The 54,970-nt window shown below is 68.4% G+C and carries 53 protein-coding genes (2 of these 53 cut by a window edge); 31 read left to right on the top strand and 22 right to left on the bottom strand.

The window, feature by feature from the left end; all coding sequences use genetic code 11:
• The 3 genes from DIS04_RS14085 to ubiU all read right to left on the bottom strand — a co-directional run.
• A protein-coding gene (locus DIS04_RS14085) for an anaerobic ribonucleoside-triphosphate reductase activating protein (RefSeq protein ID WP_111414423.1) crosses the window boundary here: on the bottom strand, window positions 1–438 show its 5' portion. It extends 312 nt beyond the left edge of the window; 438 of the gene's 750 nt are visible here — the first part of the coding sequence; its start codon is at window positions 436–438; the stop codon falls past the left edge of the window.
• Window positions 439–558: 120 nt separating this feature from the next.
• The gene (locus tag DIS04_RS14080) at window positions 559–1,473 is read right to left on the bottom strand and encodes a U32 family peptidase (RefSeq protein ID WP_111414422.1); all 915 of its coding nucleotides are present in this window, start codon (window positions 1,471–1,473) and stop codon (window positions 559–561) included.
• Between the two features lie 8 nt (window positions 1,474–1,481).
• Window positions 1,482–2,477, bottom strand: coding sequence for a ubiquinone anaerobic biosynthesis protein UbiU (gene ubiU / locus DIS04_RS14075; RefSeq protein ID WP_111414421.1), 996 nt, complete (start codon window positions 2,475–2,477; stop codon window positions 1,482–1,484).
• A 155-nt stretch (window positions 2,478–2,632) separates the two neighbouring features.
• Between ubiU and DIS04_RS14070 the strand changes: the two genes are divergently transcribed.
• Genes DIS04_RS14070 through DIS04_RS14060 form a run of 3 tightly spaced genes read left to right on the top strand, consistent with a single transcriptional unit; the run spans window position 2,633 to window position 7,763 of the window.
• Entirely contained in the window at window positions 2,633–3,256 is a 624-nt protein-coding gene (locus tag DIS04_RS14070; protein WP_111414420.1) for a TetR/AcrR family transcriptional regulator, read from the top strand.
• Window positions 3,253–4,620, top strand: coding sequence for an efflux RND transporter periplasmic adaptor subunit (locus tag DIS04_RS20855; RefSeq protein WP_111414419.1), 1,368 nt, complete (start codon window positions 3,253–3,255; stop codon window positions 4,618–4,620). Before DIS04_RS14070 ends, DIS04_RS20855 begins: the two co-directional genes overlap by 4 nt.
• Complete coding sequence (locus DIS04_RS14060) at window positions 4,617–7,763, top strand: efflux RND transporter permease subunit (RefSeq protein ID WP_111414418.1); 3,147 nt, start codon at window positions 4,617–4,619, stop codon at window positions 7,761–7,763. Before DIS04_RS20855 ends, DIS04_RS14060 begins: the two co-directional genes overlap by 4 nt.
• Here the strand turns inward: DIS04_RS14060 and DIS04_RS14055 are convergent.
• The 3 genes from DIS04_RS14055 to DIS04_RS14045 form a co-directional block, all read right to left on the bottom strand.
• Entirely contained in the window at window positions 7,705–8,268 is a 564-nt protein-coding gene (locus tag DIS04_RS14055; RefSeq protein ID WP_111414475.1) for a YIP1 family protein, read from the bottom strand. The two genes, DIS04_RS14060 and DIS04_RS14055, sit on opposite strands and share 59 nt — an antisense overlap.
• A gap of 91 nt (window positions 8,269–8,359) precedes the next feature.
• On the bottom strand, window positions 8,360–9,574 hold the full coding sequence (locus DIS04_RS14050) for a cytochrome D1 domain-containing protein (RefSeq protein ID WP_111414417.1): 1,215 nt from the start codon (window positions 9,572–9,574) through the stop codon (window positions 8,360–8,362).
• A 14-nt stretch (window positions 9,575–9,588) separates the two neighbouring features.
• A complete protein-coding gene (locus DIS04_RS14045) occupies window positions 9,589–9,933 on the bottom strand; it encodes a c-type cytochrome (protein ID WP_111414416.1) in 345 nt (114 codons plus the stop codon).
• A gap of 192 nt (window positions 9,934–10,125) precedes the next feature.
• On the opposite strand from DIS04_RS14045, the gene DIS04_RS14040 reads away from it, so the two are divergent.
• The 15 genes from DIS04_RS14040 (at window position 10,126) to DIS04_RS13970 (ending at window position 23,480) form a co-directional block, all read left to right on the top strand.
• Window positions 10,126–10,629, top strand: coding sequence for an Lrp/AsnC family transcriptional regulator (locus tag DIS04_RS14040; RefSeq protein ID WP_245904570.1), 504 nt, complete (start codon window positions 10,126–10,128; stop codon window positions 10,627–10,629).
• Window positions 10,626–11,144, top strand: a complete 519-nt coding sequence (gene ahbB, locus DIS04_RS14035) for a siroheme decarboxylase subunit beta (protein ID WP_111414414.1) — start codon at window positions 10,626–10,628, stop codon at window positions 11,142–11,144. The genes DIS04_RS14040 and ahbB (DIS04_RS14035) overlap by 4 nt, the downstream gene beginning before the upstream one ends.
• A complete protein-coding gene (locus DIS04_RS14030) occupies window positions 11,141–11,623 on the top strand; it encodes an Lrp/AsnC family transcriptional regulator (RefSeq protein ID WP_111414413.1) in 483 nt (160 codons plus the stop codon). The genes ahbB (DIS04_RS14035) and DIS04_RS14030 overlap by 4 nt, the downstream gene beginning before the upstream one ends.
• Window positions 11,598–12,146: a siroheme decarboxylase subunit beta gene (gene ahbB, locus DIS04_RS14025; protein WP_111414412.1), complete on the top strand. Its 549-nt coding sequence runs from the start codon at window positions 11,598–11,600 to the stop codon at window positions 12,144–12,146. The genes DIS04_RS14030 and ahbB (DIS04_RS14025) overlap by 26 nt, the downstream gene beginning before the upstream one ends.
• Window positions 12,147–12,174: 28 nt before the next feature.
• The gene (gene nirJ / locus DIS04_RS14020; RefSeq protein WP_111414411.1) at window positions 12,175–13,389 is read left to right on the top strand and encodes a heme d1 biosynthesis radical SAM protein NirJ; all 1,215 of its coding nucleotides are present in this window, start codon (window positions 12,175–12,177) and stop codon (window positions 13,387–13,389) included.
• Between the two features lie 63 nt (window positions 13,390–13,452).
• On the top strand, window positions 13,453–14,304 hold the full coding sequence (gene cobA, locus DIS04_RS14015) for a uroporphyrinogen-III C-methyltransferase (RefSeq protein ID WP_111414410.1): 852 nt from the start codon (window positions 13,453–13,455) through the stop codon (window positions 14,302–14,304).
• The gene (locus DIS04_RS14010; RefSeq protein ID WP_111414409.1) at window positions 14,304–15,818 is read left to right on the top strand and encodes a nitrite reductase; all 1,515 of its coding nucleotides are present in this window, start codon (window positions 14,304–14,306) and stop codon (window positions 15,816–15,818) included. The genes cobA and DIS04_RS14010 overlap by 1 nt, the downstream gene beginning before the upstream one ends.
• A 229-nt stretch (window positions 15,819–16,047) precedes the next feature.
• Window positions 16,048–17,250, top strand: coding sequence for an NnrS family protein (locus DIS04_RS14005; RefSeq protein WP_111414408.1), 1,203 nt, complete (start codon window positions 16,048–16,050; stop codon window positions 17,248–17,250).
• A 13-nt stretch (window positions 17,251–17,263) separates the two neighbouring features.
• Window positions 17,264–17,656: a SirB2 family protein gene (locus DIS04_RS14000; RefSeq protein ID WP_179951278.1), complete on the top strand. Its 393-nt coding sequence runs from the start codon at window positions 17,264–17,266 to the stop codon at window positions 17,654–17,656.
• Window positions 17,657–17,754: 98 nt separating this feature from the next.
• Window positions 17,755–18,078: a carboxymuconolactone decarboxylase family protein gene (locus DIS04_RS13995; RefSeq protein WP_111414407.1), complete on the top strand. Its 324-nt coding sequence runs from the start codon at window positions 17,755–17,757 to the stop codon at window positions 18,076–18,078.
• 245 nt (window positions 18,079–18,323) lie between these two features.
• Window positions 18,324–18,776 (top strand): c-type cytochrome, encoded by a 453-nt coding sequence (locus DIS04_RS13990; RefSeq protein ID WP_111414406.1) that lies wholly within the window; start codon window positions 18,324–18,326, stop codon window positions 18,774–18,776.
• A 43-nt stretch (window positions 18,777–18,819) separates the two neighbouring features.
• Window positions 18,820–20,166 carry a cbb3-type cytochrome c oxidase subunit I gene (locus DIS04_RS13985; RefSeq protein ID WP_111414405.1) on the top strand — a complete coding sequence of 449 codons (1,347 nt, stop codon included), beginning with the start codon at window positions 18,820–18,822 and terminating at the stop codon, window positions 20,164–20,166.
• Window positions 20,167–20,223: 57 nt separating this feature from the next.
• Window positions 20,224–21,033 (top strand): CbbQ/NirQ/NorQ/GpvN family protein, encoded by an 810-nt coding sequence (locus tag DIS04_RS13980; RefSeq protein WP_111414404.1) that lies wholly within the window; start codon window positions 20,224–20,226, stop codon window positions 21,031–21,033.
• A 260-nt stretch (window positions 21,034–21,293) separates the two neighbouring features.
• A complete protein-coding gene (locus tag DIS04_RS13975) occupies window positions 21,294–23,237 on the top strand; it encodes a nitric oxide reductase activation protein NorD (protein ID WP_111414403.1) in 1,944 nt (647 codons plus the stop codon).
• A gap of 12 nt (window positions 23,238–23,249) precedes the next feature.
• Window positions 23,250–23,480 (top strand): hypothetical protein, encoded by a 231-nt coding sequence (locus DIS04_RS13970; protein WP_111414402.1) that lies wholly within the window; start codon window positions 23,250–23,252, stop codon window positions 23,478–23,480.
• Window positions 23,481–23,550: 70 nt separating this feature from the next.
• Here DIS04_RS13970 and DIS04_RS13965 read toward each other — a convergent pair whose 3' ends face one another.
• From DIS04_RS13965 to DIS04_RS13930, 8 genes are all read right to left on the bottom strand, one after another.
• Window positions 23,551–23,841 (bottom strand): hypothetical protein, encoded by a 291-nt coding sequence (locus DIS04_RS13965; RefSeq protein WP_111414401.1) that lies wholly within the window; start codon window positions 23,839–23,841, stop codon window positions 23,551–23,553.
• Between the two features lie 2 nt (window positions 23,842–23,843).
• Window positions 23,844–24,425: a cytochrome c oxidase subunit 3 family protein gene (locus tag DIS04_RS13960; protein ID WP_111414400.1), complete on the bottom strand. Its 582-nt coding sequence runs from the start codon at window positions 24,423–24,425 to the stop codon at window positions 23,844–23,846.
• The gene (locus tag DIS04_RS13955) at window positions 24,418–24,855 is read right to left on the bottom strand and encodes a DUF4870 family protein (RefSeq protein WP_111414399.1); all 438 of its coding nucleotides are present in this window, start codon (window positions 24,853–24,855) and stop codon (window positions 24,418–24,420) included. The genes DIS04_RS13960 and DIS04_RS13955 overlap by 8 nt, the downstream gene beginning before the upstream one ends.
• Window positions 24,856–25,040: 185 nt before the next feature.
• On the bottom strand, window positions 25,041–26,549 hold the full coding sequence (locus tag DIS04_RS13950; RefSeq protein ID WP_111414398.1) for an MFS transporter: 1,509 nt from the start codon (window positions 26,547–26,549) through the stop codon (window positions 25,041–25,043).
• A gap of 55 nt (window positions 26,550–26,604) precedes the next feature.
• Window positions 26,605–27,063, bottom strand: coding sequence for a universal stress protein (locus DIS04_RS13945; protein WP_111414397.1), 459 nt, complete (start codon window positions 27,061–27,063; stop codon window positions 26,605–26,607).
• Between the two features lie 72 nt (window positions 27,064–27,135).
• Entirely contained in the window at window positions 27,136–28,767 is a 1,632-nt protein-coding gene (locus DIS04_RS13940; protein WP_111414396.1) for an MFS transporter, read from the bottom strand.
• A gap of 289 nt (window positions 28,768–29,056) precedes the next feature.
• Complete coding sequence (gene narL / locus DIS04_RS13935; protein ID WP_111414395.1) at window positions 29,057–29,722, bottom strand: two-component system response regulator NarL; 666 nt, start codon at window positions 29,720–29,722, stop codon at window positions 29,057–29,059.
• Window positions 29,723–29,728: 6 nt separating this feature from the next.
• Complete coding sequence (locus DIS04_RS13930; RefSeq protein WP_111414394.1) at window positions 29,729–31,621, bottom strand: histidine kinase; 1,893 nt, start codon at window positions 31,619–31,621, stop codon at window positions 29,729–29,731.
• Between the two features lie 176 nt (window positions 31,622–31,797).
• On the opposite strand from DIS04_RS13930, the gene DIS04_RS13925 reads away from it, so the two are divergent.
• Window positions 31,798–33,075, top strand: coding sequence for an MFS transporter (locus DIS04_RS13925; protein WP_162623071.1), 1,278 nt, complete (start codon window positions 31,798–31,800; stop codon window positions 33,073–33,075).
• 128 nt (window positions 33,076–33,203) lie between these two features.
• Window positions 33,204–34,172 carry a GlxA family transcriptional regulator gene (locus DIS04_RS13920; protein WP_111414392.1) on the top strand — a complete coding sequence of 323 codons (969 nt, stop codon included), beginning with the start codon at window positions 33,204–33,206 and terminating at the stop codon, window positions 34,170–34,172.
• Window positions 34,173–34,247: 75 nt separating this feature from the next.
• On the opposite strand, the gene DIS04_RS13915 is transcribed toward DIS04_RS13920, so the two are convergent.
• From DIS04_RS13915 to DIS04_RS13895, 5 genes are all read right to left on the bottom strand, one after another.
• Window positions 34,248–35,633: a BCCT family transporter gene (locus DIS04_RS13915; RefSeq protein ID WP_111414391.1), complete on the bottom strand. Its 1,386-nt coding sequence runs from the start codon at window positions 35,631–35,633 to the stop codon at window positions 34,248–34,250.
• A 114-nt stretch (window positions 35,634–35,747) separates the two neighbouring features.
• Window positions 35,748–36,575: an alpha/beta hydrolase gene (locus DIS04_RS13910; protein WP_111414390.1), complete on the bottom strand. Its 828-nt coding sequence runs from the start codon at window positions 36,573–36,575 to the stop codon at window positions 35,748–35,750.
• 4 nt (window positions 36,576–36,579) lie between these two features.
• Entirely contained in the window at window positions 36,580–37,035 is a 456-nt protein-coding gene (locus tag DIS04_RS13905; RefSeq protein ID WP_111414389.1) for a thioesterase family protein, read from the bottom strand.
• The gene (locus tag DIS04_RS13900) at window positions 37,035–37,991 is read right to left on the bottom strand and encodes an L-carnitine dehydrogenase (RefSeq protein WP_111414388.1); all 957 of its coding nucleotides are present in this window, start codon (window positions 37,989–37,991) and stop codon (window positions 37,035–37,037) included. The genes DIS04_RS13905 and DIS04_RS13900 overlap by 1 nt, the downstream gene beginning before the upstream one ends.
• A complete protein-coding gene (locus DIS04_RS13895; protein ID WP_111414387.1) occupies window positions 37,988–38,908 on the bottom strand; it encodes a beta-keto acid cleavage family enzyme in 921 nt (306 codons plus the stop codon). Before DIS04_RS13895 ends, DIS04_RS13900 begins: the two co-directional genes overlap by 4 nt.
• Window positions 38,909–39,220: 312 nt before the next feature.
• Here DIS04_RS13895 and DIS04_RS13890 point away from each other — a divergent pair, with 312 nt between their 5' ends.
• From DIS04_RS13890 to moaA, 10 genes are all read left to right on the top strand, one after another.
• On the top strand, window positions 39,221–42,985 hold the full coding sequence (locus DIS04_RS13890) for a nitrate reductase subunit alpha (protein ID WP_111414386.1): 3,765 nt from the start codon (window positions 39,221–39,223) through the stop codon (window positions 42,983–42,985).
• Complete coding sequence (gene narH, locus DIS04_RS13885) at window positions 42,982–44,544, top strand: nitrate reductase subunit beta (RefSeq protein WP_111414385.1); 1,563 nt, start codon at window positions 42,982–42,984, stop codon at window positions 44,542–44,544. Before DIS04_RS13890 ends, narH begins: the two co-directional genes overlap by 4 nt.
• Window positions 44,537–45,307 carry a nitrate reductase molybdenum cofactor assembly chaperone gene (gene narJ, locus DIS04_RS13880; protein WP_111414384.1) on the top strand — a complete coding sequence of 257 codons (771 nt, stop codon included), beginning with the start codon at window positions 44,537–44,539 and terminating at the stop codon, window positions 45,305–45,307. The genes narH and narJ overlap by 8 nt, the downstream gene beginning before the upstream one ends.
• A 12-nt stretch (window positions 45,308–45,319) precedes the next feature.
• On the top strand, window positions 45,320–45,997 hold the full coding sequence (gene narI, locus DIS04_RS13875; protein WP_111414383.1) for a respiratory nitrate reductase subunit gamma: 678 nt from the start codon (window positions 45,320–45,322) through the stop codon (window positions 45,995–45,997).
• Window positions 45,998–46,218: 221 nt separating this feature from the next.
• The gene (locus tag DIS04_RS13870) at window positions 46,219–47,040 is read left to right on the top strand and encodes a peptidylprolyl isomerase (protein ID WP_111414382.1); all 822 of its coding nucleotides are present in this window, start codon (window positions 46,219–46,221) and stop codon (window positions 47,038–47,040) included.
• A gap of 14 nt (window positions 47,041–47,054) precedes the next feature.
• Entirely contained in the window at window positions 47,055–47,639 is a 585-nt protein-coding gene (gene moaB, locus DIS04_RS13865; RefSeq protein ID WP_111414381.1) for a molybdenum cofactor biosynthesis protein B, read from the top strand.
• Window positions 47,636–48,877: a molybdopterin molybdotransferase MoeA gene (locus DIS04_RS13860; protein ID WP_111414380.1), complete on the top strand. Its 1,242-nt coding sequence runs from the start codon at window positions 47,636–47,638 to the stop codon at window positions 48,875–48,877. The genes moaB and DIS04_RS13860 overlap by 4 nt, the downstream gene beginning before the upstream one ends.
• Window positions 48,837–49,580, top strand: a complete 744-nt coding sequence (locus DIS04_RS13855; protein WP_111414379.1) for a Crp/Fnr family transcriptional regulator — start codon at window positions 48,837–48,839, stop codon at window positions 49,578–49,580. Before DIS04_RS13860 ends, DIS04_RS13855 begins: the two co-directional genes overlap by 41 nt.
• Before the next feature lie 45 nt (window positions 49,581–49,625).
• A complete protein-coding gene (locus DIS04_RS13850) occupies window positions 49,626–50,021 on the top strand; it encodes a putative zinc-binding protein (protein ID WP_111414378.1) in 396 nt (131 codons plus the stop codon).
• Complete coding sequence (gene moaA / locus DIS04_RS13845) at window positions 50,018–51,004, top strand: GTP 3',8-cyclase MoaA (RefSeq protein WP_111414377.1); 987 nt, start codon at window positions 50,018–50,020, stop codon at window positions 51,002–51,004. The genes DIS04_RS13850 and moaA overlap by 4 nt, the downstream gene beginning before the upstream one ends.
• A gap of 21 nt (window positions 51,005–51,025) precedes the next feature.
• On the opposite strand, the gene hglS is transcribed toward moaA, so the two are convergent.
• The 3 genes from hglS to gcvA form a co-directional block, all read right to left on the bottom strand.
• Window positions 51,026–52,387: a 2-oxoadipate dioxygenase/decarboxylase HglS gene (gene hglS / locus DIS04_RS13840; RefSeq protein ID WP_111414376.1), complete on the bottom strand. Its 1,362-nt coding sequence runs from the start codon at window positions 52,385–52,387 to the stop codon at window positions 51,026–51,028.
• Window positions 52,388–52,473: 86 nt separating this feature from the next.
• Window positions 52,474–53,721: a 2-aminoadipate transaminase gene (locus DIS04_RS13835; protein ID WP_111414375.1), complete on the bottom strand. Its 1,248-nt coding sequence runs from the start codon at window positions 53,719–53,721 to the stop codon at window positions 52,474–52,476.
• 194 nt (window positions 53,722–53,915) lie between these two features.
• Window positions 53,916–54,842, bottom strand: coding sequence for a transcriptional regulator GcvA (gene gcvA, locus DIS04_RS13830; protein ID WP_111414374.1), 927 nt, complete (start codon window positions 54,840–54,842; stop codon window positions 53,916–53,918).
• A 124-nt stretch (window positions 54,843–54,966) separates the two neighbouring features.
• Between gcvA and amaB the strand changes: the two genes are divergently transcribed.
• Window positions 54,967–54,970, top strand: partial view of an L-piperidine-6-carboxylate dehydrogenase gene (gene amaB, locus DIS04_RS13825; protein WP_111414373.1) — the 5' portion only. 1,490 nt of this gene lie beyond the right edge of the window; 4 of the gene's 1,494 nt are visible here — the first part of the coding sequence; it begins with the start codon at window positions 54,967–54,969; its stop codon lies beyond the right edge, outside the window.

The raw sequence follows: 54,970 nt of genomic DNA, 5'->3' as shown, positions 1-54,970 counted from the left end.
ATCGAAGTCGCGCCCGCGCCCCTTCACGTCGAGCCCCACCCAGTCGAGCCACGGCAGCAGCCGCGAGAGCCGCGCCGGGTAGGGGCCGGCGGTGTGCAAGCCGACCTTGAAGCCCATCGCCCTCACCTCGCGTACCGCCGCCGGCAGGGCGTTGTGCAGCGTCGGCTCGCCGCCGCTGAACACCACCGCCTCGAGCAGGCCCCGGCGGCTCTCGAGGAACGCCCGCACCGCCTGCCACTCGCTCTCGTCGCCGCGGCGCGGCGGCATCCGCTGGCTGTTGTCGCAGTAGCCGCAGCGCAGCGGGCAGCCCTGCAGGAACACCACGCAGGCCAGGTGATCCGGGTAGTCCAGGGTGGTCATCCGGGTCAGGCCTGCAATGGGCAGGCGGATGCCGTCGATGGGGGTGAGACGGGGGGTGTCGGGGTCAGTGGCGATCATGAGGGGGCTCCTAATCGAACTGAAGGCTCCTTGCACAGCCGAAGGCTCCATGCCGGGCGCTGGCCCGGCGGTTCAGCGACGGAACGACGGTGCGTTGCCCGGCGCCTGGCATGCAGCCGCTCAGCCGGCGGGCAGCCGGCTGTTGTCCATGCCCGGGCGGCCGTGCCAGTAGCCGTCGCATACCTCGGCCTCGACCAGGCTGAGCGGGTCGGCGGCGGGCAGCTCGCCGCGGCGGGCGGCGTCGAAGGCGGCGACCACCTCGGCCATGCCCTCGGCACGCGGGCTCAGGCGCGCCACGGCCACGCCCATCGCGGCCATGTCTTTGATCTCGTGGCGCAGGTCCTGGCAGGCGCCGGAGAGGGTCTGGATGCCGTTCAGCGTGAACACTTCCTTCGACTCCTGTGAGCGCAGTGCCAGGCCCTCGGGGTACTTCTGGCATACGAACTGGCAGCGGTCCTTGGGCTTCTGGTGGCGCCGCGCGGTGAAGCAGCGCGACGACCAGGCCAGCGGCAGGTGGCCGTAGGCGAACACCTCGCAAGGCCGCTCGAGCCCTTCGGCGGCGCAGTCGGCGAGCAGCCGGGCGAGGTCGTCGCGCGACATCTCCACCGGCGCCTGCCAGCGGCGCATGCCGGCCCGGGCCATCACGCCGATGGAAGCCGGGTTGTAGAGGTTCAGCGCCGCCCCGGCAACGAAAGGCAGGCCGGCGGCGCTCAGGCGCTGCAGGGCGCTCTGGTCATTGGCCTCGACGGTGAACTCGCCGTTGTCGCACAGCTTGCGCAGGTCGCGCAGGTCGGCCTCGGACTCGATCAGGGTCTGGCTCGCCAGCACCACCTGCTTGCCGCTCTGGGCCAGCTCGCGGCCGATGCCGAGCCAGTCGTCGAGCTTCATGTCGCGGCGGCGAGAGCAGACGGACTCGCCCAGGGTGACGATCTGAACCGGCCAGTCGGCGGCCTCGCGGTAGAAGTCGGCGTAGCGCTCGCGGGTCCAGTAGAACAGCACCGGGCCCAGGGCGAGCTGCAGGGAATCGGATGACATGAAACCTCCTATTTCCAGCGGCGTTCGTAGGCGCCCAGGGTGGTGGTGGCGCCCTCGGAGACTTCGCCGAGGCTCGCCATCCAGGCGGGGTCGGGGTGGAAGCGCTCGGGCGTCTTCGCCAGGCGGTCCAGCGCCTGGCGCCAGATCCCCGCCACCTTCGACACGTAGGCGGGGCTGCGCTGGCGGCCCTCGATCTTCACCGCGCTGATGCCGAGTTCGGCGAGCTCCGGCAGCAGCTCCAGGGTGTTGAGGCTGGTGGGCTCCTCGATGGCGTGGTAGGTCTCGCCGCCGACCTCGAAGCGCCCCTTGCACAGAGTGGGGTAGCCGGCCCGCTCGCCCTCGCCATAGCGGTCGATCAGCACGCCGTTGAGCCGCGACTCCAGCCCTTGCGGGGTCTCCTCCCAGCGTACGTGGGCCGCCGGCGAGCAGACCCCGCGGGTATTGGGCGACTCGCTGGTGAGGTACGACGACAGGTAGCAGCGCCCTTCGGCCATGATGCACAGGCTGCCGAAGGCGAACACCTCGAGCTCCACCGGGCTCTGCCTGGCCAGGTCGCGCACCTGGGTGATGGAGAGCACCCGCGGCAGTACGGCGCGCTTGATGCCGAACTGGTCGTGGTAGAAGCGCAGGGCCTCATGGCTGGTGGCCGAGCCCTGCACCGAGAGGTGGCGGGCGAGGTCGGGGTAGCGCCGAGCGGCGTAGTCGAGCAGGCCCATGTCGGCCATGATCAGGGCATCGACGCCGAGCTCGGCGGCCTGGTCCACGGCGCGGGTCCACTGGGCCCAGCCGTCGGGCTGCGGATAGGTGTTGATGGCACAGAACACCCGCTTGCCGCGGGCATGGGCGTAGTCGATGCCTTCGCGGGCGCGCTTGTCGGTGAAGTTGAGGCCGGCGAACTGCCGGGCGTTGGTGGCGTTCTGGAAGCCGAAGTAGACGGCATCGGCGCCTTCATCCACCGCCCGCTTCAGGGCCGGCAGGTTGCCGGCCGGGCAGACGAGCTCCATGTCGCTCTCCTCGCAGTCTGGGTAAACCCGACCATGCTAGTCGACTACGCGAGTGCCGCTTTTGATGAGGGTCATGGCGAAGCGGGATAGTGCTGGCGGTGCGAGGCACTGCGCCATAAGATAGTAATCGATTACTATCTTATGGCGAGGCTCACATGACGACCAAACGCACCCTTTCCGCCGAGGCCCGCCGTGAGCGCACGATCGAGGCGGTGGTCGAGCTGAGTGCGCAGGATGACCCGGCCAATATCACCACGGGCGCCATCGCCAGGCACATGCGTGTGACCCAGGGCGCGCTGTTTCGCCATTTCCCGAGCAAGGACGCCATCTGGGAGGCCGTGATCGGCTGGGTGGGCGAGCGCGTGATGCAGCGGCTGGATGCCGCCGCAACGTCTGCCGAAGCCGACGGCCCCCTTGCCGCGCTGGAGGCGATGTTCCATGCCCACATCGCCTTCATCGTCGAGCACCCCGGCGTGCCCCGGCTGATGATGGGGCAGCTGCAGCATGCGCGGCCGACTCCGGCCCGGCGCCTGGTGCGTACCCTGCTGTTTCGCTACCGCGAACGGGTCGAGCAACTGCTGGGCCAGGCCCAGGCCACCGGTGAACTGCGCCAGGGGCTCGACATCGAGGCCGCCGCCACGCAGTTCATCGGTACCATCCAGGGGCTGGTCATGCAGACGTTGATGATCGGCAACGTGAGCCATGTCGCCCGACAGGCCCGGGGGGCCTTCGAGCTCTACTGCCATGGCATCCATGCCGCACGCGAGGTGGCCCCGTGAGCCGCCGCGGCCAGCGCCTGGGGCGGGCATTGGCGGTACTCGCCGGGGTCGCCGCGGGCACGGCGCTGCTGGTGGTGCTCGTGGGCAACCGAGAGGCCCCCGAGCGCGAGGAAACGACGGTATCGGCGCTTCCGGTGCGGGTCATCGAGGCCCGGCCCCTGCCGTTTCGCCTCGAGGCGCGCGGCCACGGCGTGGCGCGCCCGGCCGAGACCTGGCAGGCGGTGGCCAACGTCAGCGGCCCCGTCGTGGAGCGCCACCCCGAGCTGGAGAATGGCACCCTGCTGGCCGCGGGCACCCTGCTGGTGGCGCTGGACCCCAGCCGCTACGAGCTGGTCGTCGCCGAAGCCGAGGCCGAGCTGGCCAGCCTGGCCGCCGAACGCGAGCAGCTCGAGGCCGAAGCGGACAACGCCCGCCGCCTGCTGGCGCTGGAGCAGGAGGCGCTCGCCCTGGCCGAGCAGGAGCTGTCGCGCATCGAGCGCCTGGCGGAGAACGGCTCGGTTTCCACCTCGCGACGCGACGAGCAGCGCCGCACTACCGTGGGGCAGCGCCTGGCGGTGGCCGCGCAGGAGAACACCCTGTCGCTGCTGCCGTCTCGGCGCGACGTCCTCGCCGCCCAGCGCGAGCGTGCCGCCACGCGCCTGGCCCAGGCCCGGCGCGATCTGGAGGATACTCGCATCGTGGCCCCCTACGACCTGCGCCTGGCCGACGTCGAGGTGGAGCGGCACCAGTTCGTGCACGCCGGCCAGCGGCTGTTCCAGGCCGACAGCCTGGCGGCGGCCGAGGTCGAGGCGCATGTCCCCATCGCCATGATGCGGCGCCTGCTGGCGGGCGCGGTGCCCGACGAGCCGCCCCGCAGCGCGCTGGAGCTGAGCGAGCGCCTGGCGCTGGCCGACATCGAGGCCGAAGTGGCGCTGGTCGGCGCCGAGGGCGTGGGCTGGACGGGGCGGCTGGTGCGGGTCGCCAGCGGCCTGGACCCGGCCACGCGCACCGTGCGCGCGGTGGTTCGCGTCGCGGATCCCTACCGGGATGTCCTGCCGCCCGATCGCCCGCCGCTGCAGCGCGACATGTACACCCGGGTGCGTCTCTCGACGCCGAGCCGCGAGCCGCTGCTGGCGGTGCCGGCCAGCGCGGTACACCAGGGGGAGCTGTACCTGGTGGACGACGAGGACCGCCTGGTGCGCCGTCAGATGGAGGTCGCGTTCGAGCAGGGCGGGCTGGCGGTGGTCGCCGCGGGCCTCGCGCCGGGCGACCGGGTGGTGGTGGACGACCTCGACAACGCCATACAGGGCATGGCGCTGGCCCCCCGGCGTGACGAAGCGCTCGAGCGTCGGCTGGTCGAGCGGGCGGCGGGAGAGCGACCATGATCCGCTGGTTTGCGGGTCATCCCACGGCAGCCAACCTGCTGCTGCTGCTGTTGCTGGCCGCGGGGCTCTTCGCTGCCCCACAGCTCAAGCGCGAGACCTTCCCCGACTATCGGCCGGTGGAGGCGAGCATCGAGGTGGTCTATCGCGGGGCGAGCGCCGCCGACGTCGAGGACGCCGTGTGCCGCCGCCTGCACGAGGCGGTGGCAGGCGTCCCGTACCTCGACGAGTTCGTCTGCGTGGCCCAGGACAACCTGGCCAGCGCCACCGCGACCATGCAGGCCGGCGGCAACGCCCTGCGCTTCCTCAGCGAGATCGACACCGAGGTGGGGGCGATGACCGAGCTGCCCGCGCGGGCCGAGCCGCCGGTGGTGCGTGAACTGCACCGCAGCGACCCGGTGGCCGCGATCGCGGTCTCCGCCGACATGCCTCTCCGCCAGCTCGAGGCGTATGCCCTGCGCCTGGAGCAGCGCATCATGGCGCTGCCGGGCGTCGCCGACGTGGCGATCCACGGCATGTCCCAGCGCCAGTGGCAGGTGGAGGTGCCCGGCGAGGTGCTCGGCCAGCATGGCCTCTCGGCCCGCGAGCTGGCGCGACGCATCGCTGCCCAGAGCCTGGACCTGCCGCTGGGCACCCTGGAGACGCCGGATCGCGACATCCTGCTGCGCTTCAGCGACCAGCGACGCTCGTTGCGCGAGCTGGAAAGTCTCGTGGTGGTCTCCGATCGGGCCGGCGGCGAGCTGACCCTGGGCGACATCGCCACCCTCACCGAAGCCGGCGAGCGCGAGGAGGAGCAGCTTCGCTTCAACGGCGAGCCGGCGCTGGTGCTGGCGGTGAGCAAGAGTCTGCATGACGATGCCCTGGCGGTGAAGGCACGTCTCGAGGCGCTGGTCGAGGCGGAGCGGCAGCGCTTCGACGCGGGCATCTCGTTGAGCCTGACCCAGGACATGACCGGCATCGTGCGCGACCGCCTGCGGATGCTGGTCGTCAACGGCATCATGGGCCTGGTGCTGGTGATCCTGGTGATGAGCCTGTTCTTCCGCCCCCGCCTGGCGCTGTGGGCGGTGCTGGGGCTGCCGGCGGCCTTCATGGGCGCCTTCGTGGTGATGGCGCTCACCGGGCTGTCGCTCAACATGATCACCCTGGTGGCGCTGCTGATGGCCATCGGCATCGTCATGGACGACACCATCGTCATCACCGACAGCATCGCCGCCCGCGCCGGCGTGAGCAACACGCCGCTCGCGGCGGTGGTGGCCGGCACCCGCCAGGTACTGCCCGGGGTACTGTCGTCGTTCCTGACCACCGCGGCGGTATTCCTGCCGCTCTCCTTCCTGGCCGGCGAGCTGGGGGCGGTGCTCGAGGTGCTGCCGGTGGTGCTGGTCGCCGCCCTGGCAGCGAGCCTGGTCGAGGCGTTCTGGATTCTCCCCCACCACCTGAAGGGCAGCGTGAGCCACCTTCGGCGCGGCCACGACTCGCGTCTACGCACCGCCTTCGACAGCGGCTTCGAGCGGTTTCGTGAGGGAGTGGGCCGGTTCGCCGACGGGGCGATCCGCTGGCGCCACGCGGTGCTGGGGGCCATGCTGGCCGTGCTGCTGGGCTCGGTCGGCTTCATGGCCGGCGGCCATATCGGCAGCGAGGCGATGCCCGACATCGACGGCGACGTGCTGGAGGCGCGCATCCTGATGCCCCAGGGCACGCCGCTGGCGCGCACCGAGGCGGTGGCCGAGCGGGTCGAAGCGGCCATGCGCGAGCTCGACGCGCGTTATTCGCCCGACCAACCGGAGGGTGCTGCGCTGGTGGAGGCGATCCAGGTGCGCTTCAACCACAACCCCAGCGCCAGGGAGTCGGGACCGCACGTGGCCACGGTCAGCGTCGACCTGCTCACCGCCGAGCGGCGCCGCGTCACCCTCGACGAGCTGACCGCGGCCTGGCAGGAGGCGATCGGCGAGATCGATGGGCTGCAGCGCCTGATCATCCAGGAGCCGGGGCTCGGTCCCGCTGGCGTGCCGATCGAGGTGCGGCTTGTCGGCGAGGAGCTGGATGCCCTGAAGGCGGCCGCCACGGAGCTGGCCAGCCAACTGGGGAGCTACGATGCCGTCTACAACGTCATCGACGACCTGCGCCTGGGCAAGCCCCAGCGCGCCTACTCGCTGGCCGAAGGCGCCCACGGCCTGGGCCTCTCCGCCGAGGAGGTGGCCGGTCAGCTGCGTGCGGCCCTGCTCGGTGAAGTCGCCGATACCCAGCGCATCGGCAAGCAGGAGATCGAGGTGCTGGTGCGCCAGGCGCAAGCCGACCGCGATGACCTGGATGACCTGGCCGATCTGACGATCACTCTGCCCGACGGCAGCCGGGTGCCGCTCTCGGTGGTGGCCGACGTGGAGGCGCGCCGCGACTGGGCGCGCATCACCCGCCTCGACGGGCGGCGCACCGTCACCGTGGAGGCCAGCGTCGATGCTCGCCAGGCCAGCGGTCAGGCCATCGTCGACGACCTGAGAAGCCGCGGCTGGCTGTCGGCCTTCCAGGCGCGCCACCCCGACGTGGACCTGGCCTTCGAGGGGCAGGTGGCCAGCTCCGCCGAGACCGGCGCCTCGATCCGTCGCGGCCTGCTGATCGGCCTGCTGGGCATCTTCGTGATCCTGTCGTTCCAGTTCCGCAGCTACATCGAGCCGCTGATCGTGATGCTGTCGATCCCGCTGGCGTTCATCGGGGCACTGTGGGGACACGTGCTGATGGGCTACTACCTCTCCCTGCCGTCGCTGATCGGCGCGGCGTCGCTGGCCGGCATCGTGGTCAACAACGCCATCCTGCTGATCCAGTTCATAAAGGCCCACCGCGAACGTGGCCTGGATGCCGTGGCGGCGGCGGGGCAGGCCAGCCGCGACCGGCTGCGCGCCATCCTGATCTCGACGACGACGACCATCGCCGGTCTGCTGCCGCTGCTGGCCGAGACCAGCACCCAGGCGGCGGCCATCAAGCCGCTGGTGATCTCGGTGGTGTTCGGCCTGCTCAGCGCCACCGTACTGGTGCTGGTGGCGATCCCGGCGCTCTACGTGCTGTTCGACGACTGGGGGCTGTGCGGCAAGCGCGCTACAGGGCCCAGACCAGGGCCAGAAGAATGCCCCACGCCATCAGCCCGAAGGCCATGACCGTGTAGGTGGCCGACATCACCATGATGTCGTCCTCCTCACGCTCGGCGAGCGCCTGCAGGCCGTGGTAGATCAGCCCGCACGACAGCATCATCGCCAGCAGCACGCCACAGACGATGAACACCATGTCGGGAACGAACAGCGTCAGCGAGGAGAACCACAGCGGCAGCGGCGCCATGGCGGCGAGGAAGTAGGCGTCGCGGTGGCTCAGCCGCAGGCGGTGGGCGCGCGCCACGCCGTGGATCAGCCAGCCCATCACCAGGAAGGTGAGCAGCTCGGCGGTGAACAGCGCCGGGGCGATGATGGCCCAGGGGCGCTCGGCCAGGCCGGACAGCAGGGCGTCGCCGTGCCGGTAGATGGCGTAGTGCAGCATCACCGGCGGCAGCAGCGACAGCGGCAGCACCACGCGCAGGATCAGGGCGTTGAGGGAGGGGCGCTCGCGGCGCAGCTGCTGCCAGCCACCTTGATGGGTGAAAGGCAGTTGCAGGATATGATTGATATCCATCAAGAGGCTCTCGCGTCAGGAAAATCGTTATTGTTTTCCTTGGTTTAGCGGCGGCGCGAGAGCGTGTCAAGATATGAACGCAGGCATTTGTCTACAGGCCGATCTGGTGGGCCCGGTGGGTGAAGAAGATCCCGCTGGGCGACTCGGCGGGCAGGCGCGCCAGCTCCTCGAAGGTGCGGGTGTCGTAGACCACCACCTGATTGCTGTCCCGCGCCGAGATCCAGATGTGCTCGCCGCGTGGGGTGAACTCCTTGTGCAGGATCGATTCCCCCGGCTCGAGGGTCTCGATCACCGCCAGGGTCTGGGTGTCGATCACCTGCACCCGGCCGTTGTCGGGATGGGCGAAGGTGACCCACACCTGGCGCTCGTCGGGGCGGCTCATGACGAAGATCGGCTGCCCCTGCACCGGGATGCGTCCGACCAGCGACCAGTCGTCGCTGTCGGCCACCAGCACCTCGTGGCGCCCCACCGCGGGAAAGAAGGCGCGGTCGCCGGCCATCGCCCAGCCCTCCAGGTGGGGCATCTTGTAGACCGGCAGGCGCTCCTCGCCGCGGCCGTAGCCGGGCAGGATTCGCTCCACGCCCTTTTCGGGATGCCACAGGTCGAGCAGGGCCATGCCGTCCTCGCCGAACAGCCCGGCGATATAGTAGCGCCCGTTGCCGCTGATCAGGGCGTCGTACGGCTCCTGGCCCACGTCGCGGTGCTTGTCGAGCACCGGCTCGTCGCCGCTCATGTCCAGGGTCCAGATCTCGCCGGCCTCGAACAGGCTGAAGACGAAGCGGTTGCCGGGCGCGTCGACCACGCCCACCACCTTGGCCTGGGCGATGGTGCCGTCGGCCTTCTCGTAGTCGGCCGGCACGTCGGCCACCAGCGCCAGCGTCTCGCTGTCGAACACCTTCACGCCGCCAGGCTCGTAGTTGCCCACCGCCACGAAGCGGCCGTCCTGGGAGATGGCGCCGCCGATGCTGTTGCCCGACTGGATGACGCGCCCGGCGATCTCCCCGGTCAGCACGTCGAGCTTGGTCAACCCGCCATCGCGGCCGAAGACGAAGGCGTACCTGGCATCGCGGCTGAACTTGACCGAGGCGTGGGAGAGGTCGCCGAAGCCGTCGACATGGCGCAGCACCTCGCGGCGGGTGGTGTCGACCAGCGCCACGCTGCCGCTGGCACGCTCGATCACCACGCCCAGGTCGCCGGTGCCGCGCAGCTCGCTGCCCGTAGCGGTCTCGGCGGCAGCCGGGCCGGTGGTGAACAGGGCCAGGCCAGCGGCGGCAAGCAGGCGCTTCGTGGGGAGCGAAAGGGGCATGGCGATCTCCAGGGTCAGTCGCGTTGCAGCGTTTCCAGGCGGTTGTCGGTGCGCAGGTGGTCGGCGATCCAGCGTGCCTCCGCCTCGCTGAGCAGGGCCTTCCAGCCCGGCATGGCGCTACCGGGAATGCCGTGGCGGATGATGTGCGTGAGCGCCTCGGCGCTGAAGCCCTGCATGCGGTCGCGGGGCAGTGCCGGGCCCAGCCCGCCGCGCAGGGTCATGCCGTGGCAGGAGCCGCAGTCCTGGTAGAGCAGGGTCTCGAGCTCGGCCTGGCGCTCGGGGCCGAGCGCGTCGGCGCCGGCCAGGGCCGGCAGGGCCAGGGTGGTGAAGAGCAGCGACCTCAGGACCGGCGATGTCATGCAGCACCTCGCAGCGTGGCGGTGGGTCAGGCAGGGAGCGGGCCGTCGCCGCAGTGTCCCGCCCAGGACAAGGGCCCGCCTTGACCGTCATCAAGCTCTCGCCAAGTCGCTCGGGTCTTTTGACTTGCGTCAACGGCACGGCCGATGGCGGCGTTCGGGCCTGATGTGGCATGTAAGATACCGCTTAAGATCATGTCTCCATCGTCCGCCCGGTACCTGCCCATGGCCGAACTCGATGCACTCGACCGACGCCTCATCGATGCCTTCCAGCGCGACCTGCCGCTGTGCCCGCGGCCCTTCGCCGCCATGGCCGAGCGCCTGGGCGTGAGCGAGGCGCAGGTGGTGCAGCGTCTCCAGGCCCTGCAGCGGTGCGAGGTGCTCAGCCGGGTCGGGCCGGTGTTCGACCATGCCCGCGCCGGGGCCAGCCTGCTGGCGGCCGTTTCCGTGCCCGAGGCCGAGCGTGACGCGGTGGCGGCGGCGATCAACCGCTCCCCCGGCGTCAACCACAACTATGCCCGTGAGCATCGCTACAACCTCTGGTTCGTGATGACGGCCGCCGACGAGGTGCAGCTCGAGGCGCGCCTGGAGGCGCTGGAGGAGGAGCTCGGCCGGCCGCTGCTGCGCCTGCCGATGGTCGAGGGCTATCACATCGACCTCGGCTTCCCGATTCCCTGGGCCGAACTGGAGGCGCCATGAGCTTACCGGCAGCGCTTCCTACGATCCCCGGCCCGGCTGGCCCGCAGCGGCTGCGTGCGCTGCTCGAGCGCGGCCTGCCGCTGACCGAGCGCCCCTGGCAAGCGCTGGCCGAGCAGTGCGGCATGAGCGAAGGCGAGGTGCTGGCCTGGGTCGAGTGCTGGCAGCGGGAGGGCCTGATCAAGCGTCTGGGCTTGGTCGTTCGCCATCACGCCCTGGGCATCCGCGCCAACGCCATGGTGGTGTGGGACCTGCCTGACGAGAGCGTGGCCGAGATGGGGCGACGGCTGGCCGCGGAGCCCGCCGTGACGCTCTGCTACCGCCGCCGTCGCCAGCCGCCCGAGTGGCCCTACAACCTGTTCTGCATGATCCACGGCAGCCGCCGCGAGCGGGTGCTGGCGGCGCTCGACGAGATCGTCGGGCGCCACGGCCTGCAGGGCATTCCCCGCCGCGTGCTGTTCAGCCTCAAGGCCTACAAGCAGTGCGGCGGCCGCTACACCCACGAGGAGCAGCCATGAGCGGCGAGCGCGTCTCCCGGTCGGAGCCGGCCGAACTCGACGACGCCGACCGGCGCATCGTCAACCGCCTGCAGGCGGGCCTGCCGCTGGTACCGTCGCCCTATGCGGCGGTGGCCGCCGAGCTGTCGCTCTCCGAAGGGGAGCTGCTCTACCGCCTCGAGCGGCTGCTCGAAGGCGGGGTGCTGAGCCGCTTCGGGCCCATGTACCACCCCGAACGGCTGGGCGGCGGCCTGACCCTGGCGGCGCTGGCGGTGCCGGAAGCCGATTTCGAGCGGGTTGTCGCGGCGGTCAACGCCTTCCCCGAGGTGGCCCACAACTACCGTCGCGAGCATCGCCTCAACATGTGGTTCGTGCTCGCCACCGAGACCCCCGAGCGCATCGGCGAAGTGATCGCGGCGATCGAGGCCGCCACCGGCCTTGCGGTCTTCAACCTGCCCAAGCAGGAGGAATTCCATGTCCGACTCCACCTGCCCGTCTGAGCCGCTAGCCGAAGACGCCAGCGTGAACGGCCTCGACGCCATCGACCGCGCCATCGTGCTGGCCACCCAGGCCGGCCTGCCGCTGGTACCGGACCCCTGGGGCGCGGTAGGCAGGCCGCTCGGCCTGGCCGGCGATGAGGTGCGCGCGCGCATGCAGCGCATGATCGACAGCGGCGTGATCCGCCGCATCGCCGCGGTGCCCAATCACTACCGCCTGGGCTACGTGGCCAACGGCATGAGCGTATGGGACGTCGACGACGCTCGCATCGACCGGCTCGGGCGCGAAGTGGCCGCCGTTCCAGGGGTCAGCCACTGCTACCGCCGGCCGCGCCACCTGCCCGACTGGCCCTACAACCTGTTCGTCATGCTGCATGGGCACACGCGCGATGAGGTCGAGCGCCAGGCCGAGGCGCTGCGCGAGCGGCTCGGCGATGCCTGCCGCGACCACCGCATCCTGTACAGCACGCGCATTCTCAAGAAGACCGGCCTGCGGCTCGCCCGCCGACCCGGCCCGCCGCGCTGAGGTTCGCTCAGCGCCAGAGGAGGTTTGCATGTTTCGTGTCACCCGCTACGTCAAGTCGCTGCTCGAGCCCGCCCCCGCCGGTCACGCCACCGCGGGGCCGGCCCCCAAGCCCCCCGGCCCGGTGGTGATCTGGAACCTGATCCGACGCTGCAACCTGACCTGCAAGCACTGCTACACGGTGTCGGCGGACATCGACTTCCAGGGCGAACTTTCCACCGCCGAGGTCTTCACCGTCCTCGACGACCTCAAGCAGTTCCATGTGCCGGCGCTAATCCTCTCCGGCGGCGAGCCGCTGATGCGGCCCGACATCTTCGAGATCTCTCGGCGCGCCCGGGAGCTGGGCATCTACACCGGGCTCTCCACCAACGGCACCCTGATCAATGAGCGCAACATCGCGCGCATCGCCGAGTGCGGCTACGACTACGTGGGCATCAGCATCGACGGCCTCGAGGCCACTCATGACGAGTTCCGCCGCCGAAAGGGCGCGTTTCGCGAGTCGATGCATGCGGTGAAGCTGTGCAAGCAGCACGGCATCAAGGTGGGGCTGCGCTTCACCCTGACCCAACAGAACTACGAGCAGCTCGACGCCATCCTGGCGCTGATCGACGAGCACGACGTCGACAAGTTCTACCTTTCGCACCTCAACTACGGCGGCCGCGGTCATCGCCACCGCAAGCAGGACGCCTGGTACCGGATGACCCGCGACGCCATGACCCGCCTGTTCGACCACTGCCGGACCGAGCTCGAGCGCGGCGTCGAGCGCGAGTACGTCACCGGCAACAACGACGCCGATGGCCCCTTCCTGCTGATGTGGGCCCGCGAGCATTTCCCCGACAAGGTCGAGGCGCTGGAGCGGCGCCTGCTCGACTGGGGCGGCAACGCCTCGGGCGAGTACATCGCCAATATCGACAACCTGGGGACGGTGCACCCGGATACCTTCTGGTGGGACCACGACCTCGGCAACGTGCGCCAGCGCCCCTTCTCCGAGATCTGGCGCGACAGCCAGGATGCGCTGATGCAGGGCTTCCGCCAGCGTCCGCGTCCGCTCAAGGGGCGCTGCGCCGAGTGTCGCTTTCTTTCGATCTGCAACGGCAATACCCGGGTACGGGCATGGAAGGTGACCGGCGACCCCTGGGAGGAGGATCCCGGCTGCTACCTCAGCAACGCGGAGATCGGCGTCGAGCCGAGTCGTCAGCGCCGCGTCGCCGCCCCCTTCGACACGATTCAGGCCATCGAGCTGTAGGCCTCGCGACACGAAACCGGAACACGAAAAAAGACCGTTTGACGCTTCGGGGAGAGGCCGACCATGACCACACACCGTCATTCGCGACACCTGAGTTTCGCCCACGACGAGGCACCGCTGGCGCCCGGTGAAGTCGCCATCGTCGGTGCCGGCCCGGGCGATCCCGGCCTGCTGACCCTGCGCGCGCTGTCGTTGCTGCAGCAGGCCGACTGCCTGGTGTTCGACCGCCTGGTGTCCGAGGAGGTGCTGGCTCTGGCCCGCCCCGAGGCGAAGCGCTACTACGTGGGCAAGGCCTCGAGCCATCACTCGCTGCCCCAAGAGCAGACCAACGCCCTGCTGGTCGAGCTGGCCCGCGAGGGCAAGCGGGTGCTGCGCCTCAAGGGCGGCGACCCGTACATCTTCGGCCGCGGCGGTGAGGAGGCCGAGCACCTGATCGAATGCGGCGTCGGCTTTCGCGTGGTGCCGGGCATCACCTCGGCCTCGGGCTGCTCGAGCTACGCCGGGTTTCCGCTCACCCACCGTGACCACGCCCAGAGCGTCACCTTCGTCACCGGCCACGCCAAGGCCGACGGCGAGCTGGCGCTGGACTGGGCCGCATTGGCAGTGCCGCACCATACGGTGGTGTTCTACATGGGCCTGGCCAATGCCGGGCTGATCAGCCGCGAACTGCAGCGCCACGGCCTGCCGGCGGATCATCCGGTGGCGCTGGTGGAGCGCGGCACGACGCCCGGGCAGCGCCACGTGCTGACCACCCTGGGTGAGCTGGAGGAGGCAATCGAGCGCGAGGCGCTCAAGCCGCCGACGCTGATCGTGGTGGGCGAGGTGGTGCGCCTGGCCGACACCCTGGCCGCGGGCATGACACGGCTCACCCGCTGCGATGCCGAACGCATCGACGCGAGGAGGCTAGCCCTGTGATGCGACTTGCGCTGTGGTTCGGCACCCTGCTGGGCCTCGCCCTGCCGGCCTGGGCCGATGCCCCCGACCCCGCCATGCTCTACCACCAGCACTGCGCCGCCTGCCACGGTGTCGATCGGCTGGGCGGCGTCGGTCCCGCGCTGCTGCCCGACAACCTCTCACGGCTGAAGCCGGCCGAGGCCGTCGAGGTGATCCGCGACGGCCGCCCGGCCACCCAGATGCCGGCCTTCGGCGAGATGCTCGGCGAGGCCGAGGTCGGCGCCCTGGCCGAGTGGATCTACGCGCGGCCCGAGGTCGAACCGAGCTGGAGCGATGCGGACATCCTGGCCAGCCACGTGGTCAACCACTACCACGGCACGCTGCCCGACGAGCCGGTGTTCGAGGTGGAGGATCTCAAGAATTTGTTCGTCGTGGTGGAGATCGGCGACCACCACGTCAGCCTGCTCGACGGCGACCGCTTCGAGCGCATCGCCCGCTTCCCCAGCCGCTACGCCCTGCACGGCGGGCCCAAGTACTCGCCGGACGGCCGCTACGTCTACTTCGGCTCCCGCGACGGCTGGGTGACCAAGTACGACATCTACAACCTCGAGGTCACCGCCGAGGTACGCGCCGGCATCAACATGCGCAATATCGCCGTCTCCGCCGACGGCCGTTACGTGCTGGCCGGCAACTACCTGCCTCATTCGCTGGTGCTGCTCGATGCGCGCAATCTCGAGCTGATCGCCAGCATTCCGGTGGCGGGGCTCGACGGCGACACTTCGCGGGTCAGCGCCGTCTACACCGCGCCGCCGCGCAACAGCTTCGTGGTGGCGCTGAAGGACATTCCCGAGGTGTGGGAGATCCGCTGGCCCGAGGAGCGGGCCGAGGGCGACGAGGCGCTGGTCGGCGACTTCGCCCTGCACCGCATGGCGGCGCCGGACTACCTCGACGATTTCTTCTTCGATCCCGGCTACCGCTACCTGGTGGGGGCGGCGCGTGGCGGCCAAGGTGGGCAGGTGTTCGACCTGGGCGCCGAGCTCAAGGTCGCCGACCTGCCGCTGGATGGCATGCCGCACCTGGGCGCCGGCATTACCTGGGAGCTCGACGGCCGGCGGGTGATGGCGATGCCGCACATCGACCGCGGCCTGGTCTCGGTGTTCGACATGAGCGACTGGTCGCTGGTCAGCGAGATCGCGACCGACGGCCCCGGCTTCTTCATGCGCAGCCACGAGAACTCGCCCTACGCCTGGGTCGACGTCTTCTTTGGCCCCAACCACGACCGCATCCACGTGATCGACAAGCGGACCCTGGAGATCGTCGAGACGCTGATCCCCGAGCCGGGCAAGACCGCCGCCCACGTCGAGTTCGACCGCCGCGGCGAGACACTGCTGCTGAGCATCTGGGACGACGACGGCTACCTGCTGTGGCTAGACGCCAACACCCTGGAGGAACTGGGGCGCATGCCGATGAGAAAGCCCTCGGGCAAGTACAACGTGTGGAACAAGACCCAGTACGAGGAAGGAACGAGCCACTAGTAATCATTGGCTGCGCGGGCGATTCGCTTTGTTGCACGATTGCTCAGAATCCTCACATATACCCCATATGCTCCGGTTCTTGTGCATCGTGCGCCTCGCGCTTCATCCCGCTCGCTCAATGATTGGTTGTGTGGCGATTAAAAAGAAGCATTCTTGATACGCGTCATGAAGCCGCCCGACGCGAACCGCCATAATGGCCTTGTCCTAGCATTCAAGTCGGGTATACGCCATGAACACGTCTCCTCCCGTCGACCGCCAGCCGCGCCTGCCCTTGGCGCGGCTGGCATTTCGCCCGTTCTTCCTGCTGGCGTCGCTGTTCAGCGTGCTGGCGATGGTGGTGTGGTTCGCGTTCTGGCATGGCGACATCCTGCTGCGGCCGCATGGCGGGCTGATGTGGTGGCACCAGCACGAGATGCTGTTCGGCTTCGGCGCCGCGGTGGTGGCCGGCTTCCTGCTCACCGCGGTGCAGAACTGGACCGGTCGCAAGAGTGTGAGCGGTGCGCCGCTGCTCGGCCTGGTGGCGCTGTGGCTGGCGGCGCGGCTGCTGCTGGCGTACCCCTCTGGCCTGCCGCCATGGCTGCTGGCGAGCGTCGACCTGGCCTTCCTGCCGCTGGCCGCGCTGATCATGGCGCGCCTGGTGGTGGCAGCGAAGCTGTGGCGCAACCTGATGTTCGTGCCGGTGCTGCTGCTGCTGGCCACGGCCAACCTGGCCATGCATGTCGGCGTGGCCCAGGGCAAGCTCGCGCTGATCCGTGAGGGCGCCTACTTGGCCGTGCTGCTGATCGCCGTGCTGATGGTGCTGCTGGGCGGCCGGGTGATCCCCTTCTTCACCTCACGCAAGCTGGGGCGGCCACAGCCCGCTCCCATCCCGCAACTGGAGAAGCTGACCCTGGCCTCGGTACTGGCGGTGGTGCTGCTGCAGCTGCTGACGCTTGCCGGCGTGGCGGTGCCCGCTGCGCTGCATGCGGCGGTGATGCTGGTGGCGGCGCTGGCCGGCTTCGTGCGGCTGGCGCGCTGGGAGGGACACCGTACGTTGCACGAGCCGCTGCTGTGGGGGCTCCACCTGAGCTACGCCTTCGTCCCGGTCGGCCTGGCGATGTGGGCCATGGCGCTGCTGGGGGCGTTTCGCGTCGAACTCGCCGTGCATGCGCTGGCCATCGGCGGCATCGGTTCCATGATGCTGGCGATGATGGCACGGGTGTCGCTCGGCCATACCGGGCGTACCATTCGCACCCTGCCGGGCATCGGCGTGGGGCTGGGCCTGATGTTCACCGCCGCCCTGCTGCGCTCACCGGTGCTCGCCGCCTTTCCCCAGATCACCCACTGGATCTACAACCTGAGCATCCTGTTCTGGTGCATCGCCTATCTCATCTTCCTGTTTCATTATACGCTGCCGCTATTGCGTGCCCGTGTGGACGGGCAGGAAGGATAGGCGGAGCCAGTCGATGATCGAATACTATGCCCTGATCAAGCACCTGCACATGACCACCGCGGTGCTGAGCGTGACCTTCTTCCTCGTGCGCGCCTGGTGGTCGGTGCGCGAGGTCACACTGCTCCAGCGGCGCTGGGTGAGGATACTGCCCCACGTCAACGACACCCTGCTGCTGGTGCTCGGCGTCACGCTGATGGTCATGCTCTCGATGTGGCCGCACCAGCATCCCTGGCTCGCCGCCAAGCTGCTCGCGCTGTTCGGCTACATCCTGCTGGGCACGGTGGCGATCAAGCGCGGGCGCAGCCCCATGACGCGCGGCCTGGCGGCTCTGGGGGCCATCACGCTGTTCTGCTACATGCTGGGCACCGCCGTGACCAAGGACCCGCTGTTCCTGCTGCCAACCTAGAGCGGCCATGTCGCGGAACGCGCCTTTTCCTGACGGGATGAGCTTCTATACTGAGGCTCACGTGTAGACACCCTGCAACAAGAGCGAGGAATGGCAGCATGGCCAATCACGATCTTCCTTCCGGTGCCGGCAAGGTGGCCGACGACTATCCCGAGGTATGGCGAGCCTTTGCTTCGCTGGGCAAGGCATGCGCCGAGGCCGGCCCGCTCGACGACCGCACGCGGCGCCTGGTCAAGCTGGCGCTGGCGGTGGGCAGCGGCTCCGAGGGAGCCGTGCATTCCCACATGCGTCGCGCCCTGGAGGAGGGCATCGAGCCTGAAGCCTTGAAGCAGGTGGCCATGCTGGCGATCCCGACCCTGGGGCTGCCGGCCGGGGTGGCGGCGTTGACCTGGATCGAGGACATCACCGACGCCAAGCGCTAATACCAACCCCGACTCACCCGGCGAGCGCCTCGGCCCGCCGTGCGACACTCGGACGCAGTCCGCCCGAGCCCGCCATATCCGCCCTTTTCCCCGCTCTTCACTCGCGTTTTGACCGACGTCAATGTCTGGCTCAGGCCAGTGCTGGTAATCTAAACATGCAAAACGGATACATCTTTAAAGGGTGGGACGCGCCGACCTCGGTCGCAGGTCCCGTAGGCAAGCCAAACTAGCAAGGGGGGATGGCCATGACCGAAGGCCTCACCAAGGCGGCGGCGCGCAATATCTTCTATGGCGGTTCGCTGTTCTTCTTCCTGTTGTTCACCGCACTGACGGCACACAGCCACTGGTACATGGTGACCAAGTCCACCGACAGCGAGGGGCTCACCGAGTCCGTCGAGCTGGGCAAGCACGTGTGGGAAGAGAACATGTGCATCAACTGCCACAGCATCATGGGCGAAGGCGCCTATTTCGCTCCCGAACTGGCCAACGTGTGGGAGCGCTACGGCGGCCATGACAATCCCGAGGGGGCGCGCATGGCGCTGGCGGGCTGGATGCGTGCCCAGCCGACCGGAGCGCCGGGGCGTCGTCAGATGCCGTACTTCGACCTGTCCGACGAGGAGATGGACGCGCTGATCGACTTCCTCGAGTGGACCGACTCCATCGACGACCAGAACTGGCCCCCGCACCCCGCCGGCTGACGTGGCGCGGTGAAACCGGGATGAGGCAAGGAGAACGATACCGATGAAATACGAAACCCAGAAGGTGGCCCTGCCATTCTTCGCCGTGGCCATGGCACTGTTCGCACTGCAGATCGTCTTCGGTCTGCTGGCGGCAACGGTCTACGTGGCGCCCAACTTCATGGCCGAGCTGATGCCGTTCAACATCATGCGCGTCAGCCATACCAACCTCTTGATCGTGTGGCTCTTGATCGGCTTCATGGGCTGCACCTACTACCTGATGCCGGAAGAGGCCGAGCAGGAGATCCACAGCCCCGGGCTCGCCTACGTGCAACTGGCGATCTTTGCCTTCGCCGGTGCGGCGGCCCTGGTCGGCTACCAGTTCGGCATTCACGAGGGGCGCGAATTCCTCGAGCAGCCGTTCTGGGTCAAGGTGCTGATCACCATCTCGTACCTGATCTTCCTGTTCAACACCAGCATGACCCTGCTCAAGGGGCGCAAGACCGCGATCAACCTGGTGCTGATGCTGGGCCTGTGGCTGGCGGCGGTGTTCTGGCTGTTCGCCTTCTACAACCCCTCCAACCTGGCGGTGGACAAGCTGTACTGGTGGTGGGTCGTGCACCTGTGGGTCGAAGGCGTGTGGGAACTGATCATGGCCTCGCTGCTTGGCTACCTGCTGATCAAGATGTCCGGCGTCGACCGCGAGGTCATCGAGAAGTGGCTCTACGTGATCGTCGGCCTGTCGCTGTTCTCCGGCCTGCTGGGCACCGGCCACCATTACTACTGGATTGGTGCGCCGAGCTACTGGCAGCCCATCGGCAGCATCTTCTCCACCCTCGAGGTGATCCCGTTCTTCGCCATGGTGGTGTTCGCCTTCTACATGTTCTGGAAGGGCAGCCGCAACCATCCCAACAAGGCGGCCATGCTGTGGGCGCTGGGCTGCCCGACCATCGCCTTCTTCGGTGCCGGCGTGTGGGGCTTCATGCACACCCTGTCGTTCATCAACTACTACACCCACGGCACCCAGCTCACCGCCGCGCACGGCCACCTGGCCTTCTACGGCGCCTACGTGATGCTGATCCTCGGCGTGATGACCTACGCCATGCCGCAGATCCGCCGCAGCCAGCCGTACAACCAGGTGCTGAACATGTGGGGCTTCTGGATCATGACCTCGGCCATGTGCTTCATGACCTTCACCCTGACCTTCGCCGGCGTGGTGCAGACGCACCTGCAGCGGGTACTGGGCATGAACTACATGCAGGTGCAGAGCCAGCTCGACCTGTTCTACATCATGCGCCTGGGCACCGGCGTGGCCGTGACCCTCGCCGCGATCATGCTGATCTACTCGTTCTTCGGTCCCGTGCGCGAGCAAGTGCCCGCTTCCAGCCGGCCCCTGGCCGCCACCGAGTGACCGACGTTCGATGGGGCGTGCAAGCGCCCCATCGAGCCTTCCCCTGGAGTGACGCCCATGTCCCATACCGCTACCGCCGCTCGGTTCGAGCAGGAACTGCCCTATTACGAGCCGGTCGGCCACGAGTGCGCCCTGTTCGAACAGGCCTACCAGCAGCGCCTGCCGCTGCTGCTCAAGGGGCCGACCGGCTGCGGCAAGACGCGCTTCGTCAGCCACATGGCGGCGAAGCTCGGCCGGCCGCTGTTCACCGTGTCGTGTCACGACGACCTGACCGCCGCCGACCTCACCGGCCGCTACCTGCTGCAGGGCGGCGAGACCCGCTGGGTCGACGGCCCGCTGACCCGCGCCGTGCGCGAGGGCGGCATCTGCTACCTCGACGAGGTGGTCGAGGCGCGCAAGGACGTTACCGTGGTGCTGCACCCGCTGACCGACGACCGCCGGCTGCTGCCGCTGGAACGCACCGGCGAGCTGCTCGAGGCACCCGACGATTTCATGCTGGTGGTCTCCTACAACCCCGGCTACCAGCACATCCTCAAGTCGCTCAAGCCAAGCACCCGGCAGCGCTTCGTGGCGATGTCGTTCGATTTCCCGCCGCCCAAGGTGGAGTGCGAGATCGTCGCCCGCGAGAGCGGCCTGGCCTTTGATCGCTGTGCCGCGCTGGTCAACCTGGCCGCTAGCCTGCGCGCCATGAAGGGGCAGGACCTGGAGGAGGGCGTCTCCACGCGCCTGCTGGTCTACTGCGCCACGCTGATCAACGCCGGCATGCCGATCCTCGATGCCGCCTGCGCCACCCTGGTCGAGCCACTGTCGGACGACCAGGACGTGCAGCAGGGGTTGATGGAAGCGATCAAGGCCACCTTTGGTTAACCACACTGTTGCCGCGTCACTGGATGATCGGTACCTGCCCACGCGAGGGGCGCCGGGGGCAGGCCAAAGAGGAGGTCCTACGCAGGGGTGAGGAGCACTGCTCCGAACGGGCTGGCCATGGATGGCCAGCACCGGCCCTGCGAGCGAAGCAGGACGCGAGAGCGACGCAGGGCGAAGGTAGCGTACAAGGATGTATTCACAGCGCCTCCTCGACGGCCTGCCGCCGGATCAGCCCCGACTATTTGCCCAGGAGACGATGCATGCTGGACATTCTTGAGGTCGAAGAATTCGTCGGTCGCCGCTGGCATCGCTGGGCCTCCAGTGCGGCCAGCTACCCCGACCACCCCGAGGCCGCCGTACGCCTCGACGACCTGCGTGCCCTGCTTGGCGTGTTCTTCCGCTGCGGCGGCGGCGAGGCCGGCGTCGAAGTGGCGGCCATCGCCCGGCGCAACTCGAGCCACCGGCTGTCGCTGCGCCAGCGCCTCGGCCTGGACGAGGAGCCGCTGGATCAGGCCCGCCGCGACGAGGAGCACCTGCTGCTGCCGCCGCGCATCGCCGTTTTTCCCCAAGCCGAACTCAATCGCGACCTCTATCTCTGGCTGACCGCCTATCTCGCCCTGGGCGAGCTGTCGATCAGGCTCGACGACCCGCTCCAGCGCGACTTGCAGGCGCTGCGCGTGTCTCGCCGCACCACCCAGGCGGTGCTCGAGCGCTTCCCGGGCCTGGTCGAACGCTATGCCCGCCTGTGCCAGGCACTGCTCGCGGTGCGACCCCAGCGCAAGCGCCTGCCACCCATGGAGGCCGCGCTCGAATCGGCCCTGCTCGCCCAGCTCGGCGGCCCGGAGCCCCAGGCGGGCTGGGCGCTCGCCATGCACGACGCCGTTATCGATTGCACACTGCCGTTGGACGGCTTCCACGCCCCGCGCGGCTATCGCCCGCCGCTGCCGGTGCCGCTGTGGGGCGATGTGGTGGCGCTGGGTACCCGTGACGGCGAGCGCGAGGCCATCGACGACGATGCCGACATCGCCGTACGCCGCGACCAGCAGGCCGACGACGGCGGCAAGCGCAAGGCCGAACGCCGCGAGCAGGACCAGGCCGACCGCGACGACCCGCTGATGCTCAACGCCTCGGAGAAGATGCTCTCCTGGGCCGAGATGGTGAACCTCAACCGTCACGTCGAGGACGAGGAGGAGGAGACGGCCAAGGAAGCCGCCGACCAGATCGACGAGATCGTGCTCAGCCCCAACCGCAAGCAGGCCGCCTCACGCCTCAAGCTCGACCTCGACCTGGCGCCCGACGAAGCCAGCGGCGGACGCCTGAGCGGGCGCCACACCTATCCCGAGTGGCACCATCGCAAGCAGGTCTACCTGCCCGACCACTGCGTGGTCCTGAGCGACGTGCAGAGCGAGGAGGGCGAGCAGTGGGAGCCCGACGAGGCCACGCGACGTCGCATCCGCAAGGTGCGCCGCGAATTCGAGGCACTGCGCCCGCGACGCGAGATCCTGCGCGGCCAGCTCGACGGCACCGAACTCGACATGGACGCGGTGATCCGCTCGCGCTGCGACCTGGCGGCCACCGGCGAATCCAGCGACCGGCTCTACCTGGCGGCCCGGCAGCAGGCCCGCGATCTTGCCGTCTCGATCCTGATCGACGTCTCGCTTTCCACCGAGGCCTGGCTCGAGGACCGGCGTGTCCTCGACGTCGAGAAGGAGGCGCTGCTGGTGCTGGGCCACGGCCTGGCCGGCTGCGGCGACGACTACGCCATCCACTGCTTCACCTCGCACCGCCGCCACAAGGTGTGGGTCAATACGCTCAAGGGCTTCGACGAGCCCATGGGCGATCGGGTGGGGCGGCGCATCGCGGCGCTCAAGCCCGGCCACTACACGCGCATGGGACCGGCGATCCGCCACGTGACCCAGGAGCTCGCCAAGCGACCCAACCGCCACAGGCTGCTGCTGGTGCTGACCGACGGCAAGCCCAACGACACCGACTACTACGAGGGGCGCTACGGCATCGAGGACACCCGCCGCGCGGTGCTCGAGGCGCGCCAGCAGGAGGTCAGGGTATTCGGCGTCACCGTCGACAGCGAGGGGCACCGCTATGTGCCGCACCTGTTCGGCCGCGGCAGCTACGCCATCGTCAACCGGCCCGAGCATCTGTCGCTGGCGCTGCCGGGCATCTATCGTCAGATCATCGGTTCTTGAGGAGGGATGACCATGACAAACCCCCGTCTCGCCATCGCCGTCGCCATCGGGCTCGCCATCGGCCTGGCGGTGGTGCTGCCCATCGCCTGGCTGATCAACAACCGCGACTGGGGCGTGGGCCTGATGCTCGCCGTGCCCTTCGTCGTCTACGGCATGATGCGTCTGGCCCGCGTGCTCGAAGCCTGGGCACGCAACCCGCCACCGCTGCCGCACTCGTCGACCCGCGACCGGCCTCGCCGCTAGCGGCAAGCGAAAGCCAGTAACGCATCGCCCGGCCATTCGGCCGGGCGATGTCGTTCAGCTCCACTGCGGTTCAGATCAGCCGCGGCGCCGCGTAGCCGGCGCCGATCAGCGCCAGCGTCAGCAGCACCAGCCCCACGAAGGTGCCCTTCCAGGCCGGCGTCGCCGCGCGCAGGTTGAGATAGACCATCAGCAGCCGCTGGGCCTTGAACCCGGTGGCGACGAGCACCAGCAGCGCCGAGGCCAGCGGCAGCGGCTCCCAACTGGCCTGGTCCAGGCGCGCGGAGAACATCGCCACCAGCGTCAGCATCATCAGCGTCAGCCAGGTGACGATCAAACGGCGGCTGCCCGGGAGTGCGGTCATGGTTACCTCAGGAGATAGATCAAGGGATAGAGCAGGATCCAGATCAGATCGACCATGTGCCAGAAGGCGGCTGCCGTCTCGACGTTCTCGGTCGAGGTACGCCAGCTCACCAGCGCCAGCAGCCCCAGGCCGAACAGCACGTGGGCGAAGTGAAAGGCGGTCAGGCCGTAGTAGTAGCCGAAGAACAGGTGCGTCTCGGGGGTAATGCCGGCGGAGAACTTGCCCGCGTATTCGACCACCTTGATGACGCAGAACAGCACCCCGAGCCCCATGCTCGCCGCCAGCCACTGCCTTGCCCGGCGGCGCCCGCCGGTGCTGATCGCCTCCACGGCGAGTGCCACGCACAGCCCGCTGGTGAGCAGCACCAGGGTATTGAGCCCGCCCATCAGCGGGTCGAGATCCTGCTGGGCGGCGTTGAAGCCGGCGACGTCGCCGGCGCGCTGCCAGGCATAGAGCGCGAAGAAGGCGGTGAAGACCACCACCTCGCTCAGGATCAGCACCCACATCAGCGGGTTGCCGGGAAGCGCCGAGAGCGGCCCCCAGCCCGGGTTGGGCAGGGGGCGGGAGGGGCTGCCTTCAGTCATGCAGGCTCACGCGGGCGCCGCCTAGCCACAGGCTGCGCGGGGCGTCGATGGGGCGACCCGCCATCAGCCGGTGAATCCCCACACCGCAGCGACCCACCATCCAGATCAGGCAGGCGGTGAAGAAGGCGTAGCCCAGCGCCCAAGGCGCCCAGGCGGAGGCGCCGACCAGGCCCAGCACATGCCAGGCCGCCACGAAGAGCGCGGCGCCGACGATGCCGAGCCAGAAGGTGCGGATCTGGAACTGCAGATGGGTGTCGACCCAGTCGGCCACGCTGCGCCGGCGCAGATGGGCCAGCAGCACGCCCACGGGTGCCGTGACCACGGCCAGCACGCTGCCGAGGAAGAGAATGTAGATCACCGCGGCGAGCTTGGTGCCGCGCTCGTCGCTCTGTGCAGCGCTCGGGGGGAAGGTCGCGGTATTCGAGGTCATGGCCACCTCCTGGTCGGGTCGGCTGGCAGGCGACCGGTTCGCCCGCACGTTCTGTGTCCTACTGTGCCCCAGCCCGGCGAAAACATCCTTGTCGCAGGTCAAAGCCCGACCGTTTCAGTAGGGAATGGGCTGGAGCAGAAAAAGCGGCGACCGAAGTCGCCGCCCTGAGTTAAAGCCCAGCCGGCTTAGCCTTGCTGCGGCTTGGCCTGGGCCGCGGCCAGCTCCTGCTCCTCGATCATGCGGTCGACGGAGGAGACGTAGTACTCCTCGTCGAACGCGCCTTCCGGCTCCTTCAGCCACACCAGGCAGATCAGCCAGCTGAGGAAGGCGCCGGTGGCGATGATGAAGAAGAACTGGGTCGGGGTGACGAAGGTGAAGATGGTCAGGTAGACCACCGCCCCCACGTTGCCGTAGGCGCCGGCCATGCCCGAGATCTGGCCGGTGATGCGGCGCTTGATCGAGGGAATGATGCCGAAGGTGGCGCCTTCCGCCCCCTGCACGAAGAAGGAGGTGAAGATGGTGATGGCGATGGCGATGATCAGCGGCCAGTTCGAGTTGAGCAGGCCCATCAGCACGAAGCCGATGCCGATGCCGAACATGTAGCTGAGCATCACGAAGCGGCGGTTGCCCAGGCGGTCGGAGACCAGGCCGCCCATGGGGCGCGCGACCAGGTTGACGAAGGCGAACGAGGAGGCGATCAGGCCGGCGGCGGCAGCGGTCAGGCCCCAGGTCTGCTCGAAGAACATCGGCAGCATCGAGACCACGGCGAGCTCGGCACCGAAGTTGGCGAAGTAGGTGCTGTTGAGCGCGGCCACGCTGTTGAACGAGTACTTGTCGTCCTCCGGCACGCCCTTCTTGAGGATCGGCACGTTGATGCGCAGGATCTGCACCACCTGGTAGACCACCACGGCGGCAATCACCAGGTAGGCGATGGTGGCGCCGGTGGTGGAGAGGTAGCCCAGGTTCTGGATGCGCCACACCAGGATGCCCAGCACGCCGACCAGCGGGATGGTCCACAGGATCAGCTTGATCATGTCGGCCCAGCTGCTGACCTCCATGGCCATCGCCTTGCGCGCCTTGCGATGGGCGCGGGCGTCGGGGCCGTCGGTGATGGCGAACCAGTAGTAGACGCCATAGGCGGCCATGACGATGGCGCTCTGGGCGATGGCCCAGCGCCAGCCCTCGGGGCCGCCGTACCAGGTGAGGGCGATGGTCGGCAGGGTCATGGCGGCGGCGGCGGAACCGAAGTTGCCCCAGCCGGCGTAGAAGCCCTCGGCGAAGCCGATGTGCTTGGGCTTGAACCACAGCGCGGTCATGTGGATGCCCACCACGAAGCTTGCGCCCACGGAGCTGAGCACCAGGCGGGCGACCAGCAGCTGGGTCATGGAGTTGCCGAAGGCGAACACCAGGGCGGGAATCGACATCAGCACCATGAGTACCGAGAACACCCGGCGCGGGCCGAAGCGGTCGAGCGCCATGCCGACGATGATGCGAGCGGGTATGGTCAACGCCACGTTGCAGATGGCGAACAGCTTGATGTCATCCGGGGTCAGCCAGTCGACGCTCTTGAGCATGCTCGAGGCGAGCGGCGCCATGTTGAACCAGACGTAGAAGGTAATGAAGAACGCGATCCAGGTCAGGTGCAGCGCCCGTATCTCGGGGGTGCGAAACTTGAATAGGTCGGCGACTTTCATGGTCGTATCATCCTGAAGTGAGAACTCGGTTAGCCACGCGTAACGGGATCGCCGTTCATGGGCTGGGCAGGATCAGCAGCGGGCATTCGACGCGCCGGGCGAGGAAGGAGCTGACCTTGCCGAAGGTCATGTAGTCGAGTTCGTCGACGAAGTAGCTCAGCGACTGGGCGATGATGCCGCCGTCGGGCTTGCTGCTGTGGCGGGCGATGACCAGCACGTCCGGCTGGTGCTTCTGGGTGGCCTGCAGCAGCATCTTGCGGGCGTCGCCCTCGGCCAGCACCCAGTCCACCTCGAAGCCCTCCTGGTGGGCGAACTCCGCGCCCTCCTTGAGGGCCGCCTTCAACTCCTCGTACTCCTGCTGGAACAGCGTCTCGTTGGCGTCGGTGGCGTCGCCGGGGTTCTCCGCCACACCGACCAGGATCAAGGTGGGGGCGTTGCAGCGAAACAGGCTGACGGTCTGGGCCAGGGCCAGCTTGGCGTTGCGCGAGCCGTCATAAGCGATCATGACTTTCATGGTTTTCCCCTCCCTAGAAGGGCAGGCTGGAATCGTGCCTCCGGCAGGCTGCCGAAGGCACGGCTGACGGCATCAGGGATTCTTGATCTCGGCGCCAGGGCGCAGGTAGAACCACCAGTTGATCACCAGGCACACCGCGTAGAAGATCGCGAAGCCGTACATGGCGAGCTCGGGGGTACCGGCCTGGATCTGCTCGCCCATCACCCGCGGGGCGATGAAGGCGCCGTAGGCGGCCACGGCGGAGGTCCAGCCCAGCACCGGGCCCTTCTGGTGCTGATCGAAGATCACGCCGATGGTGCGGAAGGTGGAGCCGTTGCCGATGCCGCTGGCGGCGAACAGGATCACGAACAGCAGCATGAACAGGGCGAAGTAGCTGTTGGGGTCGCTGGAGTTGTAGGCCAGCATCATCACGTAGCCGGTCATCGCCGAGGCCACCACCATGACCACCGAGATCACCTGGGTGACGATGGAGCCGCCCACCTTGTCGGAGATCCAGCCGCCGATGGGGCGGATCAGGGCGCCGACGAAGGGGCCGATCCAGGCCCAGGTCAGGGCGCTGGGACCGTCGGGGTTGGCCACGCGGGTGACGCTGCCGTCGGCGGCCACTTCCATCATGTTGCCGAAGATGACGTTGATCGAGAGCGGCAGCGCCGCGGAGAAGCCGATGAACGAGCCGAAGGTGAGGATGTAGAGCACCGTCATCGACCAGGTGTGCTTGTTGGAGAAGATCGCGAACTGCTTCTGGATGTTGGGCTTGATCTCGCCCGGCAGCAGGCGCATCAGCACCAGGGTCAGCACGATGGTCAGCGGCAGCGCGAGCCACATGCCCAGCAGGTTGAGCGCGAACATGCCGGCGATACTGGTGGCGGCGCCCACGGCGTAAAGGCCGAGGATCTTGCCGAAGGCCTGAGCGGGCGTGCCCGGGTTGGGCGTGATGGTGCGCAGGTTGTTCATGCCGAACCAGCCGAGGAAGGCCAGCGGTACCAGGAACACCAGCCAGATGAAACCGGCGTTCTGGATCCAGGTCTCGGTGCCGGCTTCGATGCGGCCGATCAGCGTGCCGCTGGAGCTCTGCAGCTCCATGGAGCCCCCGGCGATGGCGCCGAACAGGCCGACGGTCATCACCAGCGGGATCAGGATCTGCATGGTGGTGACGCCGAAGTTGCCGAGCCCGGCGTTCATGCCGAGAGCATAGCCCTGCTGCTTCTTGGGGAAGAAGGTCGAGATGTTGCTCATCGAGGCGGCAAAGTTGCCGCCGCCGATGCCGGAGAGCAGCGCCAGGGCCTGGAACACCCACAGCGGCGTGGCGGGATTCATCAGCGCCAGGCCGGTGCCCAGGGCGGGTATCATCAGCAGCGCGGTGGTCAGGAACACGGTGTTGCGCCCGCCGGCAATGCGGATCATGAACGAGGCGGGGATGCGCAGGGTGGCGCCGGAGAGCCCGGCCAGGGCGGTCAGGGTGAACAGCTCGCCCACCGTGAACGGGAAGCCCAGGTTCTGCATCTGGGTGGTGATCATGCCCCACATCATCCACACCGCGAAGCCCATCAGCAGGCTGGGTATGGAGATCCACAGGTTGCGCGAGGCGATGCGCTTGCCTGTCTGTTGCCAGAACTGCTCGTCTTCGACGTCCCAGTGCTCGATGTCGGCATTCTTTGGCCTGCCGGCACCGAGCTTGCCGATATCGGCGCTCGATTTAGCCATGACGTTTCCCCTTCGTGGTTTGACTGATCCCGCCTTGCGACATCCGTCCTGACCGGGATCAATTCAGGTTCGGTTGAGGCAAAGATACGTCGCGCAACGAAGGGGGGAAATGGCCCGAAAATGCCCGAAAATCAGCGGAATACCACTTGAGGGGTAGCAGGGGTAGAGCGGTAACTCATTGTTTTACGGCGCCGCGCGACAGGCAAGGCGCAAGAAAAAGGCGCCTTGCTAGCGCCTGGAAGTCTTTGGAGGTATCCACACAGAACCGCCCTTTCCACAGGGAACTTGTCTACCGGTCGATGCCTTCCTGCACGGCCCACACCGCCGCCTCGACCCGCGAGCGCAGGTTGAGCTTCTTGAGCAGGTGCTTGACGTGGACCTTGACCGTGCCTTCGGTGATGTCGAGCTTGCGCGCGATCAGCTTGTTGGACAGCCCCGCGGCCAGCTCGCGCAGTATCTCGCGCTCGCGCTGGGTCAAGCTGTGGATGTCGGGCGTGGCCGGAGCCGTGCGCTGGTTGCGCAGCGCCTCGGCGAGCAGCGCGGTGAGGCTCTCGCTCACCACCATGCGTCCCAGCGCCGCCTGGCGCAGCTGGCGCACCATCTCCTCGGGCTCCATGTCCTTGAGCAGGTAGCCGTCGGCGCCGCCACGCAGGGCCGCCACCAGGTCCTCCTCGTGGTCCGAGACGGTGAACATCACGATGCGCCCGGCGTAGCCCGACTCGCGCAGCGCCTTGAGCGTCTGGATGCCGTCCATGCCCGGCATGTTGAGGTCGAGCAGGATCATGTCCGGATCGAGCTCCTCGGCCAGGCGCACGCCCTGCGCCGGCTCACCGGTGTCGCCGACGAGCCGGAGGTCGTCCTCCAGTTCGAGCAGCTGGGCGACGCCGCGGCGCAGCAGCGGGTGGTCGTCGATGATCAGGATACTGGCGGGGGTCTCGCTGACTGACTGGCCCATGGTGTCTCAGTTTCCTTGGTCGTGGAGAAGGGAATCGGTCGCCGGCTGGCGGGTGATCAGGCGTGCCGTTTGCGGGGTGAAGGTCACCTCGATGCAGGTGCCGCCGGTAGCGCGGTTGGAGAGCTTGAGCTCGCCGCCCAGGGTGTGGGCGCGGTCGCGCATGATCACCAGGCCGTAGTGCATCGGCGGCGAGTCGCTGTCGGCCAGGCCGATGCCGTCGTCCTCGATGCGCAGGGTAATCCGGGCGTGGTGGAAATTCACCGTCACCCCGGCCCAGTGGGCCTGGGCGTGCTTGTGCGTATTGCTCAGCGCCTCGCGGGCGATCTGCAGCAGGTGGATTTCCTCGTTGGGGTTGAGCAGGTGGGGCGGCACGTCGTAGTGCATCTCCACCGGCGCGCCCATGCGCTCGGAGAACTCCTCGGTGGTCTGCAGCAGCGCCGTCTGCAGCCCGGGCCCCTCCAGCTTGAGGCGGAAGGTGGTGAGCAGTTCGCGCAGCTGGCGATAGGCGCTGTTGAGCCCCGTTCGCAGTTCGTCGAACACCGCCGCCTGGGACTCGCGCGGGGCGCCCTTGGCCTGCATGCGCTCCAGCCGAGCCACCTGCATCTTGAGATAGGAGAGCGACTGGGCCAGCGAATCGTGCAGCTCGCGGGCGATGATGGTGCGCTCGTTCATCAGCGAGACCTGCTGCTCCTCCTCGATGCGCCGCTGCAGGAAGACCGCAGTGGCCAGCTGGTCGGCCAGGGCGTTGAGCAGGCGCCGCACGCTGTCGGAGAGCGGTTGCTCCTTGGGATACCAGACTTCCAGGGTGCCGAGCATCTCGTCGCCCACGCTCACCGGCAGCAGCACGCAGTCGCCCTCCTCGGTGTCGGTCAGGCGCATGGGCCGGGGGCCGATCAGGCAGGCGTGGCAGTCGTGGTCGCGGCAGTAGTTCGGGCGCCTGGCCGAATGGGTGGCGAGGATCGGGATCGGGCGGTCGTCGTGGGGGTCGTTGAGCAGCAGCCGGATGGGCCCGATCTCGAGCAGCGTCTCGACCTGGCGCAGCATCGGCGCGGCGCTGGCGCACAGGTCGTTGCCGCCGCCGTAGAGCCAGCGGCTGCCGTCGTGCAGCACCTGCATCACCTGGCTGCTGCGCTCCAGCTCCCGGGTCTTGCGCTTGACCCGCTCCTCGAGGTCGGCGTAGCTGGTGCCGAGCTCCTCGGCCATGGTGTCGAAGGTATGGCCGAGCAGGGCCAGTTCGTCGGCGCCCTTGAGCCGGGTGCGCACGGAGAAGTTGTGGCGTGCCGCCTCCCTGGCCAGCACCATCAGCTGGCGCAGCGGCGCCACCAGGTTGTGGCGGATGTCGTAGAGTGCGATGGCCACGACCACCGCGGTGAGCCCCAGGAACAGGATCTGCAGGGCGCTGAGCAGGCGGATCTTGGCCTCGGTGTTCTGCTCGAGCTGGGAGACCATCTGGTCGATCTCGCTGACCAGGCCGTCGAGGGTGCGATTGAGCGACTCGATGTTCACCGTGCGGCTGTCGACGGCCTCGTTGACCTCCGGCGCCAGCTCGTTGTGCCAGCGCGACAGCACCAGGCGATACTGGCGCCTGAGCTCGTGGGCCTCGGAGACGGGAATGGCGCCGGTCAGCTCGTCGCTCTCCAGGCGCTCCTCGAAGCGGCGCTTGAGCACGTGCACCGCCGCCTGGTGCTCCAGCGAGGGGGTGCGTTCGTAGCGCTGCAGGGCGGCGACGATCTGGTAGGTGTTCATGCGCAGCGAGCCGGCGACGTTGATCGCCGCGGCGTCGCCGCGGCTGCCGCCGGCCACCGCCATGGTCACCACGATGCTGATCAGGGCCATGGCGCTGATCGCCAGCAGCGAGGCGACGATGCGGGCCACGAGGGAGCGTTGCAGCAGTTTCAAGGGGGCGCGAACTCCGAAAGATGACGGGCCTGGGGACACTATACCCCAAGGGGCGGTGGCGCATCCTACCGGGCCGTGCCCGCCGTTTCTACCAAAGAGGTACCTCGTATGCCCTTTTGACCCCGACCCATGGGGGAACGAGAATCTCTTCGACCTCGCCACGAGACCCACCGTTCATGACGTCCGCCGAGAAAGCCCCCGTCGTGGGCCAGCAGGTCGACTATCGCTCGCTGGTGGTCGTGCTGCTGTCGCCGCTGGCCTTCGCCCTGGTGTTTGCCAGCTGGACCATCTTTGCCGTGCTCGGCATCGAGCTCAAGCAGGCGCTGGGCTTCGGCGAGGTGCAGTTCGCCGTGCTGCTGGCCATGCCGATGTTCACCGGCGCGCTCGCCGCGCTGCCGCTGGCGGCGCTGGCGCGCCTGGTGGGCGGCCGGCGCGTGATGATCGGCTGCCTGCTGATGATCTGCCCGCTGCTGTGGGCCATCGCCTACTCCAACGATTACTGGGAGTTCCTGCTCGCCGGGGCCGGGCTGGGGGTGGGCGCCGGCTCGCTGGCCGCGGGGCTGGTCTACGTGGCGGCGCTGTGCCCGCGGCGCCACGCCGGTCTGGCGCTGGGCCTCTACGGCGCCGGCATGCTCGGCGCCGGCCTCACCTACTTCCTGCTGCCACTGATCAGCCAGGCCTACGGCTGGCCCATGGCGCCCAAGCTCTACCTCTTGCCGATCCTGCTGGTGGCGCTGCTGCTGTGGGTGTTCGCCGAGGAGTCGCCGCGCCCCTCGGGGGTGCCGAGCGCAAGGGTTGGCGCGGCACTGCCGGGCGGGCTGCCGCCGGCCGCGGCGTGTCGCCTGGCGCTCTACTACAGCTTCTTCTACGGCGCCTTCGTGGCGCTGGCGCTGTGGCTGCCCGCCTATCTCATGGCGCAGTACCGCCTGTCGCTGATGGCGGCGTCGCTGTGGGCGCTGGTCTTCACCCTGCCCGGCGGGCTGGGCCAGATCCTCGGCGGGGCGCTGGCCGACCGGCGCGACTTCCGCGACCTGCGCTGGTGGGTCAGCGCCTGCGTGATGGCCTGCCTGTTCCTGCTCTCCTACCCCGACTTCAGCATGCAGATCCACGGCGTGCACGGCGACCTGGCGCTGGAGTTCTCCATGCCGCTGCCCGGCTTCGCCGCATTGCTCGCCGTCATGGGCCTGGCCATGGGCATCGGCAAGGGCAGCCTGATGTGCCTGATCCACCGCGACCACGGCGACGACATGGTGCGCTCGGGCGGCCTCGCGCTGGCGCTGGGCGGGCTGTTCGCCGCCGCGCTGCCGCTGATGTTCGTGTTCGGCAACGAATGGATCGGCGTGCGCACCGCCGGCTTCATGTTCCTCTACGCCGCGCTCGCGGTGTGCATGCTGGTGATGTTGTGGGATGCCAGTGCCGGTAAGGGCAAGGCTCGCCCCCGCCAGGCGGACTAACCCCCCTTCAGCGGGCCTGCTATCACCTCAGGTCTGGCGGCTGATGCACAAGGTATGACGTATTGCGCATAGTCAGCGCCGCGCCGCCAGGCGATGCTGCCGGAAAAGCGCGCCGAGAGGAGTCGCCCATGCGCCTGGACTATCGCGGGCCGTTGCCCGAGAGCATCGGCTTCCTGCTATTGCCCCGCTTCTCGATGATGGCCTTCTTCTCGGCGGTGGAGCCGCTGCGCATCGCCAATCGCATCAGCGGCCGGCCGCTGTTCGACTGGATCCTGATCAGCGAGGACGGCGGGCCAGTCACCGCCTCCAACGGCATGACCTTGCTCGCCGATCAGGCCATCGCCGAGGTGAAGCGGCTGCCCGCCCTGGCGGTGTGCAGCGGCTTCGAGCCGGAGGCGCACCTGAGCCGGCCGCTGATGGCCTGGCTGCACCGCCTCGACCAGGCCGGCTGTGCCCTGGGGGGGCTCGACACCGGCTGCTTCCTGCTGGCCGCGGCGGGCCTCTTGAAGGGTGAGCGGGTGACCCTGCACTGGGAGAGCCTGCCCGCCTTCCGCGAGCGCTTCCCCTCCATCGAGACCAGCGACGAGCTGTTCGAGATCCGTGAGCGCCGCTTCTCCTGCGCCGGCGGCGCGGCTGCCATGGACCTGTCCCTCGAGGTGATCTCCCTGCGCCATGGCGCAGGGCTGGCCATCGACGTCTCCGAGCAATTGATCCATGAACGACTGCGCAGCCGTCGCGACCAGCAGCGCATGACCTTGGCGCGCCGCCTCGGCACCCATAACCGTCGCCTGGTGGAGGCGGTGGCCCTGATGGAGCGGTATCTGGAAGAGCCGCTGTCGCTCGCCGAGGTGGCCCGCCGTAGCGGCGTCTCGCCGCGCCAGCTGCAGCGGCTCTTCGAGCAGCAGCTGGGTACCTCGCCCCGCCAGTGGTACCTGCAGCTGCGCCTGGAGCGGGCCCGGCACCTGCTCACCGAGACCGATATGGACGTGCTCACGGTGGGCCTGGCCTGCGGCTTCACCTCCGGCTCCAGCTTCTCCCGCGCTTTCCGCGTCCAGTATGGGCACTCGCCGCGCCAGGCGCGGCGGGCGGCTGGGTAGGTTGGAACTCGGCGGGTCGCTGCGCGTCTCGGCCACCTTTCTGTGGCAGGTCCTGGCTGGCCGGCCCGCCCGCGACTAGTCCGGCGACTGCTCGAGGCCGGCCGCGCGCCGCGGCAGCACGCGACGCAGGAAGCCGAAGGTGAGGGCGAAGATGCCGATTGCCACCGGAATGGCGGTGACCGAGATCAGGGTCAGGATCACCCGGTAGACGTCGCCGCCCAGCCAGCCGATGACGATGGCCAGGGTGGCCATGGCCAGGATCCAGAAGATTCGCGTGCGCTTGGCGGTGAGCATCTCGCACACCAGGCCCGCCGAGTCGGCGCTGGTGACGAAGAACAGCAGGATATTGAGCAGCAGCACCAGCGACAGGATCCCGCTGGTGTCGAGGCCGCGCACCAGTTGGAAGACGTCCTCGACATCGGCCTCGAGCCCGGCCAGGCCGAAGGTGACGAACCAGAAGCAGGTCAGCAGGGTGGGCACGATGAGGATGCCCAGCACCAGCTCGCGCAGGGTGCGGCCCTTGGAGATGCGCGCTATGAAGACCCCGGTGAAGATGAACCAGCCGTACCAGGAGGCCTCGAAGGCGTAGAGCCAGTCGGCCAGCCAGGCCTTGCGCTCGGGGTCGCCGAGGCCGATATCGGTGGCCATGGCCGGATAGCGCACCAGGTACTCCGGCAGCAGCAAGCCGAACTGCTTGAGGATCTCCGCGGGGAAGGTGAGCACGAAGACCGCCAGCATCAGTGTCAGGGCGAAGACGCTGTTGTAGTTGCTCAGCCACTTGATGCCGCGCTGGAGCCCCGAGACCGAGGAGAGGATGGCGAAGGCGGTCAGGGTCAGGATCATGGCGGCGTTGCTCACCTCCAGGCCGAGCCCGTCGGCCAGCGCCTGGCGCAGCGGCGTGCTGGCGTAGGAGAAGGTCAGCGACAGGCCGATCACCGTGGCCACCACCAGGCTCACCAGGTTGAGGCGGCTGAGGAAGCCGTTCCCCAGCAGGCGCTCGGCGGGCTTGGTGATATTCAGGTTGTAGAGCGCGTGAGCGAACATCACCCCCACCCCCAGGTAGCCGACCCAGGCCAGGAGGCCCCAGTGGTTGAAGGCGGTGAGCAGCGCCTCGTGGGAACTCATGCCCGCCTCGACGTGGTAGCGCGGCTCGCTGACGCCCCAGGTGAGCAGGGCGATGCCCATGCCGGTGGAGAACAGCATGCCCATCCAGCTGGGGGTGGAGAATTCCGGTGGCCCCTCGCCGAAGCGCAGGCGGCCCAGGGGAGTGACGGCGGCCACCAGGAAGAACAGCGAGGCGGCGAAGGCCGGGTAGGTAAAGAGGAAGCCGAAGTTGCCGATCACCTGGGATTTGGCCAGCTCGAGGCCGACCTCGAACTGGGTGGGGAAGAGGGTGATGGCGCCGAGCAGGGCGCCGATGGTGAGTACCGAGGCGAGGGTGGTCAGGTAGTCGTGTTTCATGGCAGGGCCCGTGTTTGCTGTTGTTGTCGCTTCAGCCTATGGGATCTGGGCCGCCAGACTTGTCACCAGGCGAAGCGAAATCGCCACGAGCCGCAGACCTGAGGGGCTCGGCACTTATGCCAGATGGCCGGCCAGGGCCCGGCAGAACGCCTGCCAGGCCTTGCCCATGGCGGGGAGGTGGGCCTGAGCGTGGAGGGCGGCGTGCACCATGCCGGGCGCGCAGCGGTAGCCGACCCGGGCGCCCTGGCGGCGCCAGGCGGCCACGGCGGTCTCGAGGGGACGGGTCAGGGGGTCGTGCTCCACCGCCAGCACCTCGACCAGGGACGCCGGGGGCATGGCCGGGGTGGGGGGCAGGGGGGCCACCCACTGGCCCAGTTGGAGGACCTCGGCCCGGGAGAGCAGCGGGGCATCCGGGCCCAGCTCGGCTGCATCGGGGGCGCCCAGTGGGGGATAGATCAGTCCCAGGGGTGGCACGGTGTCCGCCCGGGTCTGGGTCCAAGTCCCGGCCATGTCCAGCACCAGCCGGCCGCCGGCGCTGTCGCCCACCAGGGCGATGGGGGCGATGGCTTCGGCCACCGCCCGGCAGTCGGCGAGCATGGCCGCGTAGTCGGCCTCCGGGGCCAGGCGATAGTCGACGCTGAACACCTTGCGGCCCAGGAATTGGGCGAGGCTTGCCGCTACCCCGTGGTGGCTCGTCACCGAGCCGAGGGTAAAGCCGCCGCCATGCACGAAGAGTACCGTACCGGGCCTGGCGCGATCGGGCAGAAAACGACGTACCGCCACGCCGCCGAGGGCGCTGTCCTCGACCCGCATTCCCGGTGGATCGGGTGGGGCGAAGCTGGCGCAGAGGGCCTCGTAGCGCGGGCGCGCCACTGCCAGGGGCACGCCCCCGAGGTCGCTCAGCCCAGCGGCGAAGCGCTGGACAAAGGTGGCGACTTCCATTCCGTCAGCGTCGGATGCCGAGGGTGCGACCGGCGAGCGCCGGCCAGGCGCCGGGGGCGGCACTCGGCAGACTCGCAATCGCCTCGGCCACCGGCGCCGGGAAGGTATCGGGACGGCCACTCTCGCGATTCATGCCCATCAGCATCTGCTCGCTGGTGGCCAGCAGGTTGCCTTCGGCGTCCTGCATCTCGAAGAAGACATGCAGCCGCTTGGCGTCGCGGTCGAGCAGGGTCAGCGTGACCCGCAGCGGCTGGCCTTCGTGGGCCTCGCGGCGGTAGCAGAGATGGGTCTCCAGGGTGTAGAGCGTATAGCGGTGGCGATCGCGGCCGGCGGCGTCCAGGCCGATATGCTCCATCAGCGCCTCCACCGCCAGGGAGAAGACCCTGGCGTATTCGGCATCGTTCATATGGCCGTTGTAGTCGACCCACGCCGGGGCGACGCGGGTTTCCAGAATCTGCATCAGATGCGCCCCTCCAGGCCTTCGGCTTCCGGCCAGTATTTCTGCACCAGGCCGAGCAGTTCCACCAGGAAGTCGTCGCGGCGACGGTCGAGCTCGCTCACCGGGCGGCCGGCGGCCTGGTACTCGCAGCCTTCGACCACCTTGTCGATCAGCTCGTCGCTGAGCTCGGGGGCCTCGAGCTTGGTCCAGGGCAGCTTCAGGGCCGGGCCGAACTGCTCGAGCATATAGCGCATGCCGGCTTCGCCGCCGGCCAGGTGGAAGGTGAGGAAGGTGCCCATCAGCGACCAGCGCAGGCCGCAGCCGTAGACCACGGCGGCGTCCACCTCCTCGGTGGTGGCCACGCCGTCGTTGACCAGGTGCAGCGCCTCGCGCCACAGCGCCTCCATCAGACGGTCGGCGAGGTGCCCCTCGATCTCGCGGCGCACCACCAGCGGGCGCATCTCGAGTTCCCGGTAGAGCGTCCGGGCCGCATCGAGCTGCTCGGGCTCGGTGGCCGCGCCGCCCACCAGTTCCACCAGCGGCAGCAGGTAGACCGGGTTGAACGGGTGGGCGACGATCACCCGACCCGGGGCTCGGGTGCAGTCGCGCTGCAGGTCGCTGGGCTTGAAGCCGGACGTCGATGAACCGATCGGCACCTCGGGCGCCGCCGCGGCGTCCAGGGCGGCGAGGATCTCGCGCTTGAGCTCGAGGCGCTCGGGGACGTTCTCCTGGATCAGGGTGGCGCCTTCGACGGCGACCGCCAGGCTCTCCGCGAAGGAGAGCCGCGCGGGGCTGGCGCCCTCGGCCAGGCCCAGGCGTTCGAGGGCTGGCCAGGCGTTGTCGACGAAGGCCCGGGTGCGCGCGGGGGCATCGGGGGCCGGGTCGAAGGCCACCACCTCCCACCCTTGGGCCAGGGCGCGGGCGATCCAGCCGTTGCCGATCACTCCGGTGCCGATCACGGCGAGACGCTGACTCATGCGACACCCCCCGCAACCTTCTCCACGATGCGGCCGCTATGCGGGTCGCGCAGTCCCAGATGGGCACGGGTCTCGGCAGGCGTCATCACCCGGGCGCCGAGGTTCTCGATCAGGGTGCGGGCGCGCTCCACCAGTTGGCCGTTGGTGGCCAGCACCCCCTTCTCCAGGTAGAGGTTGTCCTCCAGGCCGACCCGGGCATGGCCGCCCAGCAGCACCGCCTGGGCCACCATGGGCATCTGCTGGCGGCCGATGCCGAAGGCCGCCCAGTTGGCGTTCGCCGGCAGCTTGTTGCGCATGGCCAGCATGGTCTCGGTATCCGCCTCGGCGCCCCAGGGAATACCCAGGCAGAGCTGGAACAGCGGGTGGTCGTCGAGCAGTCCCTCCTGCTGCAGCTGGCGGGCGAACCACACATGGCCCAGATCGAAGCACTCCAGTTCCGGCTTGACCCCGGCGGCCTGCACCAGGCGGGCATGCTCGCGCAGCCAGTCGGCGGGGTTCACATAGACCATGTCGCCGAAGTTGAGGCTGCCGCAGTCCAGGGTACACAGCTCGGGCAAGAGCTCGCCTACCGGGGCGTGTCGCTCGGCCGGGGTCTGGATGTCGGTGCCTGGGCCGCCGCGGGTGGGGTCGGCGGCATCGGGGATCCAATCGCCGCCGCCGCCGGCGGTGAGGTTGATGACGATATCGGTGTCCGCCTCGCGGATGCGCTCCACGACCTCGCGGAAGTGGTCCAGGGAGTGGCTGATGGCGCCGGTCTCGGGGTCGCGCACATGCAGGTGCGCCACGCTGGCGCCGGCCTTGGCAGCCTCGGTGGCGGCCTCGGCGATCTGCTTCGGGGTAACGGGCACATGGGGACTCTTGGCGACGGTGTCGCCGGCGCCGGTGACGGCGCAGGTCAGGATGACGTTGCGGTTCATGGCGGCTCCTCGCACGGGGGATCGATGAGGAGCAGTGTGGCGCGGCGGGAAGGAGGGGAGTTGACGCCGGGCGCCGCGGAGTTGTCGCGAGTCGCCCCTGCCAGGCGGACTAACCCCCTTTGACCGGACGGTCTATCACCTTGTGGGTAGAGGGGGTGTATATGGAGGTAACCTGGCAGTAATCCGCGGTTCGATGCTCCAGACTCCGCTTCAAGAACCTGCCCCGGCGGTCGTGTGGTACACGGCGCACGACACGGCAGGCGGGGTGGCCCGGGCGGCCACGCATCACATCAAGGAGCCTGGAGATCGACCATGAGTCACTTCTTAGATCGGCTGAATTTCTTCCGCAAGGCGCGCGAACCCTTCGCCAACGACCATGGCGAGACCCGCGAGGAGTCCCGTGGCTGGGAAGACGGCTACCGTCAGCGCTGGCAGCACGACAAGATCGTGCGCTCCACCCACGGCGTGAACTGCACCGGCTCCTGCAGCTGGAAGATCTACGTCAAGAACGGCCTGGTCACCTGGGAGACCCAGCAGACCGACTACCCGCGCACTCGCCCGGACCTGCCCAACCACGAGCCGCGGGGCTGCCCGCGCGGGGCCAGCTACTCCTGGTACATGTACAGCGCCAACCGCCTCAAGTACCCGCTGATCCGCAAGCCGCTGCTCAAGCTGTGGCGCGAGGCCAAGCAGCAGCACGGCGACCCGGTCGACGCCTGGGCTTCCATCGTTGCCGACCCGGCCAAGACCAAGCAGTACAAGCGCGCCCGCGGCATGGGCGGCTTCGTGCGTGCCGACTGGGACGAGCTCAACGAGCTGATCGCCGCCTCCAACGTCTACACCGCCAAGCAGTACGGCCCTGACCGCATCATCGGCTTCTCGCCGATTCCCGCCATGTCGATGGTCAGCTACGCCGCGGGCAGCCGCTACCTGTCGCTGATCGGCGGCGTGTGCATGAGCTTCTACGACTGGTACTGCGACCTGCCGCCGGCCAGCCCGCAGACCTGGGGCGAGCAGACCGACGTGCCCGAGTCGGCCGACTGGTACAACTCCGGCTACATCATCGCCTGGGGCTCCAACGTGCCCCAGACCCGGACCCCGGACGCCCACTTCTTCACCGAGGTGCGCTACAAGGGCACCAAGACCGTCTCGATCACGCCGGACTACGCCGAGGTCTCCAAGCTCACCGACGAGTGGCTGTCGGTCAAGCAGGGCACCGACGCCGCCCTGGGCATGGCCATGGGTCACGTGATTCTCAAGGAGTTCCACCTCGACAAGCCCAGCGCCTACTTCACCGAGTACGTGCGCAAGTATTCCGACATGCCCTTCCTGGTCGAGCTCGAAGCCCGCGAGGACGGCAGCTTCGTGCCCGGCAAGCAGCTGCGCGCCAGCGACTTCGAAGGCGCCATGGGCCAGGACAACAACCCCGAGTGGAAGACCGTGGCGTGGGACGAACTGTCCGACCGCCTGGTCGTGCCCAACGGCTCCATCGGCTTCCGCTGGGGCGAGAAAGAAGAGAACCAGGGCAAGTGGAACCTCGAGGAGCGCGAGGCCGGCGGCGCCGAGATCAAGCCCCTGCTGACCCTGGCCGAGAGTCACGACGACGTGGCCCGGGTGGCGTTCCCCTACTTCGGCGGCATCGCCCACGAGCACTTCGACCACGTGGCCGGCAACGAGCTGCTGTTCCACAGCCTGCCCGCCAAGCGCCTGAAGAAGGCCGACGGCACTGACATTCTCGCCGTCACCGTGTTCGACCTGATGTGTGCCAACTACGGCATCGATCGCGGCTTCGGCAAAGAGGGCGAAGACGACGGCGCCACCTCCTACGACCAGATCCGCCCCTATACCCCGGGCTGGCAGGAGAAGATCACCGGCGTACCCGCCGAGCAGGTCGCCCGCATCGCCCGCGAGTTCGCCGACAACGCCGACAAGACCCGGGGTCGCTCCATGGTCATCGTGGGTGCCGCGATGAACCACTGGTACCACATGGACATGAACTACCGCGGCCTGATCAACATGCTGGTCATGTGCGGCTGCATCGGCCAGAGCGGCGGCGGCTGGGCCCACTACGTGGGTCAGGAAAAGCTGCGCCCGCAGACCGGCTGGACCCCGCTGGCCTTCGGCCTCGACTGGCAGCGCCCGCCGCGCCACATGAACTCCACCTCGTTCTTCTACAACCACTCCTCCCAGTGGCGCTACGAGAAGCTCGAGGTCAAGGAGATCCTCTCGCCGCTGGCCAACCCGGCCGACTACAGCGGCAGCCTGATCGACTTCAACGTGCGCTCCGAGCGCATGGGCTGGCTGCCCTCCGCACCACAGCTCGGCACCAACCCGCTGCGCCTGGCCGAAAAGGCCAAGGCCGCCGGCCTGTCGACCAAGGACTATGCCGTACAGCAGCTCAAGAGCGGCGAGCTGGCGTTCGCCGCCGAGGACCCGGACAACGAGCAGAACTTCCCGCGCAACCTCTTCGTGTGGCGCTCCAACCTGCTGGGCAGCTCGGGCAAGGGCCACGAGTACATGCTCAAGTACCTGCTGGGCACCCGTCACGGCATCCAGGGCAAGGACCTGGGCGAGATCGGCGGCGTCAAGCCGGAAGAGGTGAAGTGGCATGACGAGGCACCGGAAGGCAAGCTCGACCTGGTGGTCACCCTTGACTTCCGCATGTCCTCGACCTGCCTCTACTCCGACGTGGTGCTGCCGACGGCCACCTGGTACGAGAAGAACGACCTCAACACCTCGGACATGCACCCCTTCATCCACCCGCTGACCGCGGCCACCGACCCGGCGTGGGAGTCGCGCAGCGACTGGGACATCTACAAGGGCATCGCCAAGGCGTTCTCCGAGGTGTGCATCGGCCATCTGGGCGAGGAGACCGACCTGGTCACCCTGCCGCACCAGCACGACTCCCCGGCCGAGCTGGCCCAGCCCGAAGTGAAGGACTGGAAGAAGGGCGAGTGCGAGCCGATCCCCGGCAAGACCATGCCGGCGCTGATCGAGGTCAAGCGCAACTATCCCGAAACCTATGAGCGCTTCACCTCCGTGGGCCCGCTGCTCGAGACCATCGGCAACGGCGGCAAGGGCATCGCCTGGAACACCGAATCCGAGGTCGAGCTGCTCGGCAAGCTCAACTACCGCAAGAGCGAAGGCCCCGCCAAGGGCCGGCCGAAGATCGAGAGCGCGATCGACGCCGCCGAGATGATCCTGACCCTGGCGCCGGAGACCAACGGCAACGTGGCGGTCAAGGCGTGGGGCGCGCTGTCCAAGATCACCGGACGCGACCACACCCACCTGGCCACGCCCAAGCACGAGGAGAAGATCCGCTTCCGCGACATCGTCGCCCAGCCGCGCAAGATCATCTCGAGCCCGACCTGGTCCGGCCTGGAGGACGAGCACGTCTCCTACAACGCCGGCTACACCAACGTCCACGAGCTGATTCCGTGGCGCACCGTGAGCGGCCGCCAGCAGTTCTACCAGGATCACCCCTGGATGCGCGCCTTCGGCGAGAGCCTGCTGACCTACCGTCCGCCGATCAACACCAAGACCATCACCGGCTTCCAGCTGCCGGAGGACAACGGCAACCCGACCAAGGCGCTGAACTGGATCACCCCGCACCAGAAGTGGGGCATCCACTCCACCTACAGCGACAACCTGCTGATGCTGACGCTCAACCGCGGCGGCCCGGTGGTGTGGATGTCGGAGACCGACGCCCAGGAGATCGGCATCGAGGACAACGACTGGATCGAGCTGTTCAACGCCAACGGCGCGATCACGGCGCGGGCCATCGTCAGCCAGCGGGTCAAGGCCGGCATGGTGATGATGTACCACGCCCAGGAGCGCCAGGTGAACGTGCCCGGTTCCGAGGTCACCAAGACCCGCGGCGGCATGCACAACTCCGTGACCCGGGTGTGCCCCAAGCCGACCCACATGATCGGCGGCTACGCGCAGCTCTCATACAGCTTCAACTACTACGGCACCGTTGGCTCCAACCGCGATGAATTCGTCCTCATCCGCAAGATGAAGAACGTCGACTGGCTGGATGGCGAAGGCAACGACAGCGTTCAGGAGACCGTGAAATGAAGATTCGTTCACAGGTAGGCATGGTCCTCAACCTCGACAAGTGCATCGGGTGCCACACCTGCTCGGTCACCTGCAAGAACGTCTGGACCAGCCGCGAAGGCATGGAGTACGCCTGGTTCAACAACGTCGAGACCAAGCCGGGCATCGGCTATCCCAAGGAGTGGGAGAACCAGGACAAGTGGAAGGGCGGCTGGATGCGTCGCCGCGACGGCAAGATCGAACCGCGCATCGGCGGCAAGTGGCGGGTGCTGGCGAACATCTTCGCCAACCCCGACCTGCCCGAGATCGACGACTACTACGAGCCGTTCGACTTCGACTACCAGCACCTGCACACCGCCAAGCAGGGCGACCACCAGCCGGTGGCGCGCCCCCGCTCGCTGGTCTCCGGCGAGCGCATGAAGAAGATCGAGTGGGGCCCGAACTGGGAGGAGATCCTCGGTACCGAGTTCGCCAAGCGCCGCCGCGACAAGAACTTCGAACAGGTGCAGGCCGACATCTACGGCCAGTTCGAGAACACCTTCATGATGTACCTGCCGCGCCTGTGCGAGCACTGCCTCAACCCGGCGTGCGTCGCCTCGTGCCCGTCCGGCGCGATCTACAAGCGCGAGGAGGACGGCATCGTCCTGATCGACCAGGACAAGTGCCGCGGCTGGCGGATGTGCATCTCCGGCTGCCCGTACAAGAAGATCTACTACAACTGGAAGACCGGCAAGTCCGAGAAGTGCATCTTCTGCTACCCGCGCATCGAGGCGGGCATGCCGACGGTGTGTTCCGAGACCTGCGTGGGCCGCATCCGCTACCTCGGCGTGCTGCTCTACGACGCCGACCGCATCGAGGAGGTGGCAAGCTCGCCGGACGTGCGCGACCTCTACCACCGCCAGTGCGAGATCTTCCTCGACCCGCACGATCCCGAGGTGATCGCCCAGGCCAAGCGCGACGGCATCGCCGACAACGTGATCGCCGCGGCCCAGGCCTCGCCGGTCTACAAGATGGCCATGGACTGGGGGCTGGCGCTGCCGCTGCACCCCGAGTACCGCACCCTGCCGATGGTCTGGTACGTGCCGCCGCTGTCGCCGATCCAGACCGCGGCCGAGGCCGGCAAGGTCGAGTACGACGGCGTGCTGCCCAAGATCGAGTCGCTGCGCATCCCGGTGCGCTACCTCGCCAACATGCTGACGGCCGGTGAAGAAGAGCCGGTGGTGCTGGCGCTCAAGCGGCTGATGGCGATGCGTGTGTTCATGCGCAACAGGCATGTCGAAGGCAAGCACGATACCGAGGTGCTCGACGCCGTCGGCCTCAGCGAGGCCCAGGTGGAGGAGATGTACCGCTACCTCGCCATTGCCAACTACGAGGACCGCTTCGTGGTGCCCACCAGCCACCGCGAGATGGCCACCGAGGCCTTCCCCGAGCGCGGCGGCTGCGGCTTCAGCTTCGGCGACGGTTGCCACGGCGAGAGCAAGCCGAGCCTGTTCAACGGGCGCAAGCAGACCAGCGCACTGGTCAAGCCGGTCGACCTCTTCGACCCGAAGGCAGGCACCAAGGAGACTCACCATGGCTGAGGCAGCCCTGCACATCGAACCCGTCGTTGGCATGCGCAGCCTGCGCGTGCTGGCCCGGCTGCTCGACTATCCCACCGCGGCGCTGCAGCAGGCCGCGGGCGACCTGATCGAGGCGCTCGACGCCGAGCGCCGCCTGCCGGCAGCGCTGCGCGCCGACCTGATGAGCTGGTGCCAGCGCATTGCGGACGGTGACCTGCTCGAGCTGCAGTCCGAGTACGTGGCGCTGTTCGACAAGGGGCGCGCCCACTCGCTGCTGCTATTCGAGCACGTGCACGGCGAATCCCGCGACCGCGGCCAGGCCATGGTCGACCTGATCGACGAGTACACGGCCGCCGGCTTCGAACTCGACGCCCGCGAACTGCCCGACTACCTGCCGCTGTTCCTGGAGTATCTCTCCACCCGCAGCGACGAGGAGATCGGCCGCTGGCTGGGCGAGATTCGCCACATCCTGGCGCTGCTCACCGCGCGCCTGGAAGAGCGCGGCGCCGACCACGCCCTGGTCACCCGTGCGCTGCTGGCGCTGATCGGCGCCGAGGAGGACGTCGAGGCGCAGCGCGAGGCGGTGGTCGGCGAGACGCGCGACGACACCCCGGAGGCGCTGGATGCGGTGTGGGAGGAGGAGGCGGTGCGCTTCTCCGCCAAGTCCGACGAAGACTGCGCGCTGCAGTCCGCCGAGGGCCGTCGCCTGGCCGAGCGCAAGCGGGCCATCCAGGGCGAGGCGGTACGCATCCTCGACCCCGTCGATGCCGCCAAGAAACGTTAACGGAGACCTGTCATGAACTACATCAACTCCTTGCTCTTCGGGCTCTACCCCTACCTCGCCGGCAGCGTCTTCCTGATCGGCAGCCTGATGCGCTACGACCATGGCCAGTACACCTGGAAGACCGGCTCGAGCCAGATGCTGTCGTCGAAGAACATGCGCCTGGCCAGCAACCTGTTCCATGTCGGCATCATCGTCATCTTCTTCGGCCACCTGGTCGGCCTGCTGACCCCGCACTGGCTCTACGGCCCGTTCATCAGTGCCGGCACCAAGCAGGTGCTGGCGGTGGTGGTCGGCGGCATCGCCGGCGTGATGTGCCTGGTGGGCGGCGCCATGCTGTTCCATCGCCGCCTCACCAACCCGCGCGTGCGCGCCTCCTCCAGCACCATGGATACCGTGATCATCGGCCTGCTGGTGCTGCAGGTGGCGCTGGGGCTGCTCACCATCCTGCCCACCCTGGGCCACCTGGACGGCAGCGCGATGCTGCAGTTCTCCGGCTGGGCGCAGTCCATCGTCTACTTCCAGGGCGGCGCCGCCGCGTACCTGGAGGGCGTGAGCTGGATTTACAAGCTGCACATCCTGGTGGGCCTGACGATCGTGCTGGTGTTCCCCTTCACCCGTCTGGTTCACGTCTGGAGCGCGCCGATGGGCTACGTGACACGGCGCTACCAGATCGTGCGTCGTCGGGCTTGAAGTAAAGGCTGGCTGCGCTCGCTCAGCTTCGCAGTCTCGGTGCCACCCGTGAGGGGCGCCGGGGGCAGGCCGAAGAGGAGGTCTTTTTCCAGGGATGGAAAAAGTAGCGCCCAGGGATGGGTTCACAGCGCCTCATCGACGGTCCGGCGCCCCGGGGCCTGCCGACGGAACAGCCCCGAGCTTGTACAGCCGCTTATGTCATGTATTAGAGGATCAGCACCATGCAAATGATCGAGATCGCACAGCTGCCGGGCCGCTACGCGCCGCCGCCCGTCAAGGTCGGGGACAAGGCGATCGACGAAGAGAGCATCGCCCGCGAGATGCAGTACCACCCGGCGGCGACCGCCGACGAGGCGCAGCTTTCGGCCGCCCGCGCCCTGGTGGTGCGCGAGCTGCTGCGCCAGCGCGCCGTCGAACTCGGTCTGCTGAGCGCCGATTCCTGTGACGAAGGCGACAACGATACCGCCATCGCCGCCCTGCTGGAGCAGGAGCTGGACGTGCCGGATCCCGAGGAGGAGGCCTGCCGCCGCTATTTCGACGCCGAGCCCGAGCGCTTCAGCGCGCCGACCCGCATTGCCGTTCGGCATATCCTGCTGGCCGCCGCGCCCGACGACGCCGAGGCACGCGATGCCCAGTACCGCCTGGGCGAGACGCTGCTCGAAGAGTTGCAGCGCATTCCCGAGCGCTTCACCGAGTTCGCCATGCGCCACTCCGCCTGCCCGTCGAAGAGCGAAGGCGGCGAGCTGGGCTGGCTGGCCGCGGGGCAGACCGTGGCCGAGCTCGACCGCGCCCTGCAGCACCTGCCCCAAGGGCTGCACGAGCGCCCGCTGGCCTCGCGCTACGGCTGGCACCTGGTCAGCATCGACGAGCGCCAAGGCGGCCAGCGCCTGCCCTTCGAGCAGGTCGCCGAGCGCGTGCGCCACACCCTGCGCGAGCAGGCCACTCGCCGCGCCCTGCGCCACTACCTGCTGGCGCTGGAAGAAGAGATCGGTGTCGAAGGCATTGAGTTGGATGACGATGCCGCCGGCAACCTGATGCAATAAATAGGAGCCCACGCATGTCCCACGTTCACGCCAACGCCCGCTTCGTGCCGCTCGGCATCAGTGTGCTGACCGTTTCCGACACCCGCGGCTTCGACCGCGACGGCAGCGGCGACCTGCTCAGCGAGCGCCTCTCCGAGGCCGGCCACGCGCTGGTCGAGCGGCGCATCGTGCCCGACGACATCTACCGCATCCGCGCGGTGGTCTCGAAGTGGGTGGTGCGCGACGACATCCAGGTCGTCCTGGTCAACGGCGGTACCGGCTTCACCCTGCGCGACACCACCCCCGAGGCGCTCGCGCCGCTGTTCGATCGCGCCATCGACGGCTACGGCGAGCTGTTCCGCCAGCTCTCCTTCGACAGCATCGGCACCTCCACCGTGCAGTCGCGGGCGGTGGGCGGGGTGGCCAACCGCACCCTGATCTTCGCCATGCCGGGCTCGCCCAAGGCGTGCGCCACGGCCTGGGATGGCATCCTCGAGAGCCAGCTCGACGCGCGCACCCGGCCGTGCAACTTCGTCGCCATGGTCCTGCCCGAGCAGCAGGCCTGCGCTTCACGAGAATCCCAGGCAATGCGTGATCGCGGTCAAGGAGTGGGGGCATGAGCTGTGGCACCCTGGCCAAGGGTCTGCTCGACCTGGAGGTGGCCCGGGCGCGCATGATCGCCGCCGCCGAGCCGGTCCAGGGCGAGGAGCGTGTGGCGCTCGAGCAGGCTGCCGGCCGGGTGCTGGCATGCGACCTGGCGGCGCGGCTCGACATGCCCGGTATCGACAACAGTGCGATGGACGGCTACGCCCTGCGCGTGGCGGAACTGAGCGAGGCCGGCCTGCCGGTGCTGCTCAGGGTGCCGGCGGGGGCCGGCGTCGCAGCGCTGCCCGAGGGCGGCTGCGCGCGCATCTTCACCGGCGCGCCGGTACCCGCGGGCGCCGACTGCGTGGTGCCCCAGGAGCGGGTTCGCCTCGACGAGGCCGGACGGGTGCATGTGGCAGGCGACGCCAGGCTAGGCGCCAACATCCGCCGCCGCGGCGAGGAGTATCGCGAGGGCGATACGCTGCTGACCGCGGGCTGGACGCTGGACGCCGCGGCCTTGGCGCTTCTGGCGAGCCAGGGCATCGCCGAGGTGAAGGTACTGCCGCGCCTCAAGGTGGCGCTGATCTCCACCGGCGACGAGCTGATCGAGCCGGGTGAGCGATTCGCCCCCGGGCGGGTCTTCAACAGCAACCGGGTGATGCTCAAGGCGCTGCTGGAGCAGGCCGATTGCGACCTGCTGGATCTCGGCATCGTCGCCGATGACCCCCGGGCCCTGCGGGAGGCGTTCACCGCCGCCCGCGACGCGGCCGACCTGGTGGTCTGCACCGGTGGGGTCTCGGTCGGCGAGGAGGACCACGTCAGGCCGGTGCTGGATGAGCTCGGCGGGCTCTGGTTCCATGGCGTGGCGATCAAGCCGGGCAAGCCGTTCGCCTTCGGCTACCTGGACGACGGCTCGCCCGAGGGCGTGCCCTTGATCGGGCTGCCGGGCAACCCCGTGGCCTCGTTGGTGGGCTGGCACCTGCTGGCCAGGCCTTTCGTGCAGGGCTGCCAGGGGCGCAGCGTCGGGCCGCTGCAGCAGTATCGCGTGCGCGCCGGCTTCTCGCGGCGGGCCAGCCAGGGGCGGCGTGAGCTGCTCCGAGTCACCCTCGACTGGCAGCACGAGGGACCGGTCGCCCTGCTCGCCGGCGGACAGGGCTCCCACATGCTGCATGCCGCCAGCCAGGCGCACGGCTATCTGATGATGGCCGCCGATACCGACGTGGAGGAAGGTCATGAATACCTCTATCTACCCGCCGGACAGTTCGTCGACTGACTTGCTGTTCAAGCCCAAGCAGCTCCGCGAGCTGGTTCAGGGCGTGCCCTGGCTGGGCGAACTGAACGACGGCGAGGTCACCGAGCTGCTCGAGGACACCGAGCTCAAGACGCTCAAGACCCGCGAATGGCTGTTCCGCCAGGATGCGCCGGCGCACTGGCTCTACATCGTCATCAACGGCGCGGTGCGTCTGGCGCGCAGCGCCGGCGACGGTCGCCTGGCCACCATCCGCTGCGTCGAGCGTGGCGGCACCCTGGGTGAGCTGAGCATGGTCTCCAGCGCCGGCGTCTACCTCTACTCCGCCGAGGCGCTGCGGCGTACCCACGTGCTGGCGATTCCGGCCAGGCGCTGCCGCGAGGTCATGGATCGCCAGCCCGCCTGCCGTGCCGAATTCATGAGCCGCCTGGCGCTGGAGCTCACCGAGCGTCTCGAGGACCTGGCACTGCTGACCCAGGCCGACGCCATGTCGCGGCTGGTCAGCTACATCCTGCGCCAGCTGCCGGCGGGGCGCAGCCGGAATCCGCGGGTGGTGCGCCTGTCGATTCCCAAGCGCTGGCTCGCCGCCCAGCTGGCGATGACGCCGGAGACCCTGTCGCGGCTGTTGGCCAAACTGCGCGACGGCGGCGTGATCGGCATCGATCGCCAGCGCCTGACGGTACTCGACGAACAGAAGCTGCGCGACGCCATGCTGGCCGACGACTGACGCCGCCGGCCGCCAGGGCGGCGTGCTGACACAATGGGAGGCTAGATGTCCCGAACCAAGCAGAAGCCGAGAACCCTGGTCTACTCCTGCTCCGGCTGCTCCGACGTGGCGCAGCTGGCCAACGACGTCGCCGTGCGACTCGACCACAGCGGTGTGGCCGAAATGTCGTGCATCGCCGGCGTCGGCGGCGGCGTGCCCGGGCTGGTGCGCACCGCACGTTCCGGGCGTCCCATCGTCGCCATCGACGGCTGCCAGATGCACTGCGTCACCCACTGCCTGGCCAACGCCGGGGTGAGTGCCACCGAACACGTCAAGCTCTACGAGCAGGGCTTTCGCAAGCGCCGCGGGCAGCGCTACGACGACGCAGCCGTCCAGGAAGTGACCGAGCAGGTCGGCGAGCTGATCGCCCGGCTGCCGATGGGCGCCGAGGAGAACGCATGAGCCTGATCGACGGCTTCGGCCGCTCCGTGCGCTACGTTCGCCTGTCGGTCACCGACCGCTGCGACTTCCGCTGCGTCTACTGCATGGCCGAGGAGATGACCTTCCTGCCCCGCGCCCGGCTGCTCACCCTGGAAGAGATCGCCACGCTGTCGCGCGCCTTCGTCGAGCTGGGCGTCGAGAAGATCCGCCTCACCGGCGGCGAGCCGCTGGTGCGGCGCGGCATCGCCGAGCTGGTGGCCGAACTCGGCGCGCTGCCGGGACTGCGCGACTTCGGCATGACCACCAACGGCGCCGGGCTCGCCAAGCATGCCCGCGCCCTCTACCGGGGCGGGCTCAAGCGGCTCAACGTCAGCCTCGACTCGCTCGACCCCGCGCGCTTCCGCGCCCTGACCCGTACCGGCGACCTGGCCAAGGTCATCGACGGCATCCGTGCCGCTCGCGAGGCGGGCTTCGAGCGCATCAAGCTCAACGCGGTGATCCTCAAGGGGCGCAACGACGACGAGATCCTCGACCTGGTCGACTTCGCCCGCAAGGAACAGGTGGATATCAGCTTTATCGAGGAGATGCCGCTGGGCCAGAACATGAGCCACGACCGCGGCGAGACCTTCTGCGGAAGCGATACGGTGCGCGCCGCCATCGAGGCGCGCCACGCGCTGCTGCCCACTACCGAGACTACCCTGGGGCCATCGCGCTATTTTCGGATGATTGACTCGGACATCCGGGTCGGCTTTATCTCGCCCCACAGCCACAACTTCTGCGCCGCCTGCAATCGCGTACGCGTCACCGCCGAGGGCCGCCTGCTGCTGTGCCTGGGCAACGAGCACTCGGTCGACCTGCGCGCGGTGATGCGCCGCCACCCCGGCGACCTCGAGCGGCTCAAGGCCGCCATCGTCGCCGCCATGCAGAAGAAGCCCGAGCGTCACCACTTCACTACCGATGGCGACGTGCAGGTGGTGCGCTTCATGAACATGACCGGGGGGTAGAAGACAGGCCGCCCGGCAGTTTCATTGCCCCAGGGCGGCCAGCACGCTCTCCCGCGATTTCCGCTCACGCGTGGCGTAGAGCGCCAGCTCGTCGATGATGGGAACCCCAAGCGCCTCCTCGAGGGTCGCGCGGCTGGCATTGCCGGCATAGGCCTGGCGCTCGCCGCCACCCAGGTTGGACTGGAAGATGCCCGCGGCGCTGACCGGCAGGAAATCCTCGTAGGTGATCGGACGGGCTTCCACCAGGCCGCGCTCGATCAATGCCTCGAGGTCGATGTCGGCCATCGCCGCTGCTGCCTTGCCTGCCTCGGTAAGGCGGTACTCGAAGAACGCCAGCCCGCGGCGGCGCAGTTCGCCCTCGTCGTCGGGAAAGGCCGCGAAGACCTCCGCCAGGACCTGCTGGTGCTGCCCGTTATCGCGCCCCTGCGTGCGCGTGCGGGATCTGCTCAGCAGGCGGTCATAGAGGGCGCGCCCCTCGGCGGTCAGCGCCACGCCGCGTTGCTCGATCTCGCCGAAGCGGGCTGTGTGCGTGCCCTGGTCGCGACCGGCGAAGCGGATGGGCTCCTCGAGTGCCTTGAAGCTGGTCTGGCGCAGCAGGATCGGGCAGTCCCGCCGGGGCGGCCCTTCGATCACCGTCTTGGGGGCGATGCCCACTTCGGGCATGCGCCGCTGGACCTCGTCGATGTCCAGGGTTCGCGGCGTCAGGTGGTTGATGTGCGGCCCCCGGAAGCACACCACATCGGCGATCAGGCGATGCTCGGCGTGCAGCGCCTCGTAGGTGGCGAGATCGACGGTGGCGTCCTGGTGCCAGCGAAAGGTCTCCAGCGCTTCGGTCACGAAGCGTTCGACTTCCGTTTCCGTGAGGCCGCCCTGCAGCTCGAAGCGCTCGACCAGTTCGCGCAGCGCCGGGGTAAAGATATCGCGCGCGGCGAGCAGCGCCGCGGCGCGCTCGCGCAGGGCCGCGTCGTCGATCAGCTCCAGGCGCAGCAGCGAGGTGAAGAGGCGGAAGGGGTTGCGTGCGAGCGCCGTGTCGTCGATGGGCCGGAAGGCGGTGGCGTGCACCGGGACACCGGCCACGGAGAGGTCGTAGTAGCCCACCGGATGCATGCCCATCACGGCGAACAGGCGACGCAGCATGGTCATTTCCCTGGCGCTGCCCACGCGGATGGCGCCGTGCCGTTCGACCCCGAGGCGCTCGTGCTCGTCGTATTCGGAGAGGCGCTGCGCCAGGGCCGGGTCGCGTTCCAGCGTCTCTCGGTTCACCTGGTCGACCAGCTCGAGCAGCGTACCGTACTGGGGGACTTCGGCCTGGTACATGTCCGACATGGCGCGGGAGAAGCGGTCGCGAATGACGTCGGCCGAGGGGTAGTGCGGGTGGGGCATGTGTCAATCCTGTTGCTGAGTTGCGGGGTTCGATGCGGCGAAGGAAAAAACCACCTATGGTAAACCAGCTCGGCGGCCGACAGGGATCACGGCGTCAGCGTCTCCAGCGCCCGCTCGAGCCGCGCCAGGCCCTCTCCCATCACCTCGGGCTCGATGGTCAGCGGCGCCAGCAGGCGCAGCACGTTGCGCCGGCGGCCGCTGGGCATGAGCAGGACACCCGCCTCCCGCGCGGCGGCAATCAGCGCCGCGAGATGGTCGCTGCCGCTGGCATGGACGGTGTCGTTGAAGACCATGCCGCGCATGCAGCCCAGCCCGGTCAGTTGGCCGACCATCGGGAAGCGTTCACGTAAGCGGGTGTGGGCCTCGACGATGGCCGCCTCCTGTCTTGCCCCCAGCCGCTGCAGGCTAGCCTCGTCCATCTGGTTCATTACCGCCAGGGCCGCCGCGCAGGCCACCGGGTTGCCCGAATAGGTACCGCCCAGGCCGCCCTTGGGCGGGGCATCCATGAGCTCGGCCCTGCCCGCCACCGCCGCCAGCGGCAGCCCCGCCGCCATGCTCTTGCCCATCAGCAGCAGGTCGGGCTCGACGCCGAGATGGGCGAAGGCGAAGCGTCGCCCGGTGCGGCCGAAGCCGGACTGGATCTCGTCGAGGATCAGCACGATGCCATGAGCGTCGCACAGCGACCGCAGCCGTTTGGCGAAGTCGCTGCGCAGCCGGCGAAAGCCGCCCTCGCCCTGCACCGGCTCGACGATGATGGCGGCCACCTCGTCGGCGGGCATCTCGACCTCGAACAGGCGCTCGAGCGCGGCCATGGCGTGGTCCGTCTCGACGCCGCCGTCGGGGCTGGGGAAGGGCAGGTGATGTACCGGGCCCGGCAGGGTACCGAGCCGCTCCTTGTAGGGCCTGACCTTGCCGTTGAGGTTCAGCGCCGCCAGCGTGCGGCCGTGAAAACCGTCGTCGAAGGCGATGACCGCCTGGCGCCCGGTGGCGGCCCGGGCCACCTTGAGGGCATTCTCGGTGGCCTCGGCGCCGCTGTTGGTCAGCATGCAGGCGAGGGGATAGGAGACCGGCACGAACGCATCCAGCGCCCTGGCCACCTCGAGATAGCCGCGATGCGGCAGGGCGTTGAAGGCGGAGTGCATGAGCCGATCGACCTGCGCCTTGACCGCTTCGACCACCGCGGGATGGCCGTGGCCCAGGTTGAGTACGCCGATACCACCGATGAAGTCGACGTAGTGCCTGCCTTGTTCGTCCCAGACTTCGGCGTTGCGTCCCCGCTCGATGCAGAGCGGATGAACGATGTTCAGCGAGGCACTGATGTGCGCGAGATCCATGTCACGACCCTTACGTTCTTCATCCGAGGAGTGCCCAGGCATCTAAGCAGAGGCGAGTGACACGGCTCAAACGAAAAAAAGGGGCGAACCCATTCCGAAAAGTGGCGTAGGGCATTACTGGTAGCGGAAGAATCGCTTTGCCTTCCGGCCTCATGACCTTTAATCATCAACTTCGGGCTTCGCTGCTGGCACGATCAAGCTTCCGCCTGTCCTGCCACACTCGGCGCGGGGGAGGGGTCGATGCGTTCGAGAATCCAGTCGATGAAGCCTTTCACCTTGGCCAGCTCGGCCTTGTACTCGGGGTAGGCCAGGTAATAGGCGTCACGACTGGTCAGCGAGAACGGCCAGGGAATCACCAGCTGACCTGCCGCCAGCTCTTCCTCGGCCAGGAAGCGTGGCACCAGCGCCACGCCACAGCCCGCCCTGGCGGCACGCAGCGTCATCGAGTAGGTGTCGAAGCGGGGGCCATGGTAGCTGTGCTCGGTATAGAGGCCCTGGGCGGCGAACCAGTCGTGCCAGGCTTCGGGCCGGGTGGTGCTCTGCAGCAGTACCAGCCGGGTCAGGGCCAAGGGGTCGTCGATCCCCCCGGGCGGCAGCATCGAGGGCGAACAGACCGCCACGACCTCCTCGTCGAGCAGCTTGATGCACTCGGCCTTCGGCCAGGCGCCGTGGCCAAAGAAGAAGGCCACGTCGACGCGCTCCTCCTCGAGATCGAAGGGCTCCACGCGGTTGCTGATGTTGAGGTAGACATCGGGATGCCGGAAGCGAAAGCCGTTGAGCCGTGGGATCAGCCAGCGGGCGCCGAAGGTGGGCAGGGTGGTGATGTGGAGTACCTCGCTGTGGCCACCGTAGGACTGCATGTAGCGGGTGGACATCTCGACCTGGGCGAGGATCTTGCGCACCTCGGTCAGGTACAAAGAGCCTTCGGGCGTAAGCTGAAGGCGCTTGCGCACACGCCGGAACAACGGATGCTCGAGCACCGATTCGAGCTGGGCGACCTGCTTGCTGACGGCGCTCTGGGTCAGGCTCAGCTCCTCGGCGGCACGCGTGAAGCTGAGGTGGCGTGCGGCAGCCTCGAAGCACTGCATGGCGGTCAGGGTGGGCAGGTGGCGGCGGTTCATCGCGGGGCCTTGAAGAAAAAATGGAATGAACTTCGTATAAAACGTCGTTTGAGAGGCGTCAAGCACGCCCGCAATACTGCCTGTGTTTCTCAATCGACCCGAGCGGGCAGTAGGAGGAGGAAGAATGA

The sequence above is a fragment of the Billgrantia lactosivorans genome (assembly GCF_003254665.1).
Taxonomy (GTDB): Bacteria; Pseudomonadota; Gammaproteobacteria; order Pseudomonadales; family Halomonadaceae; genus Halomonas; species Halomonas lactosivorans.
The sequence above is the reverse complement of the archived record's forward strand: the minus strand, read 5'-3'. Positions and strand labels throughout refer to the sequence as shown.

Bases quoted from the DNA above. Each gene is read 5' to 3' on its own strand.
- DIS04_RS14080 (WP_111414422.1), bottom strand. From the start codon at position 1,473: ATGTCATCCGATTCCCTGCAGCTCGCCCTGGGCCCGGTGCTGTTCTAC.
- ubiU (WP_111414421.1), bottom strand. From the start codon at position 2,477: ATGGAGCTCGTCTGCCCGGCCGGCAACCTGCCGGCCCTGAAGCGGGCG.
- DIS04_RS14070 (WP_111414420.1), top strand. From the start codon at position 2,633: ATGACGACCAAACGCACCCTTTCCGCCGAGGCCCGCCGTGAGCGCACG.
- DIS04_RS14060 (WP_111414418.1), top strand. From the start codon at position 4,617: ATGATCCGCTGGTTTGCGGGTCATCCCACGGCAGCCAACCTGCTGCTG.
- DIS04_RS14055 (WP_111414475.1), bottom strand. From the start codon at position 8,268: ATGGATATCAATCATATCCTGCAACTGCCTTTCACCCATCAAGGTGGC.
- DIS04_RS14050 (WP_111414417.1), bottom strand. From the start codon at position 9,574: ATGCCCCTTTCGCTCCCCACGAAGCGCCTGCTTGCCGCCGCTGGCCTG.
- DIS04_RS14045 (WP_111414416.1), bottom strand. From the start codon at position 9,933: ATGACATCGCCGGTCCTGAGGTCGCTGCTCTTCACCACCCTGGCCCTG.
- DIS04_RS14040 (WP_245904570.1), top strand. From the start codon at position 10,126: ATGTCTCCATCGTCCGCCCGGTACCTGCCCATGGCCGAACTCGATGCA.
- ahbB (WP_111414414.1), top strand. From the start codon at position 10,626: ATGAGCTTACCGGCAGCGCTTCCTACGATCCCCGGCCCGGCTGGCCCG.
- DIS04_RS14030 (WP_111414413.1), top strand. From the start codon at position 11,141: ATGAGCGGCGAGCGCGTCTCCCGGTCGGAGCCGGCCGAACTCGACGAC.
- ahbB (WP_111414412.1), top strand. From the start codon at position 11,598: ATGTCCGACTCCACCTGCCCGTCTGAGCCGCTAGCCGAAGACGCCAGC.
- nirJ (WP_111414411.1), top strand. From the start codon at position 12,175: ATGTTTCGTGTCACCCGCTACGTCAAGTCGCTGCTCGAGCCCGCCCCC.
- cobA (WP_111414410.1), top strand. From the start codon at position 13,453: ATGACCACACACCGTCATTCGCGACACCTGAGTTTCGCCCACGACGAG.
- DIS04_RS14010 (WP_111414409.1), top strand. From the start codon at position 14,304: ATGCGACTTGCGCTGTGGTTCGGCACCCTGCTGGGCCTCGCCCTGCCG.
- DIS04_RS14005 (WP_111414408.1), top strand. From the start codon at position 16,048: ATGAACACGTCTCCTCCCGTCGACCGCCAGCCGCGCCTGCCCTTGGCG.
- DIS04_RS14000 (WP_179951278.1), top strand. From the start codon at position 17,264: ATGATCGAATACTATGCCCTGATCAAGCACCTGCACATGACCACCGCG.
- DIS04_RS13995 (WP_111414407.1), top strand. From the start codon at position 17,755: ATGGCCAATCACGATCTTCCTTCCGGTGCCGGCAAGGTGGCCGACGAC.
- DIS04_RS13990 (WP_111414406.1), top strand. From the start codon at position 18,324: ATGACCGAAGGCCTCACCAAGGCGGCGGCGCGCAATATCTTCTATGGC.
- DIS04_RS13985 (WP_111414405.1), top strand. From the start codon at position 18,820: ATGAAATACGAAACCCAGAAGGTGGCCCTGCCATTCTTCGCCGTGGCC.
- DIS04_RS13980 (WP_111414404.1), top strand. From the start codon at position 20,224: ATGTCCCATACCGCTACCGCCGCTCGGTTCGAGCAGGAACTGCCCTAT.
- DIS04_RS13975 (WP_111414403.1), top strand. From the start codon at position 21,294: ATGCTGGACATTCTTGAGGTCGAAGAATTCGTCGGTCGCCGCTGGCAT.
- DIS04_RS13970 (WP_111414402.1), top strand. From the start codon at position 23,250: ATGACAAACCCCCGTCTCGCCATCGCCGTCGCCATCGGGCTCGCCATC.
- DIS04_RS13965 (WP_111414401.1), bottom strand. From the start codon at position 23,841: ATGACCGCACTCCCGGGCAGCCGCCGTTTGATCGTCACCTGGCTGACG.
- DIS04_RS13960 (WP_111414400.1), bottom strand. From the start codon at position 24,425: ATGACTGAAGGCAGCCCCTCCCGCCCCCTGCCCAACCCGGGCTGGGGG.
- DIS04_RS13955 (WP_111414399.1), bottom strand. From the start codon at position 24,855: ATGACCTCGAATACCGCGACCTTCCCCCCGAGCGCTGCACAGAGCGAC.
- DIS04_RS13950 (WP_111414398.1), bottom strand. From the start codon at position 26,549: ATGAAAGTCGCCGACCTATTCAAGTTTCGCACCCCCGAGATACGGGCG.
- DIS04_RS13945 (WP_111414397.1), bottom strand. From the start codon at position 27,063: ATGAAAGTCATGATCGCTTATGACGGCTCGCGCAACGCCAAGCTGGCC.
- DIS04_RS13940 (WP_111414396.1), bottom strand. From the start codon at position 28,767: ATGGCTAAATCGAGCGCCGATATCGGCAAGCTCGGTGCCGGCAGGCCA.
- narL (WP_111414395.1), bottom strand. From the start codon at position 29,722: ATGGGCCAGTCAGTCAGCGAGACCCCCGCCAGTATCCTGATCATCGAC.
- DIS04_RS13925 (WP_162623071.1), top strand. From the start codon at position 31,798: ATGACGTCCGCCGAGAAAGCCCCCGTCGTGGGCCAGCAGGTCGACTAT.
- DIS04_RS13920 (WP_111414392.1), top strand. From the start codon at position 33,204: ATGCGCCTGGACTATCGCGGGCCGTTGCCCGAGAGCATCGGCTTCCTG.
- DIS04_RS13915 (WP_111414391.1), bottom strand. From the start codon at position 35,633: ATGAAACACGACTACCTGACCACCCTCGCCTCGGTACTCACCATCGGC.
- DIS04_RS13910 (WP_111414390.1), bottom strand. From the start codon at position 36,575: ATGGAAGTCGCCACCTTTGTCCAGCGCTTCGCCGCTGGGCTGAGCGAC.
- DIS04_RS13905 (WP_111414389.1), bottom strand. From the start codon at position 37,035: ATGCAGATTCTGGAAACCCGCGTCGCCCCGGCGTGGGTCGACTACAAC.
- DIS04_RS13900 (WP_111414388.1), bottom strand. From the start codon at position 37,991: ATGAGTCAGCGTCTCGCCGTGATCGGCACCGGAGTGATCGGCAACGGC.
- DIS04_RS13895 (WP_111414387.1), bottom strand. From the start codon at position 38,908: ATGAACCGCAACGTCATCCTGACCTGCGCCGTCACCGGCGCCGGCGAC.
- DIS04_RS13890 (WP_111414386.1), top strand. From the start codon at position 39,221: ATGAGTCACTTCTTAGATCGGCTGAATTTCTTCCGCAAGGCGCGCGAA.
- narH (WP_111414385.1), top strand. From the start codon at position 42,982: ATGAAGATTCGTTCACAGGTAGGCATGGTCCTCAACCTCGACAAGTGC.
- narJ (WP_111414384.1), top strand. From the start codon at position 44,537: ATGGCTGAGGCAGCCCTGCACATCGAACCCGTCGTTGGCATGCGCAGC.
- narI (WP_111414383.1), top strand. From the start codon at position 45,320: ATGAACTACATCAACTCCTTGCTCTTCGGGCTCTACCCCTACCTCGCC.
- DIS04_RS13870 (WP_111414382.1), top strand. From the start codon at position 46,219: ATGCAAATGATCGAGATCGCACAGCTGCCGGGCCGCTACGCGCCGCCG.
- moaB (WP_111414381.1), top strand. From the start codon at position 47,055: ATGTCCCACGTTCACGCCAACGCCCGCTTCGTGCCGCTCGGCATCAGT.
- DIS04_RS13860 (WP_111414380.1), top strand. From the start codon at position 47,636: ATGAGCTGTGGCACCCTGGCCAAGGGTCTGCTCGACCTGGAGGTGGCC.
- DIS04_RS13855 (WP_111414379.1), top strand. From the start codon at position 48,837: ATGAATACCTCTATCTACCCGCCGGACAGTTCGTCGACTGACTTGCTG.
- DIS04_RS13850 (WP_111414378.1), top strand. From the start codon at position 49,626: ATGTCCCGAACCAAGCAGAAGCCGAGAACCCTGGTCTACTCCTGCTCC.
- moaA (WP_111414377.1), top strand. From the start codon at position 50,018: ATGAGCCTGATCGACGGCTTCGGCCGCTCCGTGCGCTACGTTCGCCTG.
- hglS (WP_111414376.1), bottom strand. From the start codon at position 52,387: ATGCCCCACCCGCACTACCCCTCGGCCGACGTCATTCGCGACCGCTTC.
- DIS04_RS13835 (WP_111414375.1), bottom strand. From the start codon at position 53,721: ATGGATCTCGCGCACATCAGTGCCTCGCTGAACATCGTTCATCCGCTC.
- gcvA (WP_111414374.1), bottom strand. From the start codon at position 54,842: ATGAACCGCCGCCACCTGCCCACCCTGACCGCCATGCAGTGCTTCGAG.